The sequence below is a fragment of the Chryseobacterium sp. FH1 genome (assembly GCF_000735135.1).
In the GTDB taxonomy this organism is placed as follows: Bacteria; Bacteroidota; Bacteroidia; order Flavobacteriales; family Weeksellaceae; genus Epilithonimonas.
In genome coordinates, this window is the sequence record NZ_JPLZ01000001.1 from 115,344 (window position 1) to 173,014 (window position 57,671).

Annotated in this window: 50 protein-coding genes and 1 riboswitch (2 of these 51 cut by a window edge); of the genes, 21 read left to right on the plus strand and 29 right to left on the minus strand. The window is 36.6% G+C overall.

Features of this window, described 5'->3' with window-relative positions; translation table 11 throughout:
- From IO90_RS00590 to IO90_RS00605, 4 genes are all read left to right on the plus strand, one after another.
- Positions 1–615: the final stretch of a methylmalonyl-CoA mutase family protein gene (locus IO90_RS00590; RefSeq protein WP_034962888.1), read on the plus strand. Its footprint begins 2,751 nt before the window's first position; only the last 615 of its 3,366 coding nucleotides appear in the window; its start codon lies beyond the left edge, outside the window; the stop codon is at positions 613–615.
- A gap of 116 nt (positions 616–731) precedes the next feature.
- Entirely contained in the window at positions 732–1,400 is a 669-nt protein-coding gene (locus IO90_RS00595; protein WP_034962890.1) for a hypothetical protein, read from the plus strand.
- Between the two features lie 110 nt (positions 1,401–1,510).
- A complete protein-coding gene (locus tag IO90_RS00600; protein ID WP_034962892.1) occupies positions 1,511–2,722 on the plus strand; it encodes an NAD(P)/FAD-dependent oxidoreductase in 1,212 nt (403 codons plus the stop codon).
- 54 nt (positions 2,723–2,776) lie between these two features.
- Complete coding sequence (locus IO90_RS00605; protein ID WP_034962895.1) at positions 2,777–3,142, plus strand: iron chaperone; 366 nt, start codon at positions 2,777–2,779, stop codon at positions 3,140–3,142.
- Between the two features lie 14 nt (positions 3,143–3,156).
- Here the strand turns inward: IO90_RS00605 and IO90_RS00610 are convergent, their stop codons facing one another.
- The 12 genes from IO90_RS00610 to IO90_RS18230 form a co-directional block, all read right to left on the minus strand.
- On the minus strand, positions 3,157–3,681 hold the full coding sequence (locus IO90_RS00610) for a DUF4252 domain-containing protein (protein WP_034962898.1): 525 nt from the start codon (positions 3,679–3,681) through the stop codon (positions 3,157–3,159).
- Positions 3,682–3,687: 6 nt separating this feature from the next.
- Positions 3,688–5,040 carry a DUF4252 domain-containing protein gene (locus IO90_RS18225; protein ID WP_051878141.1) on the minus strand — a complete coding sequence of 451 codons (1,353 nt, stop codon included), beginning with the start codon at positions 5,038–5,040 and terminating at the stop codon, positions 3,688–3,690.
- Positions 5,041–5,136: 96 nt separating this feature from the next.
- Positions 5,137–5,868: a hypothetical protein gene (locus tag IO90_RS00620; RefSeq protein WP_034962900.1), complete on the minus strand. Its 732-nt coding sequence runs from the start codon at positions 5,866–5,868 to the stop codon at positions 5,137–5,139.
- Positions 5,834–6,352, minus strand: a complete 519-nt coding sequence (locus tag IO90_RS00625; protein ID WP_034962902.1) for an RNA polymerase sigma factor — start codon at positions 6,350–6,352, stop codon at positions 5,834–5,836. Before IO90_RS00625 ends, IO90_RS00620 begins: the two co-directional genes overlap by 35 nt.
- A gap of 701 nt (positions 6,353–7,053) precedes the next feature.
- Entirely contained in the window at positions 7,054–8,313 is a 1,260-nt protein-coding gene (locus tag IO90_RS00630) for a serine hydrolase domain-containing protein (RefSeq protein ID WP_034962905.1), read from the minus strand.
- Between the two features lie 116 nt (positions 8,314–8,429).
- Positions 8,430–9,362, minus strand: a complete 933-nt coding sequence (locus IO90_RS00635; protein WP_034962907.1) for a 2-hydroxyacid dehydrogenase — start codon at positions 9,360–9,362, stop codon at positions 8,430–8,432.
- Between the two features lie 90 nt (positions 9,363–9,452).
- Positions 9,453–9,977 (minus strand): acyl-CoA thioesterase, encoded by a 525-nt coding sequence (locus tag IO90_RS00640; RefSeq protein WP_034962909.1) that lies wholly within the window; start codon positions 9,975–9,977, stop codon positions 9,453–9,455.
- The gene (locus IO90_RS00645) at positions 9,949–10,629 is read right to left on the minus strand and encodes a hypothetical protein (RefSeq protein ID WP_034962911.1); all 681 of its coding nucleotides are present in this window, start codon (positions 10,627–10,629) and stop codon (positions 9,949–9,951) included. The genes IO90_RS00640 and IO90_RS00645 overlap by 29 nt, the downstream gene beginning before the upstream one ends.
- A 92-nt stretch (positions 10,630–10,721) precedes the next feature.
- A complete protein-coding gene (locus IO90_RS00650; RefSeq protein ID WP_081871755.1) occupies positions 10,722–11,390 on the minus strand; it encodes a T9SS type A sorting domain-containing protein in 669 nt (222 codons plus the stop codon).
- Positions 11,391–11,549: 159 nt separating this feature from the next.
- Positions 11,550–13,655, minus strand: a complete 2,106-nt coding sequence (locus IO90_RS00655) for a TonB-dependent receptor (RefSeq protein WP_034962917.1) — start codon at positions 13,653–13,655, stop codon at positions 11,550–11,552.
- A gap of 128 nt (positions 13,656–13,783) precedes the next feature.
- Positions 13,784–13,874, minus strand: a riboswitch (TPP riboswitch).
- Between the two features lie 26 nt (positions 13,875–13,900).
- Positions 13,901–14,569: a WG repeat-containing protein gene (locus tag IO90_RS00660; protein WP_034962919.1), complete on the minus strand. Its 669-nt coding sequence runs from the start codon at positions 14,567–14,569 to the stop codon at positions 13,901–13,903.
- Complete coding sequence (locus IO90_RS18230) at positions 14,566–15,006, minus strand: DUF2752 domain-containing protein (protein ID WP_051878143.1); 441 nt, start codon at positions 15,004–15,006, stop codon at positions 14,566–14,568. The genes IO90_RS00660 and IO90_RS18230 overlap by 4 nt, the downstream gene beginning before the upstream one ends.
- 285 nt (positions 15,007–15,291) lie before the next feature.
- Between IO90_RS18230 and IO90_RS00670 the strand changes: the two genes are divergently transcribed.
- Entirely contained in the window at positions 15,292–18,072 is a 2,781-nt protein-coding gene (locus IO90_RS00670; RefSeq protein WP_034962920.1) for a bifunctional aconitate hydratase 2/2-methylisocitrate dehydratase, read from the plus strand.
- 405 nt (positions 18,073–18,477) lie between these two features.
- Entirely contained in the window at positions 18,478–20,751 is a 2,274-nt protein-coding gene (locus tag IO90_RS00680) for an aconitate hydratase (protein ID WP_034962924.1), read from the plus strand.
- A gap of 252 nt (positions 20,752–21,003) precedes the next feature.
- Here the strand turns inward: IO90_RS00680 and IO90_RS00685 are convergent, their stop codons facing one another.
- The 8 genes from IO90_RS00685 to IO90_RS00720 all read right to left on the minus strand — a co-directional run bounded on the left by IO90_RS00685 (position 21,004) and on the right by IO90_RS00720 (position 32,801).
- Positions 21,004–24,147, minus strand: a complete 3,144-nt coding sequence (locus IO90_RS00685; protein WP_165570229.1) for an Ig-like domain-containing protein — start codon at positions 24,145–24,147, stop codon at positions 21,004–21,006.
- Between the two features lie 183 nt (positions 24,148–24,330).
- Positions 24,331–25,608: a helix-turn-helix transcriptional regulator gene (locus tag IO90_RS00690; protein WP_165570230.1), complete on the minus strand. Its 1,278-nt coding sequence runs from the start codon at positions 25,606–25,608 to the stop codon at positions 24,331–24,333.
- 550 nt (positions 25,609–26,158) lie between these two features.
- On the minus strand, positions 26,159–28,918 hold the full coding sequence (locus IO90_RS00695; RefSeq protein WP_034962930.1) for a M4 family metallopeptidase: 2,760 nt from the start codon (positions 28,916–28,918) through the stop codon (positions 26,159–26,161).
- A 595-nt stretch (positions 28,919–29,513) separates the two neighbouring features.
- A complete protein-coding gene (locus IO90_RS00700) occupies positions 29,514–29,891 on the minus strand; it encodes a hypothetical protein (protein WP_051878145.1) in 378 nt (125 codons plus the stop codon).
- Between the two features lie 10 nt (positions 29,892–29,901).
- On the minus strand, positions 29,902–30,453 hold the full coding sequence (locus IO90_RS00705; RefSeq protein WP_228374627.1) for an RNA polymerase sigma factor: 552 nt from the start codon (positions 30,451–30,453) through the stop codon (positions 29,902–29,904).
- 216 nt (positions 30,454–30,669) lie between these two features.
- Complete coding sequence (locus IO90_RS00710) at positions 30,670–31,353, minus strand: LytR/AlgR family response regulator transcription factor (protein WP_034962935.1); 684 nt, start codon at positions 31,351–31,353, stop codon at positions 30,670–30,672.
- Between the two features lie 102 nt (positions 31,354–31,455).
- Positions 31,456–32,457 (minus strand): sensor histidine kinase, encoded by a 1,002-nt coding sequence (locus tag IO90_RS00715; protein ID WP_034962937.1) that lies wholly within the window; start codon positions 32,455–32,457, stop codon positions 31,456–31,458.
- A complete protein-coding gene (locus tag IO90_RS00720; protein WP_034962938.1) occupies positions 32,454–32,801 on the minus strand; it encodes a hypothetical protein in 348 nt (115 codons plus the stop codon). Before IO90_RS00720 ends, IO90_RS00715 begins: the two co-directional genes overlap by 4 nt.
- A 162-nt stretch (positions 32,802–32,963) precedes the next feature.
- Here IO90_RS00720 and IO90_RS00725 point away from each other — a divergent pair, with 162 nt between their 5' ends.
- The 3 genes from IO90_RS00725 (at position 32,964) to IO90_RS00735 (ending at position 38,593) form a co-directional block, all read left to right on the plus strand.
- Entirely contained in the window at positions 32,964–35,063 is a 2,100-nt protein-coding gene (locus tag IO90_RS00725; RefSeq protein ID WP_034962940.1) for a TonB-dependent receptor domain-containing protein, read from the plus strand.
- Positions 35,064–35,119: 56 nt separating this feature from the next.
- Positions 35,120–37,273: an outer membrane beta-barrel family protein gene (locus tag IO90_RS00730; protein WP_051878147.1), complete on the plus strand. Its 2,154-nt coding sequence runs from the start codon at positions 35,120–35,122 to the stop codon at positions 37,271–37,273.
- 189 nt (positions 37,274–37,462) lie between these two features.
- Positions 37,463–38,593, plus strand: coding sequence for an ATP-binding protein (locus IO90_RS00735; protein ID WP_034962941.1), 1,131 nt, complete (start codon positions 37,463–37,465; stop codon positions 38,591–38,593).
- Here IO90_RS00735 and IO90_RS00740 read toward each other — a convergent pair.
- Positions 38,583–39,272 (minus strand): RluA family pseudouridine synthase, encoded by a 690-nt coding sequence (locus tag IO90_RS00740; RefSeq protein WP_034962943.1) that lies wholly within the window; start codon positions 39,270–39,272, stop codon positions 38,583–38,585. The two genes, IO90_RS00735 and IO90_RS00740, sit on opposite strands and share 11 nt — an antisense overlap.
- Positions 39,273–39,410: 138 nt before the next feature.
- Between IO90_RS00740 and IO90_RS00745 the strand changes: the two genes are divergently transcribed.
- Positions 39,411–40,568: a hypothetical protein gene (locus tag IO90_RS00745; protein ID WP_034962945.1), complete on the plus strand. Its 1,158-nt coding sequence runs from the start codon at positions 39,411–39,413 to the stop codon at positions 40,566–40,568.
- Positions 40,569–40,589: 21 nt separating this feature from the next.
- Here IO90_RS00745 and IO90_RS00750 read toward each other — a convergent pair whose 3' ends face one another.
- From IO90_RS00750 to IO90_RS00765, 4 genes are all read right to left on the minus strand, one after another.
- Positions 40,590–40,916, minus strand: coding sequence for a hypothetical protein (locus IO90_RS00750; RefSeq protein ID WP_034962947.1), 327 nt, complete (start codon positions 40,914–40,916; stop codon positions 40,590–40,592).
- A 9-nt stretch (positions 40,917–40,925) separates the two neighbouring features.
- Positions 40,926–41,777 (minus strand): alpha/beta fold hydrolase, encoded by an 852-nt coding sequence (locus IO90_RS00755; RefSeq protein ID WP_034962949.1) that lies wholly within the window; start codon positions 41,775–41,777, stop codon positions 40,926–40,928.
- A gap of 76 nt (positions 41,778–41,853) precedes the next feature.
- On the minus strand, positions 41,854–42,669 hold the full coding sequence (gene panB, locus IO90_RS00760) for a 3-methyl-2-oxobutanoate hydroxymethyltransferase (RefSeq protein ID WP_034962951.1): 816 nt from the start codon (positions 42,667–42,669) through the stop codon (positions 41,854–41,856).
- Between the two features lie 124 nt (positions 42,670–42,793).
- Positions 42,794–43,507: a Crp/Fnr family transcriptional regulator gene (locus IO90_RS00765; RefSeq protein WP_034962952.1), complete on the minus strand. Its 714-nt coding sequence runs from the start codon at positions 43,505–43,507 to the stop codon at positions 42,794–42,796.
- 95 nt (positions 43,508–43,602) lie between these two features.
- Here IO90_RS00765 and IO90_RS00770 point away from each other — a divergent pair, with 95 nt between their 5' ends.
- The 9 genes from IO90_RS00770 to IO90_RS00810 all read left to right on the plus strand — a co-directional run bounded on the left by IO90_RS00770 (position 43,603) and on the right by IO90_RS00810 (position 53,478).
- A complete protein-coding gene (locus IO90_RS00770; protein ID WP_034962955.1) occupies positions 43,603–45,981 on the plus strand; it encodes a heavy metal translocating P-type ATPase in 2,379 nt (792 codons plus the stop codon).
- Positions 45,982–46,092: 111 nt separating this feature from the next.
- Positions 46,093–46,281 carry a cbb3-type cytochrome oxidase assembly protein CcoS gene (gene ccoS / locus IO90_RS00775; protein WP_034962957.1) on the plus strand — a complete coding sequence of 63 codons (189 nt, stop codon included), beginning with the start codon at positions 46,093–46,095 and terminating at the stop codon, positions 46,279–46,281.
- A gap of 15 nt (positions 46,282–46,296) precedes the next feature.
- Complete coding sequence (gene ccoN / locus IO90_RS00780; protein ID WP_034962959.1) at positions 46,297–48,582, plus strand: cytochrome-c oxidase, cbb3-type subunit I; 2,286 nt, start codon at positions 46,297–46,299, stop codon at positions 48,580–48,582.
- 11 nt (positions 48,583–48,593) lie between these two features.
- Complete coding sequence (locus IO90_RS00785) at positions 48,594–48,791, plus strand: hypothetical protein (RefSeq protein ID WP_034962962.1); 198 nt, start codon at positions 48,594–48,596, stop codon at positions 48,789–48,791.
- 19 nt (positions 48,792–48,810) lie between these two features.
- A complete protein-coding gene (locus IO90_RS00790; protein WP_034962964.1) occupies positions 48,811–49,695 on the plus strand; it encodes a cbb3-type cytochrome c oxidase N-terminal domain-containing protein in 885 nt (294 codons plus the stop codon).
- A gap of 112 nt (positions 49,696–49,807) precedes the next feature.
- Positions 49,808–51,262 (plus strand): cytochrome c oxidase accessory protein CcoG, encoded by a 1,455-nt coding sequence (ccoG, locus tag IO90_RS00795; RefSeq protein ID WP_034962966.1) that lies wholly within the window; start codon positions 49,808–49,810, stop codon positions 51,260–51,262.
- 9 nt (positions 51,263–51,271) lie between these two features.
- Positions 51,272–51,721, plus strand: coding sequence for a FixH family protein (locus IO90_RS00800; RefSeq protein ID WP_034962968.1), 450 nt, complete (start codon positions 51,272–51,274; stop codon positions 51,719–51,721).
- Complete coding sequence (locus IO90_RS00805; RefSeq protein ID WP_034962970.1) at positions 51,712–52,449, plus strand: sulfite exporter TauE/SafE family protein; 738 nt, start codon at positions 51,712–51,714, stop codon at positions 52,447–52,449. Before IO90_RS00800 ends, IO90_RS00805 begins: the two co-directional genes overlap by 10 nt.
- Before the next feature lie 21 nt (positions 52,450–52,470).
- A complete protein-coding gene (locus tag IO90_RS00810) occupies positions 52,471–53,478 on the plus strand; it encodes a DUF6438 domain-containing protein (protein WP_034962972.1) in 1,008 nt (335 codons plus the stop codon).
- A 63-nt stretch (positions 53,479–53,541) separates the two neighbouring features.
- Here IO90_RS00810 and IO90_RS00815 read toward each other — a convergent pair whose 3' ends face one another.
- From IO90_RS00815 to IO90_RS00830, 4 genes are all read right to left on the minus strand, one after another.
- Positions 53,542–54,015: a DUF6702 family protein gene (locus IO90_RS00815; RefSeq protein ID WP_034963153.1), complete on the minus strand. Its 474-nt coding sequence runs from the start codon at positions 54,013–54,015 to the stop codon at positions 53,542–53,544.
- A gap of 57 nt (positions 54,016–54,072) precedes the next feature.
- Positions 54,073–54,777: a TIGR00730 family Rossman fold protein gene (locus IO90_RS00820; RefSeq protein WP_034962974.1), complete on the minus strand. Its 705-nt coding sequence runs from the start codon at positions 54,775–54,777 to the stop codon at positions 54,073–54,075.
- The gene (locus IO90_RS00825) at positions 54,774–55,487 is read right to left on the minus strand and encodes an NDP-sugar synthase (RefSeq protein WP_034962975.1); all 714 of its coding nucleotides are present in this window, start codon (positions 55,485–55,487) and stop codon (positions 54,774–54,776) included. The genes IO90_RS00820 and IO90_RS00825 overlap by 4 nt, the downstream gene beginning before the upstream one ends.
- 84 nt (positions 55,488–55,571) lie before the next feature.
- Positions 55,572–56,003 (minus strand): RNase adapter RapZ, encoded by a 432-nt coding sequence (locus IO90_RS00830; RefSeq protein ID WP_081871756.1) that lies wholly within the window; start codon positions 56,001–56,003, stop codon positions 55,572–55,574.
- 149 nt (positions 56,004–56,152) lie between these two features.
- Here IO90_RS00830 and IO90_RS00835 point away from each other — a divergent pair, with 149 nt between their 5' ends.
- Both IO90_RS00835 and IO90_RS00840 read left to right on the plus strand, forming a co-directional pair.
- Positions 56,153–57,316 (plus strand): NTF2-like N-terminal transpeptidase domain-containing protein, encoded by a 1,164-nt coding sequence (locus IO90_RS00835; RefSeq protein WP_034962980.1) that lies wholly within the window; start codon positions 56,153–56,155, stop codon positions 57,314–57,316.
- A gap of 8 nt (positions 57,317–57,324) precedes the next feature.
- Positions 57,325–57,671 carry the 5' portion of an adenine phosphoribosyltransferase gene (locus tag IO90_RS00840; RefSeq protein ID WP_034962982.1) on the plus strand. Its footprint extends 190 nt past the window's final position, so the window shows 347 of its 537 coding nt (coding positions 1–347); its start codon is at positions 57,325–57,327; its stop codon lies beyond the right edge, outside the window.

Genomic DNA, 57,671 nt, shown 5'->3' on the forward strand with positions numbered 1-57,671 from the left:
GCAATTTACGATAACTGTAATTCACTGCACACCAATGCTTATGACGAGGCGATTACAACCCCGACTGAGCAGTCTGTAAGACGAGCGATGGCAATTCAGCTGATTATCAATAAAGAATTAGGTTTAGCGAAAAACGAAAATCCGCTTCAAGGTTCATTTATAATTGAAGAATTAACGGATTTGGTCGAAGAAGCTGTGTATGCAGAATTCGACAGAATCACGGAAAGAGGAGGTGTTTTGGGTGCAATGGAAACGATGTACCAACGTTCAAAAATCCAGGAAGAATCGATGCATTACGAATGGCTGAAACACACCGGAGAATATCCAATCATCGGCGTGAATACTTTCTTAGGAAAAGACGGTTCGCCAACGGTTCGTCCGGGAGAAGTCATCCGTTCGACTGAGAAAGAGAAGCGGTTGCAGATTGAAACCCTTCATAATTTCCAGAAATCCAATGAAGACAAATCTGAAGCTGCCTTGAAAACTCTTCAACACGCTGCCATCAATCAACAAAACTTATTTAACGTGATGATGGATGCGGTGAAATACTGCTCGCTTGGGCAGATTACCAACGCTTTGTTTGAAGTGGGTGGGAAGTATAGAAGGAATATGTAATCCTTAGTCATATAGTTACTTTTTTGACCACACTTTAAAATTAATTTTCTAAAACATAAAATCTCTCAATAATTTGAGAGATTTTTTTCTTACTTTCGCTGCCAAAAAATTTTATCATGAAAAAATTACTTTTACTTTTCTCATTTCTACTCTTGGTAACTAGCTGTGTTCCGAAAGTTGCTTTATCTGCAGACTATTGGCAAAAACCAACAAAAGTAGGAATATTGATCAACGCAAATCCGCCGGCAAAATTCAAGGAAGGCTCTCAAGGTCTGTTGGACATGGCTGTTACGTCCGGAGATAAATACAAAGAAGCTCTCGACCTAATGGGGCAAAACATCCATCCAAAAGAAGAATTGACAGGAATCTATTCTGAAATTTTCAAAGCAAAAGGAAAAGAAGTTGTTATTATCGATGAAAAATTCGATTACAAAACAGCAAAGAAATTTGCAGGTGAAAAAGCTGAGGGGAAGAAATATTCTAACTATGATTTCAGTGATTTGAAAACAAAATACGGTGTTGACGAATTGCTTTTTGTGAATGTCAACTATGGTTTTATGATTTCTTATTACGGAATGATTGAAACTGGTAAAATGGCACACGCTGCAGTTGATACCAAAATTATTGATTTGAATGATCAGCACCTTATCCTTGCTAACCAGAATTTCAAAAATGAGGTTCTGAAAAAATGGAAAGACAATAATTATGAAAATTCCTTGCAAGGCGTAAGAACAGCCTTAGACAAAGTTGAAACAGAAGAAAAAGCAGTTTTCATTACTCAATAAAATTTAAAATCTCTCAGACCACTGGGAGATTTTTTTTTGTTAAAAAGCTGTCAATCCTTTCTCAATTGCGGTTTCATTTTTGATAATATCCAAAACAATAAAATCAAATTATGAAACTCAAATCTCCTGAACCATTCTGGCTCGTCAAAGACGGCATCAAACATTCATATCCTTCACTAAGAGAAAATATCGAAACTGAAATTCTTATCATCGGTGGTGGGATCACAGGTTCGTTTTTGGCGCATCAAATGATAAAAGACGGATTCAAAACTGTTTTGGTTGACAGAAGGGAAATTGGAAACGGAAGCACCAGCGCAACCACATCGATGCTTCAATATGAGATTGATGTTCCACTTTTTGAACTGTCAGAAATGATTGGAAAAGAAGGTGCGGAAAAAGCCTATTGGGCGTGCTATGATTCGATTGATACGTTGGGAAAAGTGGCTAAGAAAATAAAATCGGAATGTGGTTTCAAGAAAAAGGAATCACTTTATTTTGCGGCTTTAAAAAAAGATGTTCAGAATTTGAAAAAGGAATTTGAAGCTAGAAAAGCAGCAAAGTTTCCAGTGAAATGGCTTTCGGCCGAGGAAATTAGCAAGACATTTAAAATCGAAAATACGTTTGGCGGAATCCTTTCCGAACAAGGCGGAAGCATTGATGCATTTTGCTTGGCTCACGACATTCTACATTATAATTATAAAAATAAAAAAGGACTCCAAGTTTTTGATAAGACCGACATTATTAAATTCGATTATAAAAAAAATGGTGTCACTGCAACCACAGAATTTGGAAATAAGATCAAAGCCAAAAAAGTCATCTTCTGCAATGGTTTCGAAAGTACAGAGATCATCAAAGACGATTTTGTAAATCTGCTTTCAACTTACGCCATCGTTGGTGAACAAAACGAGAAAAATCACAAAGAGCTAAATGACCTTTTAGTTTGGAACACAGCAGAACCTTACATTTATATGCGAACTACGGATGACAATCGGGTTTTGATCGGTGGTGAAGATGAGGAATTTGTGAATGCTAAAAAAAGAGATTCTCTGCTTCACGAAAAGGAACAAAAGCTTGTGAAAAAGCTTAGCAACTATTTACCTGAAAATAATTTCAGAACAGATTTTGTTTGGGCAGGAACTTTCGGCGAAACCAAAGATGGACTGCCTTATATCGGTGAACATCCAGACTTTCCAAGTGCTTATTTTGTTTTAGGATTTGGAGGGAACGGAATCACATTTTCGGTCATCGGAATGGAAATGGCTTCTCAATTTCTGAAAGGTAAAAATCACGAATTATCAAAATATTTCAAATTCCGAAGATAATCTTTGAGAAAATCTCGTATATCATTTTAATTTTTAACTTTAATAAAAATCTAAATGATGAAAACCTTCGAAGATTACTTCTCCCAGTTTGATGAAGAACTTATAGATAAGTTGGAAACAATACGTTCCGAAATCAAAAAAGAGATTCCGGAAGCCACGGAATGTATCAAATATCTAATGCCAACGTTCGTCTATGAAACCAAAAATCTGATTCATTTCGCAGCATTTACCAATCATATTGGACTTTATCCAGGACCAGAGGCGGTCGCATTTCTCGAAAGGGAATTGTCTAATTACAAAACTTCGAAAGGCGCGATCCAGATTCCTTTGGAAGACGATATTCATTTAGATTTAATTAAAAAAATCGTGCAACACGCCAAGGAAAGAATTCTCAAAACCACAAAAACCACTAATAAATAGTGGCTGGTGAAAAATTAATTTCTATTGATTTTGATTTGATTTTTCTCTGTGGCATTGATGATTTTTGAAATATCATCAGCTGTAAATTTCCCTTTGACGTCTACGAAAATTGTTTCATCTTTGTCACCTTTCACTGTGATAATCATTCTTTTGATGATGTCGTCGGTTTGCTTTGCATTCAGGCTGATGAGATTTCCTTCCTGTTTTACAGACATCCATTCTTCGTAATTATTACTGTTTAGATATTTCTGAAACTCAGCTTTGATGGGAGTTGTCGAACTTTCAACAATCAAAAGTTTAACATCACTTATTTTTTTTACCAAATCTATGACTTCCTGACTATCTCCATCTTCTCTCATTGCTTTTTTGACATAAGATTTTGCGAGGAAAGTCGGAACATTGACGCTGATATAATTGGAGTTATCTTTGAATCCCGGATTATCAAAAAAATCGGTGTGCACTTTTTTGTGGGAAACCATACACGACTGCAGAAAGAAACCGACAATCATCAAAATAATGAGGTATAAAAAACGTAGCATAATTCTTTAGTTTACTGAGTTAATAGTTGACCCTGTTCTTTCGTTGGCAGATTTTGTCACTTTAGAAGGATTTCCTCTGTATTGTACAGACGCTGCGGATGTAGCACTTGCTGTTAAACGTTCTGTTGTGTTGATTTTCACACTTGCTCCGGAAGATGCGTCCACAACTGCAGATTTGGTTACAAAATCGCCTGCTGAGATAGAACTTCCGCTACTTGCACTGTAAACTCCCGAATCTGCTTTACCTGATAATTTGATAGAACTTCCGCTGCTTGCTTCCAAAGCCAGAGATTTAGTTTCCAGATTCATTTTCACACTTACACCAGAAGAAACATCCAATGCTGTGTTTGTAGAGATTTTGAAGCTTCCTGAAACCTGTGAACCAGATGAACAGCTTGCTACAAATGTAGATTCGCTGACAGGATTTACAGCTTTGAAAATAGAGCCGGACTTCGTAATCAATCTTGATAATTTTGGTCCGGAAACTATGACTTTAAGACTGTTGAAATTCAAGTTCTTAACACCTTTATTTCTAACAAAGATTTTCAAAACACCGTTTTCAACTTCTGTGATAACATATTGCTGTTTTTCGGGATCCACTTTTACAATCACACTTTGCTTTGTACTTTGAGTGAATTCTACATCCACTCCCGAAGACGTTTCTATTCCGTTAAAAGCAGGAACATTTCTTTCACTTCCAATATTTGTTGTCCCAGAATTATTTGTAGTTGTAAAGGTCGTGGTTCCTGACCCATCAGTTATTGTATGAGTTGAAGTATTTGTATTAGCAAAAGTAGATGAATTAATCGTTTTTACAGGATTAATAGAAGTTACATTTTGTGTCTCTTCCATCATTTTGCTCACGTCGTCCATAGAGATTTTCCCGTCCAGCATCATCAAAACCGAACTGTCTTCCGACATAATGTTCAGGATCAAGTTGTCCATCACATTTGCAGTGATATCCTGCGCCATGAATTTGATTTTGTTGTCGCGACTATTCACTGTCATCAACTCTTCATATTTCATATTTTTGAGAGATGCTTCAATTTCCTTCTCTATTTTTCCAGATTGTAAAAGTATTTTCTGGTCGTCCTTATCTGGATTTGAAGAAGTTCTCGGTTTTTCCAGGATTAGCATTTTCAATCCGTTTACCTTTCCCAAAAGTGGCTGGATTTTCCCCAATTCTTCATCATCGATTTTCAGATTGTTCAGAAGTTTGAACATTGGTTTTGCAATCTTGATAGATGTTACGCCCTCCGTGTCCTGATAATGGTCGAAGAGTTCATTTAGTTTTTCCGACTGCCCAAAGATGTTGGTGGACAGCAGAAAGAGTACGAATATTACTGATATTTTTTTCATTTTGATATTGGTTTAATGTACAATTTGACCGCTAGTTTGATTAGATCTATTTTGAAAATATTTTCAACGGCGATGACAATTTGATTTTAAAATTAATTAATTGAGAATCTTGTAGAAATCAACTTGATTTTGGGCAGATTCTGCGTGATTTATGGTTTCGGTAACGTTACTTGCAAAATAATTAAAAGCATTTTCTGTCACGGCAATCGCTTGATTCTCATCATAGATTGGTTTTCCGTTGATGATGACATAATTCGGATTGTAATCTGAGATCGATTGTGCCGGATTCTGGAGTTGCTTGTCTCCATTTTTTGTTGATGATTCCTGCTGAGCCATTAGCTTGTCAAATTCCTTTTTCACTAGATCTTTCACCGCTTTCTCATTCGGAATTTTATCAGCCTTCTTATTTTCCTGATTTGCCAAAATTGGTTTCGGTGTCGAAGTTTGTTCTATTGTTTCTTTCACTGGCACAACTGGCGTTGTATTTTGTTTCTTCGGTCCTTCATTATTTTTTACGATTACCATCTCAACATCTTGAGGTTGATTGAACATCCAAAGCGCACCGATTCCCATTAATAAAACCAAACTTGCCGCCATCCAATAAACTTTGTATGAAGACTTTTTAATTGGCATCGGGATGATTTTCGGTTCTTCCGTTTTCTTTAAGAAATCTTCGAAACTGATATCTAATTTTTCTTGTTTCTCTTCTTTTAGAAATGAGAAATAAGGGTTGTCGCTTTCATTTTTTAGGAACAATTCTTCTTCTGGCGTCAATTCCTCGCCTTCGAAGAATTTAGATTCCCAATCCTTGTATTTGTCGGTTTTCATACGCATAGAGTTTGTTAATTGATTCTTTCACTTTTTGTCTTGCTCTCATCAGATTCACGCGGACTGCATTTTCTTCCATTTCCATAATGCCCGATATTTCTGAGATTTCATATTCTTCCACATCTTTCAGGTGAATGACCATTTTTTGTTTTTCCGGCAGTTGGTTGATGAATCCCAAAATCTGCTCTCTCATATTGTTGGTTTCGATTTGATAAAGTTCCGAGGTGTGTTTTGTATGGCTCGCAAATCCCAATTTCACTTCGTGGTGTTTCAGGCGATTCAGACATTCATTTTTCACACTTCGCATTGCGAAACTTTTCAAATTCTCTACAACCAAAAGTTCTTCTTTTTTCTGCCAGAACTTCATCATCAAATCCATTACCACATCTTCCGCTTCGTCTGCACTCATTAAAAACTTTTTGGCAAAACGGAACATCTCATCCTTGAGACTGTAAACCGTTTGTTGAAAGTTTTCTTGGGTCATAGATTTTAGTTTAATGTTGAGATTCAAAAGTTTGTGATTTCGAATCCGTGTAATTTCTTGGTTGTTTAAAAGTAAGACATCTGTAATGTAGCAATTATTACATCAAATATAAAAAAAGAACGTCAATTATCATTAAAGTATTGATAATCAAATTTTTAATTTGCAAATTTTATTCTCTTTTTTTTTAAATCTTGGTTAGAAATTAAAACCCCTTCAGAGTTTGAAACTCTGAAGGGGTTATATGGCTTTCGCGAAATGTTTTTATAGGTCGCTCCTCTGGAGCTTTAAATCTTGCTGATGTTTTTTCTACCAACAGATCACCGCTCTGCGGTTTTGCATTAAACTCTGGAGAGTTGTTGCGATTGTTTTAATACTTTTACAGGGCGCTCCTCTAGAGCTTGGTATTGTTGCTTTCCTATCAACAGGTCACCGTTCTGCGGTTTTGCAGAGGAATGCTTTTCTTATAAAAATCTTAATCTTTTAAATACGAGACTTTTTATCTTTAATCTAAACGCAAAAGATTTATATTAAAAGACAAATCTTGGACTTGAAAAGAAATGGTGAAACCTTGCGAAGCGCGCCCCGACTTATCTCAATTTTATACTTTTTTATTTGAGTCGATGACCACTTCGTCAGGTTTGAGTGGATCCCGATGTAAAATCGGGAGGGAACTGAAGGCAGATAAAGGCGCCCAACAAATTCTACAACTCTCCGGTTGATAGAGATGTAGTGTCTTTTTCGCCGGCTCCTGTTGGGTTCATCGTTTTGTTGAATTTTTCCATCTCGTAAGGAAAATTTTCAAACAATCCAGACAATGCCAATGCGGAGTAAACGCGCTGAGAATACTTGTTCCCGATGGCGATAATGGTAACTTTCGATTTCAAAAGATGCGCAAAAACGGCGTTGGAACCGTGCCACCAACCGTTGTGATAAGTGAGTTTTTCGCCGTTGTCAAATTCTTTCATCCGGAATCCTAGACCGTAATTGTTGATTCCTTTTTTCTCGTTGCTGTACGGTTGGAAGATTTTGTCTTTCAGTTCCGGTTTTAGGAAATCTTTGGAAAACATCGCGACGGAAAAATTGAGAAGGTCTTTCGGGGTTGTGTAAACATTTTTGTCGCCGTAAATCAAATCCAACCTGTCCAACGGATATGGTTTGTAACCGCTAAGAAAGGATTGGGACGCTGTTGGAATATCTTTTTTCTGGAAAATGTAGGAATGATTCATCTTCAAAGGTTTGAAAAGAATCTCTTGCATCGCCTCCGGAAATGGCGTTTCGGTAACTTTTTCAACAATCAGAGCAAGAAGCGCAAAGTTGGTGTTGCAATACATAAACCCAGTATTTGACGGCCTTGCCAACTCTGGTTTATACTTGATGAGCATTTCTACAACATCCTGATTGGTTAGATAATCTTGTTTGAGTTCTTCCGGTGCGGGCGAAATATTTTTGTCAAAGTATTCATATTTTGGAAGTCCACTTCTCTGTGAAAGCAAACTGAAAACAGTGATGTTTGGATAAGGAAATTTTGGGAAAAACTTGGTCATATCATCTTCCATTTTCAACTTTCCTGCTTCTACCAATTTCAGAACGGCCATTGACGTCATTGTCTTGCTGACAGACGCTACGTGGAGCGGTGTATTTTCGTCGATGGGCGTTTGTTTGTTTTCTTTGGCAAATCCTCTGTACTTTTCGAAGATGATCTTGTCGCCTTTTGCTATTAGTAATCCTCCGCTAAGGTCGCCTTGCTCCCAGACTTTTTGATAATAATTGGTAATTTTCGGGACAATATTTGGTTGTTCTAATAAGACATTGTCCTCTGCTGTGAAAACATTTTCAAGATTTACATTTCCGAAGTTTGGGAGTTTGGATTCGTAAGTTTCTGCTGGAACTTCTTTTTGTTTTTTACAGGATAAAATTGATAGTGCTAATAAAACCGGTGCGATAACTTTTCTAAAATTCATTATAATCCAAACTTCGTTAAGGTTCGCAAGTTAACATAAAATGAAATTTTGACCGAAGAGAATTATCTTAAGAAATGTTAAAATAAACCGCTGAAATTTTAATTAATTTTAAGAAACTAAACGTTGAAATTGTCAAGAATTTTGTCTACGATAATTTGAGCGAGCTTGATTTTGCTTTGGCTCGTCCAGCCAGCAAGATGTGGCGTAACAATCACTTTGTCAGAATCTAAAAGAAATTTTAAATCCATATTCTCTACTTCCAGATTTTCAAAAGATGACTTTTCAAATTCCAGAACATCCAAACAAGCTCCAAGAACCTTTCCCGCTTCAATTGATTGTACTAAAGATTTCGTTTTAAGATTTTTCCCTCTGGCAGTGTTGATGAAGTAGAAATTCTTGTCCATTTTGGAAATGAAGTTTTCATCAATTAAATAATGTGTTTCCGCCGTCAAAGGAATATGAAGACTGAGAATATCTGCTCGGTTCTGAAGTTCTTCCAAAGATACCTGCGTTGCAAATTCGTCGGAGAGGTTTGGGAGAATGTCGTAGAAAATTACCTGAACACCAAAACCTGAAAGTCTTTTCGCAACCGCTTTTCCCATATTGCCGTAACCGATGATTCCGAAAGTTTTTCCCAGCAATTCGTCGCCACGGTTTTCTTCTCGTTTCCAAATACCATTTCTTACTTCATTCGAAGCAATAAAAAGTTTGTTCATCAAGATCAGCAACATGCCGACAACGTGTTCCGCCACGGAATCTCGGTTTCCTTCTGGAGAATTGATGAGTTTAATATTTAATTTGTCAGCCGTTTGGATATCGATATTTTCCATTCCAGCTCCTACTCTCGCAATGAATTTGAGATGGGAAGCTTTGGTCAAGAAATTTTTGTCTAATGGAATTCGGCTTCTTATTATAATGCCTTCATAATCCGAAATCTTATCCAAAACCTTATCGTAAGATGACGTATGATCTTCTTCCACCACAAAACCTTTCGCGGTAAGTTGTTCAGAAATTAACGGATGATTTTTATCGAGTTGAAGGATTTTCATTGAATAAATTTTTAGAAATTAGATTTTAGAGATTGATCATCCAAATCTTAAATAAAAAAAACGGACAAGAGCCCGTTTTGTATTTTTAAATTATGACTCAGTTCCAAGGAACAATTTTTTGAGTTCCACAGAATCCGTTGGTTTCATTCTTCCGGAAAGGATGAGGGATAATTCTTTTCTTCTTTTTGCGGCTTCAAAACGCTCAATTTCTAATTCGGTTTCAGGAACCAATTCTGGAACTCTTGCTGGTTTGCCATCAACATCAATTGCCACAAAAGTGTAGATACCTGAGTTGGTATGTATTTTTTTCTGATTGATGGGATCATCTAACCAAACGTCCACATAGATTTCCATAGAGGTTGAAAATGCTCTTGAAACTTTGGATTCCAAAACCACAATTCCACCTTCTGGAATTGGGTGGTCAAAAGAAACATGATTTACGGAAGCTGTCACCACTCTACATTCACTGTGTCTGGTAGCAGAAATAGATGCTGCGCGATCCATTCTTGACAATAGTTCGCCTCCGAAAAGATTTCTTAATGAATTGGTTTCGTTGGGTAAGACGATGTTCGTCATTACAGTAAGGCTATCTATTGATTTTTTGGATGTTTGCATTCTTTATCGGTTTTATACTGTCTATTTTAATTGTATCTTGTTTGGGAATAATGACTGCAGGCGAATGTTTTGATTTCACCGCTGTTTTCTTTGTTGGAATTTTTGAAGATTTGCCAAACATCAATTCTGTATCACCAAAAAGGAAAAGTGCCGAAGTTCCAACAACGACAAGTGATAGGAATGTCCAAAGCACACTCTTGTTCAAACTATAATCTTCGGTTAAGATTTTAACTTTGGATTTTGACTGCTTCAGGCTTTCCAGATTGACTGCTTCCAATCCGAAAACGTCGTCACTATTGTCTGCTATTTTGACTACATTTTTATTATCATCAAATTGAAATTGACCTAGGTTTCCAAGGCTGAGAATATTTCCGTCTTGTAATTTTTGAATCCATTTTGAGATTTCTGTTTTCAAACTCATTTGAGTTGTAAACAGATTGGTTTGAGTCTCTTCTGCAATGTATTTTGCTAAATGATTGTCAAAAACTGTGGGCTGATAATGGAACGCAACAACCTCTTTTGGTGGCGTGATGATGGAACTTTCTGCATCTATTTTTGCAGATTCTTTTGATAGTTCGAAAACTCCAAAATCCGGAACTTCTGCCTTGTGATGCTTCAGAAGATATTGATATAGATAATACTCAAAATTCATTGGCACAAAACTACATATTTTTTGATGTTAAAGGAAATAAAAAAGCCTGCATTTTACAGCAAGCTTTTGAAAATGATATGAATAGTTAAGGTCTAGTGAGCAAATTTCACAACTTCTGAAACGCCAGCTCCAGAAATCTTAACCAAATACAAACCTTTTTGATTTAGGTTCAAATCGATTGGAATTCCAGTCGCGTTTACTTTCATTGTTTTAATTACTTTTCCACTGAAGTCGAAAACAGTAAGATCTACATTTCCTTTCGCAGAAGTAAATAATTTACCAGAAGCTACTTGAGATTTTGCTTTTCCATTTGCGTCTACCACAGCCATTGTAGATAGTGTAGTTGGTCCTTCCAAGTCTCTATCAGCAGATTGACGAGTCGCTCCGTTGCTTTGATCCTTCATCACTATCCCAATTCTTTGAACCACAGTTCCCGCAGGCATTGTGTTGTTAGAATCTGAGAATAGTTTTGTGTTCAGATTGATGGTACCTACATAAGCATTCTCTGTTGCATTCCAAGTCAAAGTAGAAGTGGAGTTTGACCACGCATCACCAAAGTTTCCTTTGTCGTTATCGCCATCTGTTTGAGAAGACCAAACGTGCAAGTAAATTGTTGATGCACCCTGAGGATCGAAGAAACTCCAGTCTGCAGATTTACCATAAGTTAGTTTGAACTCACCGTTGCTCACGGTATGAGTAAGTTGCCCGAAAGCAGAGACACCTGCCAACATAGCAAGGCCTAGAAAATAAAATTTTCTCATAATTTGTTAATTTTTAAGGTCTATATACATTTAGTTCAACACTTCTCACATAGCTTTATGAACTAAATGTAAATCTAACATTAATTTTAAATTAACAAAGAAAAAAAATTAAATCAGACCTTAAAAACAATCAACTCATTGATTATCAGATTTAAAAATTTAATTCATCCTTAAAGAAAGCCCGAACATAAAGTTAATTCCAGCTTGCGAAAAATAATACGGATCACCATAAATGTATCCATTATTCACATATTTGGTGTTTGTGAAATTATTTAACAAGAATCTTAATACCACTTCATTTTTTTTGAAAGGCAGTTTATAGGACATATTGAAATCTGGAACCAAATAATCATCCAATTGATTTACTTGATTTCCGGAATTGTCCAAGTATTGCTTCCCAACATATTGCGCTGTAACACCCAAACTGAAATTAGAAAAAGGTGAATAGATGACATTTCCATTGGCAATTACATTTGGCGAGAACGAGATGTCTGTTTTTCCGTAATTGATCAATCCTTCTTCTGTTTCTGCAATAAATTCTCTGTTTTTGTTGGAACTAAATGTGGTGTTTCCTGACAATTGCAGCTTTTCGGAAAGCTTTGCCAAAACGCCGAGTTCGAGACCGACTCTGGAACTTTTACCGCTGTTTGTACGGATGAACTCGCCAATATTATTGATCTGACCATTCAACACCAACTGATCTTTGTAATACATATAGTATGCATTCGCCGTGAAAGCCACTTTGCCAATCTGCTGTTCCCAACCTGCTTCGAAATCGTGAAGGGTTTCTGCTTTTGTGTCAGGATTTGCGAAAAGGTCATCCCTGTTCGGCTCGCGATGTGCGTTGGCGTATGATAGGAAAATCTTACCATTTCCCACATTATAATTAACCCCAGCTTTCGGATTGAAGAAAGTCCATTTTCTGTATAGATCTACGCCTTCATCGTCACCTTGCTGAAGAACTTTGGTGTCATAGCCAATATTTCTCAATTGCAGATCTCCAAAGAATTCGAATCTATTCAGTTTATAGATTGCTTTTGCAAAACCGGAAACTTCATTCTTCAGAGAGCGATTTCTGTAATATTCGTGTTCCTGGATCTCGGTAAATTTCACTCCGGTTACATTTCCAAAATGCCATCCGTAATATTGATTGGCAACAGCACCGACGTTAATATCAAGATCGCCCAGCTTTCCATACAAAGTTGAAATAGCACCATAAAAATCATTATCCAGCCATTTTTTTCTGATAAAATCCGCCCGCTCCACAATCGTTGCTCCATCCATCATATTTGGCAGATTATATCTTGAAAAACGATTGGCCTGACGGTAGTTTTCATAATAACCCTTTCCTTTTGTGTAGTGCGCAGTCGTTTCCAGTTTCCACTGATCGGAAAAACGCTGATTCCATAAAAGTTGATAATGGTTTTGTCTGTAATTATCTGTCTCGTTGTCATAGAAACTAGAAATATTGCCGTCTTCATCATATATAGCTCCAGAAAAATTGTATTTCGGATTGGTTTCCCAAGTTGCCTTATCAATTCCGTTCCAAGCTTGGTAGGTTTTCTCTTTCCCTCCAAAAGCCAACAATCTCAACTCTGTATTTTTCTCTTGAAACAAGGCAGAAAAGTTGTATGAATGAAGGTCGGAAAACGCTCTGTCGATGTAGCCATCGGAATGGATGTGCGTGTATCTTCCCATCACCGATAGTCGGTTCTTCCAGAATTTCCCAGAATTGATCTCTCCTGAATACTTATACGTATTGAACGACCCATAAGAATTATCAGACCTCACAGAAAATGTTTCCGATGGATCTCTGGAAATCACATTCACGCTCGCCCCGAAAGCCGAAACACCATTTGAGGAAGTTCCAACACCACGCTGAATCACAATTTGGGAAGCCGAACTCGTCAAATCCGGAACATTCACGAAGAAAGTTCCTTGCGATTCGGAATCGTTGTATGGAACGCCATTCAACATGACATTGATACTTGTTCCCGATGTTCCTCTAATTCTTAATCCTGTGTAACCAACGCCATTTCCTGCATCGGAAGTGGAAACTACGGACATTTGGTTTTTCAAAAGAATTGGTAAATCCTGACCCAGATTTTTGTCTGCCAGCTCTTTTTCAACATTGATGATCGACTTTGCAACCGGCGTTCGTTTGGTAAATTCTACAGCTTGAATGCTTGTAACTTGTACAGAATCTGTAGTTTGTGAAAAATAGAACGGAGCAGTGAACACTCCTAAAAAAAGTAAACCTTTCATTCTTAAAAAATTTTGTTTGTTAAAATTATTTTAGAATAAAAGGGGCGACTATAGATATAAATGATAAATTATGGTTGACAACTGATTTTTATAACGTTATTATTGATCAATTATCTTTTATCACTCATCATTTATAATGAATGTTTCCCTAAACAGCATTACCTGTTCTAGGTTCATTGGGTATAATCTCAGCTTGTGACAGCACCCCTTAAATTTCTGAACGCGAAATTACAAATATTTTTTAATTAATAGGCTTTATTTTTTTCATCAACATAGAAATATTCTTTCCCGTCTTTGGAAACTTCAAAAAGATGGGCCGTTTTCCACGAGAGATTGGTTTTGATATCGCTATAAATAAATGGGATGATGATTTTGTTCTGCTTATCTACAATACCAAACTTATCATTATAAACCGCCACCAGCATTGGATTTTCTTTATCGCTATCTAAAACGTACAACATTTGATATTGAGGATAGATATGAAAATCTTTATAGGATGACAGATCGACTTTTTCTTTACTTACCAATCCATACAACCCATTGAGCACAAAAGCTTTATACTTTGGAGATTCATAACTGAGAGAGCATTTTCCCAGATCAGAAGCTTTGTATTGATAAATTCGCTTTCCTTTTTGATTGATCCTGTATGAAATTTGGTTTTTCTCCACAGTAGCATAATCTGCTGAACCATAAATTCTCAGCTTCGGATTTGGCGAGTTGAGTAAATTACAATCCTCCGAAAAAAACATGGCGATATGGTATTCGGGGTTGATGACAATTTCACCTTTCTGATTGATGTATCCAGATTTCCCTTGAATAGTCTGGGGAATTAGATTTGGAATAAGGTCTGCTTTCATCTGAGATATTCCCAAAAGAAAACAGCCAGTAAATATTATGGTCAGATATTTTTTCATCTTATTGCTTCGCGCTTATACTTATATATAAAATCTTTATACAAGCCTGTGTTCCTTAACAACAAAAATACCAAAACTATCATTAATAAAGAAAAAATAAAAAATTTGCTCTTCAAAAAATTTGTAGCGCCGGCTTTCATTTGTTTATTTCCCAAAAATTTAATTGAAACAAAAACAATCGCAACCGCTAAAGACAAAACAAACAATGGATTGTATGTGAAAGCTTCCAAAAACCTAAAATGCAAAAGCTCATGCAAAGCCCTCTGAGCACCGCATCCTGGACAATCATAACCAGAAACAGACTTTAGTGGACATTTTAAAAACAATGAACTTTTAGAAGGATCTATCAAATAATAAATACAAACAACACCACTTAAAAACACAAAAATTGCGATTTGTTTTTTATGGGTTTTGAGTAATGATTTGATTTGCAACATATTTGGATAAAACAACTTGGGTTTGTAAAGTAAAAATTAATCTGATAAAAATACATAAAATAGAAAAAACATATCTAATTTATTTTGAATCTAAATTAATCTAATCGTTTAAAAGCGTATAATTTCGTAAATTTGTGCGGTTTGAACAGAATTAAACTCTATCAACACTCACTTTGTCAAATAACAAACCGCGACAAAGGACAACATCGGATATTATAATCGTACAGATTGCAAACGTCTGTGTTTTTATAAATCTACTTTTAAAATAAAAAAAGACTTCTATTTATGAATATTTATCAGGATTACATCCAAGAGATCGAAGAAAGAAAAAACCAAGGACTTCACCCAAAACCAATTGATGGTGCGGAATTACTAAGCGAAATCATTTCGCAGATCAAAGATTCGAACAACGCACACAGAGAAGACTCTCTTCAATTTTTCATTTACAACGTTTTGCCAGGAACCACAAGTGCGGCAAACGTGAAAGCTCAGTTTTTGAAGGAGATCATTTTGGGAGAATCTGTAGTAAATGAAATAACACCAGCTTTTGCCTTTGAGTTGTTGTCTCATATGAAAGGTGGACCTTCTATCAAAGTATTGTTGGATCTAGCTTTGGGTAATGATGAAAATATTGCTAAAGAAGTTGCAACTGTTCTTAAAACGCAGGTTTTCCTTTACGAGGCAGACACAGATCGTTTGAAAGAAGCATTCAACAATGGAAATACAATTGCAAAAGAACTAATTGAAAGTTACGCTCAAGCTGAATTTTTCACGAAACTTCCAGAAGCTCCGGAAGAAGTAAAAGTGGTAACCTATATCGCTGGAGAAGGTGATATCTCTACGGATTTATTGTCTCCAGGAAATCAAGCGCACTCAAGATCCGATCGTGAACTTCACGGTTTGTGTATGATGACGCCAGAAGCGCAACAAGAAATCAAAGCTTTACAAGCACAGCATCCTGACAAAAGCGTAATGCTAATCGCGGAAAAAGGCACAATGGGTGTTGGATCATCCAGAATGTCCGGCGTAAACAACGTGGCACTTTGGACAGGAAAACAAGCAAGTCCGTATATTCCTTTTGTAAATATCGCACCAATTGTTGCCGGAACAAACGGAATCTCTCCAATTTTCTTGACGACTGTTGACGTGACTGGAGGAATTGGAATTGATCTTCAAAACTGGGTGAAAAAAGTAGATGCAGAAGGAAATGTGATCCGTAACGAAAACAACGAACCAATCCTTGAAGAAGTTTACTCTGTAGCGACTGGAACAGTTCTTACCATTAATACAAAGACCAAAAAATTATACAACGGCGATCAGGAATTGAAAGACATTTCTAAATCTTTCACGCCACAAAAAATGGAATTCATCAAAGCTGGTGGTTCTTACGCCATCGTTTTTGGGAAAAAATTACAAACTTGGGCATCTAACATTTTAGGAATCGAAATCCCTACCGTTTATGCACCATCAAAAGAAATCACAAAAGAAGGAGTCGGTCTTACCGCGGTAGAAAAGATCTTCAACAAGAATGCTGTTGGTTTAGCGCCAGGTAAAGTTTTACACGCTGGATCAGACGTAAGAGTTGAAGTGAACATTGTTGGTTCTCAGGATACAACCGGTTTGATGACTGCTCAGGAATTGGAATCGATGGCAGCTACTGTTATTTCTCCGATCGTTGACGGTGCTTACCAATCGGGTTGTCACACTGCTTCGGTTTGGGATAAAAAAGCGCAGGCTAATATTCCAAGATTAATGAAATTCATGAACGATTTCGGATTGATCACAGCACGTGACCCGAAAGGCGAATACCACGCAATGACAGACGTTATTCACAAAGTTTTGAATGATATCACGATTGACGAATGGGCAATTATCATCGGAGGAGATTCACACACGAGAATGTCCAAAGGTGTAGCTTTCGGAGCGGATTCAGGAACTGTAGCTTTGGCTTTGGCAACTGGAGAAGCTTCTATGCCAATCCCGGAATCTGTGAAAGTGACTTTCAAAGGTGATATGAAAGCACACATGGATTTCCGTGATGTTGTTCACGCGACTCAATTGCAAATGCTTCAGCAATTTGGCGGAGAAAATGTTTTCCAAGGTAGAATTATCGAGGTTCACATCGGAACACTTCCAGCTGATCAGGCATTTACATTCACCGATTGGACCGCAGAGATGAAAGCAAAAGCTTCAATCTGTATTTCTGAAGATGATACTTTAATCGAATCATTGGAAATCGCAAAAGGCAGAATCCAGATTATGATCGATAAAGGAATGGATAATCATCTTCAGGTTCTTCAAGGTTTAATTAACAAAGCAAACAAGAGAATCACTGAAATTAAATCTGGCGAAAAACCAGCTTTGACACCGGATTCCAATGCAAAATATTTTGCTGAAGTAGTGGTTGATCTTGACGCAATCGTTGAGCCAATGATTGCCGATCCAGACGTCAACAACGAAGATGTTTCTAAAAGATATACGCACGACACGATCAGAGATTTGACTTATTACGGAGGCGATAAAAAAGTAGATCTTGGTTTCGTAGGGTCTTGTATGGTACACAAAGGTGATTTGAAGATCGTTTCTCAAATGTTGAGAAACATCGAAAGACAAAATGGCAAAGTTGAATTCAGAGCGCCACTTGTTGTTGCTGCTCCAACTTACAACATCATAGATGAGTTGAAAGCAGAAGGCGATTGGGAATTATTAGAAAAATACTCAGGTTTCGAATTCAATGACAACGCTCCGAAAGGCGCTGCTCGTACTGAATATGAAAATATGATGTATTTGGAACGTCCAGGTTGCAACCTTTGTATGGGTAATCAGGAAAAAGCGGAAAAAGGAGATACCGTTTTGGCCACTTCTACCCGACTTTTCCAAGGTAGAGTTGTAGAAGATTCTGAACGTAAAAAAGGAGAATCTTTGTTGGCTTCTACACCGGTTGTCGTTCTTTCTGCAATCATCGGAAGAATTCCAAATATCGAAGAATACAAAGCCGCGGTAGAAGGCATTGACCTGACAACTTTCGTTCCTTCTATTAAAGAATTGGTTACAGTTGGTCATTAATAAAAATTATTAAAACTTTTAAATTATAAATTTAAAGGTTTGATGCAATTAACCCCTTCAGAGTTTTAAGCTCTGGAGGGGTTTTCTTTTCTAGGCAGTTGGAGCCTTATCAAGTTTTGAAACCAGGACAAGGCTTTTTAGTAGAAAGATATCGATATAATAGGATTCAAGATTTATTAGTTTAGAACATTTCCATATTAAACACTTTAAGTTTATTTTAACTAAAATTTGAATCATCCAACTCCATTTTTTATTAACTTGATAGTTGCAAAATATTGTGACCATTTGCCTTATTTATAATCATTTAAGGAATGTAGGAACAAAATTTGATGACTACAAGACGAGAACTTTTCCCCGTTAAATCAAGGAAAAGTTGAATTATTAATTATAAAATAAAATCGAGATATGACTTTTGACTTAGATATGATTAAAAAGGTTTATTCTGATTTCGAAACCAGAGTGAACGATGCAAGAGCTTTTATGGGAAGACCTCTTACCTATTCCGAAAAAATCCTATGTGCACACTTAGATGTAAAGCAGTCGAAAGAAGCTTTCAAACGTGGCGGATCTTATGTGGATTTTGCACCCGACAGAGTGGCGATGCAGGATGCTACGGCTCAAATGGCGCTTTTGCAGTTTATGCAGGCAGGTAAAGTGAAGGTTGCAGTTCCATCGACGGTTCACGCAGATCACTTGATCCAAGCAAGAGTGGGTGCAGAGAAAGATTTAATCGAAGCTGAAAATAAAAACAATGAAGTTTATCAATTCCTTCAATCTGTTTCTAACAAATATGGCATCGGGTTTTGGAAAGCCGGCGCAGGAATTATCCACCAAGTAGTTTTAGAAAATTACGCTTTTCCAGGCGGATTGATGATCGGAACCGATTCGCATACTGTAAACGCAGGCGGACTAGGAATGGTCGCGATTGGTGTTGGCGGTGCTGATGCTGTTGACGTGATGGCAGGAATGCCTTGGGAACTTAAATTCCCGAAAATGATCGGCGTTAAATTAACCGGAAAACTAAATGGTTGGACTGCTGCGAAAGATGTTATTCTAAAAGTTGCCGGAATTCTGACCGTAAAAGGTGGAACTGGAGCAATTGTCGAATATTTCGGACCAGGCGCAGAATCTTTGTCTTGTACAGGAAAAGGAACAATTTGTAATATGGGTGCAGAAGTTGGCGCAACCACTTCAATTTTTGCATATGACCAAAATATGAGCAAATATTTGAGATCTACCGACAGAGAGGATTTGGCCGATGCCGCGGATGCAGTAGCTCACGTTTTGAAAGCCGATCCAGAAGTCTTAGAAAATCCTGCACAATATTTCGACGAAGTGATCGAGATTGATCTCAGTACATTGGAACCATATCTTAATGGACCTTTCACACCGGATTTGGCAACGCCTATTTCTCAAATGAAAGAGATTGCTAAGAAAAACGGCTGGCCAACAAAAATTGAAGTTGGATTGATTGGTTCTTGTACCAACTCATCCTACGAAGATATCGCAAGAGCAGCCTCAATTGCAAAACAAGCGAAAGAAAAAAATCTCGAGGTAAAAGCAGAATACACAATTACACCTGGATCTGAACAAGTAAGATTCACAGTTGAAAGAGATGGATTTTTAAAAACCTTCGATGAAATTGGTGGCAAAGTTTTCGCTAATGCCTGCGGGCCGTGCATCGGACAATGGGCACGTGAAGGAGCTGAGAAACAAGAGAAAAACACCATCGTTCACTCATTCAACAGAAACTTCTCCAAACGCGCGGATGGCAATCCGAACACTTACGCTTTCGTAGGTTCACCAGAATTGGTAACTGCCTTGGCAATTGCAGGAGATTTGACCTTCAATCCTTTAACTGATAAACTGAAGAATAAAGATGGCGAAATGGTACTTCTTGACGAGCCAAATGGCGATGAACTTCCAAGATTGGGATTTGATGTTGAGGATCCAGGATATATTGCGCCAGCTGAAGATGGTTCTAAAGTAGAAGTTGTAGTTTCTCCAACGTCTGACAGATTGCAGTTATTGGAACCATTTGAACCTTGGGATGGTAAAAATATTACAGGTGCGAGACTTCTGATCAAAGCGTACGGAAAATGTACAACCGATCATATTTCTATGGCTGGGCCTTGGTTGAAATATAGAGGACATCTTGACAACATTTCAAACAATATGTTGATTGGCGCTGTAAACGCCTTCAATATGGAAACCAATACTGTAAAGAATGAAGATGATGGACTATATAAACCAGTTCCAGACTCTGCAAGACAATACAAAGCTGATGGTGTTCCGACCATTGTAGTTGGTGATGAGAATTATGGTGAAGGTTCTTCAAGAGAACACGCCGCGATGGAGCCAAGACATCTTGGTGTAAGAGCAGTTTTGGTAAAATCATTTGCAAGAATCCACGAGACAAATCTTAAAAAACAAGGAATGTTGGCTTTGACATTTGATAACAAGGAAGACTACGATAAAATCCAGGAAGATGATGTGATCAACTTTTTAGATCTGGATCAGTTTGCGCCTGATAAACAGTTGTCTGTAGAGTTTGTTCACGCAGATGGAACCAAAGATGTGATTGTTACAAACCACACTTACAACCCTGGACAAATTGGTTGGTTCAAAGCCGGTTCTGCGCTTAACCTCATCAAAATGATGGAAAAACAACAGAACTAGGATTTTTTAGTTTTCAAATATGAAAAATGCCTCGCAGATTTGTGAGGCATTTTTATTTTTGTCCAATTTCTTATTATGAGTTTAGACTCAAATTATTTTTCCATATTATGGGTATGATTTTAAGTGGTGTTCATTATACAGAAAACTTACATAATTCTAATATATTAGGTCATGAATACAATTCTAAGTTAAGACATAAAAAAGGCTTAGATTCTCATCTAAGCCCTAATAAAAACAATTATGATAAAAAATCTAGTTTTTAATGATCTTAAATCTTTTAACTTTTCCATCTACCGTCGTTGCTTCTACGATATATGTTCCAGTAAGAAGACCAGCAACATTTACTTTTACTTTAGATTCATTCAAACTATTTCCTAGAACTTTCTGTCCAACCATATTGTAAACTGCTACGTTTACTAATTTTTCGTCAGCAGAAATGTTTAATATATCTTTTACTGGATTCGGATAATAAGACAAGTTTTTATTATCAATGTCATTAACTCCAAGATCCTCAGCTAAACAAACACCATTGATCTTGTAAACAAACTCTCCGTTACCAAGAAGTCCCCAAGCATTGGTATTAGCATTATAAAACGCAGCAGGCTGCCCTTGAATATCGGCCGATGTAGCTTCCCAAGCCAACGCATCGCCTCTCATCTCCAACCAATATTTACCTTTTGGAAGTTTGATTGGACTGTCAAGATTCACAATGTAACGGTGAAAATAAAAATCAAACTCAACACCTGTCACCAAATCATGAACAATCTTTCCGTTTGAGAAAGCGATTTCTTCGCCTGGCAATCCATTTTCATCTTTTAGAACTGCAAAACTAAAAGATGTAGCAAAATTGGCAACTGAAGGTTCAACAGAATTGATAGTGAATGAGCCAGCCTCAACTTCGAAGTCAACTGCTAAACGTTGATCTGTAGCTCCATTAAGAAGGAAAGCATCTTCAATCCCATTAGAAACAGCTTCTCTGTTACATGCATTAGGATCTAATACGCTTACTTCAAAAGTTGTGAATAAATTAGAATCATCAACAGATGTAGCTTTTACAACTGCAAAACCAGCCTTCACTCCTGTCACTAATCCCCCATTGTTAATTGATGCAAAGTCTGAACCTGACTCTAATGTCCAATTAACATTCTGTGAAAGGCCTTGTGCATTCACCACAGCTTTCATCTGTAAAGTTTCACCTATGAAAACCTCGGCATTTGATCCACTTAAAGTACTTATTACAACTGGCATTGGTGTACAGTTTCCGCTAATATCAAAAATAGCATCAAAACCACCTTGTCCTAGTTTTCTCCAGCCATTGCCATCGAAATTATCAAAGTGATAATCACTGCCTATGCCTCCAACCTCTGGTGTTGTATCCCAATAAACTTCTTGTGATGTGTTTGCTACAGGCATTATCCAATATGTTCCTTGATCAAAAGCAAGGGATTCTGGTAGATTCAATTCTATTTCATATTGACTGATGAAATCTCCATAAGACTGAATGAATTTTTTGGATGATGGTACAACATTCACGACTTCCTTAATCAGTTCTCCAGGAGCGCCATTATCATTTTTAAGAAACTTAATCGTGTAAGAATTATTTAAATTTCCAGGTGCATGAAGGATGTTCATTCTCAAAGTTGAAAGGTTGAACCTAGTTCCCTGTGCTACCACAAAGTCATCTGCACTGTTGATAATATTATTACTGATCCCGTATCCAAATCCGCTCAAAATAGTTTCGTTACCTTGCCCACATCCACTTTTGAATACGTTGATTCTAATCTCACCGAATAATGTTCCATTTAAATGGGTAGCCCTTACAATAGCAAATCCTTCTTGCAAGCCTGTTACCAGACCAGTAGTACTCACACTTGCAACTCCAGCACCTTGTTGAACAGTCCAATTCACTTTTTGATCAGCCTCAAGTGGAGTTACCTCAGCCTTTAACTGCAAAGTACCGCCAATTGTGAAAATATCAGCGTTGCTACCATTAGCTGTTTTTAAAGAAATACTTTGCGGTGCAATGTCACTATTTTGGTTCTTTAATGTAACAGCAAATGTCTTAAAAATAGAACTGTTTTCCAAAGAAGTTGCTTTAACAGAAACAACTGCATCTGAAGCTATTGCAGTAACCAAACCTGTATTACTAACAGTTGCAAAAGTTCCTCCCTCGAACATACTCCAAACTACATTCTGACTTGCAGCTTCTGGAAAGACTGCTGCTTTCAACTGTAGTGTCCCATTGTCCTGGATAATCTCTGCAGGTACATTATTTTCAGTGGTAATTTCTATGCTTTCCGCTGCTACAACAGCCAAATTCAATTTTTTAACTGATAATTTACCTAAACCAGAATCTGCGAAAGCAAGAAATAAATTCCCGAAACTATCTACTGCCAAAGAATTATAAATACCTTGTCCTTCCGACGCAAAGCCTGTCCCAGCCTGTGCCCAGGAATTGGTAGTTTCGTTGTAAGCAAAAACAAAGTTTCTAAGCATATCTTCATCTTCCCATTTACTAACTGCTACATATACGATATCGTTAGCCCCAATTGCTATGCTAGTGTGCTTAGTTCTATATTGTGAAAAGTTTTCAGCTCCTAGTTGCGACCAAGTGCTGCCATCGAACTTTTTCACGTTCAGCTTATTTCCACCAGCGGGAGCAGACACGTAAGCAACAAATAAATGATTATTACTATCAATTGCAATAGAAGAATTGTAATCTTCTATGTTTGGTGCAGGTGCTAAATTTGCAATGCCACCAACGGGTTGCCATGCAGTTGTAGAACTGGCATTAACGTCGTTTTCGTAGACATGCAAATTACCATTGTTGTTGAAACTCACATATATTTTCCCATTGGTCCCAATAACCATGTCAAGGAAATAAGGCACCCCTCCGGTAAAGCCGGTAGCTCCTACTTGTTGCCAAACACCATTGACCAATTTTTTGACAGTCCCAGAATTTTCATTGTTCGCAGCAAATAAGGTATTATCAGATGATATTGCCGATGTGTTGAAGTTAATACCAGCATTAGTCATATTAGGTAATTGAGTCCAGGCATTGTTCTCAAATTTGCGAACCTCCATTCCTGTTGCAGGATAAGCCGCCTGATTGGTAAAATATATAATACCATTGCTATCTACAGAGGTAGAATTGTAAGTTGTAAAACTAGGCGTAATACCTGGAGAACCTCCAACATAAGACCAGCTGGTACCATCAAATTTCTGTACAGATCCTTTCAACGCATCAGCATCAAAATAACCAACTATCAACTTGTTTTGAAAATCATTGACCAAAGTCAATCTTCCTGCTACTCCAGTAGAAATCCCCGTGGAAGTACCCACTGGTTCCCATACCTGAGCATGTAATTGTCCAAACAGCAAAAGCCACAAGAGCACTGCGTAATTTGTAAAAGTTTTTTTCATAAAAAATTATTTAAAGTTGTTCTAATAAAAACACAACCAAATGTACTTTTATCATTCAACTAAATAACGAAAAACTGATACACAATGCTTTACTTTACACCTACAATTCACATACACAACACATACTCACTCCTGTAAATCAGATATTTAAAAAAATCAAATTGTTTCAAACCAATTATAAATATCAGAGTTACTTGGAATATCAAGCCGTTTTCGAATCCTGTGCTTTTTGTTTTGAACCGTTCTTGGTTCTATGAAAGTAATCTTTGCAATCTCCTTTGTTGAAAGTTTCAATTTCAGATAGGCGCAAAATTCTATTTCTGAATTAGAAAGACCAGAATTAATGTTTCTCAGTTTTTCTGAGAAGTCGGGATATGCATTTTCGAAAGCAAACATAAAAGAGGGATCATTTTCTTTTAAAAGACTTAATAGCTTGTTGTAGGTTTCGTGTGGCTCTTCTTTGGATGCTCTTTTTTTTCTTATCAGTACAAAACTCCAAATCAATAGACCCACGGATATTGTTATGACAACCGTTAATACAATATTATTTAAGGTTTCTGATTTTCCATCTTCCTTTTTGTCTTTTGCAATCACCTCATGGAGTGAATTATATTTACTTTGAAGCTCCGATATTTCATTTTGCTTCAGCTTGTTTTCATAAATGATGGCACTATCCTTCTTTCCTGTAAGTTTGTAGAGTTCAGCAATGTCTTTGTAAAGATTATTTACATTTAGTTGATCTCCCACTTTTATGGTCAATTCTAGTGCTTTATGATAGTAGAGCAATGACTTTTTATAATCTTTTTTCACTTTATTGACTTTTCCAAAAACCTGGTAGTTGGTGATCATTACTTTGTCATCAATATTTTCTGAAGTCCCCAGTTGCACAGATTTTCCCGCAAAATAATTAGCAGAATCTATGTTATAGTTAAGATATAGGCTGGCAATGTTGGAATAGTTTAGGTATTGGAAGCTTTTAATCTGCTTGGGATCGTCCAATTCATTATAACTGTCAATCACTTGATAAAGCTTCTTCACAGCTTTTCTTGGTTCTCCTTTGTCCGCATAAACATTGGCAAAACTGTTTAGCACATTGGCCTTTGCAAAGAATATTTTAGAATTTTTGGACTTGTCTTTTTCTAATGTTTTATAGGCAATATCAAGATGATAAAGTGCCTTATCATAAAATTGATTGATAGAATATGCTTCTGCCATATAGACATTCCCCATAGAAACTGAATACAAGTCTTTGTACTCAATTGCTTTCACTTCAAGATTTTCGGAAGCTTTCAATAGGCTGTCAATCTTGTTCTTACTGTAGAAATATCTACACTTTCTGTCCAAAAGTTTCAACTCTGAAAGAGAATCTTTCACTTCCCGAGAAGACTTTAAAAGAGGATCAATCTGCAGATAGGCTTTGTCAATATTTTTCACAAAAAGCTTTGCATTCTCAGTCACTTTTTCTTTAAGTGCATTGTTTCCATGAGTTTGCGATAAACATCGAAATCCGGTGAATAAAAATAAAATTATTGTAAATTTATATACTATTGAATTTCCAGTAAACATCTAAATAAAATATTGTACAATTATTGATCTGATCATTTTGAACGAATAAAGGTATCATTTTTTAATTAATTTTAAAAATAGAATAATGATCTGTCTATTCAAGGATACAATTTTTAAATTTAGTTTGTGCCTATATCATTCAACAATCAAATTATATTTTTTAAATAATTAATTTTCATAAAAATATTTAAATACATTATTACATTTAACCATCACAAAATCAGAATGATTCTTAAATTTCTAAACAATACATATACAGCCAAAACAAAAATCCATGGAAATTAATTACATCAATCATTGCTAAACTTGTTTACTGTTGTTTGTCAAAAAGAAAGAGTCCAGCATAACACCGAACTCTTTTCTACATTGAAAAATATTTTGAATATCCGCTAGATATAAGAGATGAAAATCATTATCACTATTTTTTAATGAATTTTTGTGTCGTTTTTTCACCAAATTTACTTGTCAACTCCAGAACATAGTTACCAGAAACCAATTTCTGGGCATTGATCTTCTTGTCGGAAGATTTACCTGTCAAAACAACTTGACCTGCAACATTGTAAACCTGATAAGATAATTCACTAGAATCTTTTGATTGGATATTGATCACATCTTTTACAGGGTTTGGATATATTACAAATTGGTTTTCCTTATTAATATCAGAAACAGCCAAGACATCTTTAATATTCAAAGAGTAATCCTCTACTTGTCCGAGATTAATTGTTGAACAGGAAGTTGGCGTTTGATTATAAGCGGCCTGCACTCTAACCCTTACAACTCCTGTTGATGCAGTAGTCGGGATAGTAAAAGTGCCAGTAACTGCATTTGCATTGGTAGCTGTTGTTTGTGACCATACATTTTCACCGGTATCAGTTAATAATCCATTGTTGTTGTAATCGATATACAATCTATATCTCAAAGGATATACAACGCCAGACCAAGTAGGTGTAATCGTTATTGTATAAGTTTGCCCCTTCGTTACATCCGTAGACAGATATGAGAAATCTTCATATCCCGCACTTCCAGTACTTTGGTTATCAATTGTATTAAGTTTTATGTTCTTTATTTTCATATAACTTGTATTTGTAGCTTGGGAAGCACAATAAGTATTACCATTTGCTAGTGTGGTAACCGGAACCGGATTGGTAAAATTAGATTTATTACCCGCTTCATCTTTTGCTTCCACTTTGAAGTTATATGTAGTAGATTCGGTAAGTCCTGTCACATAGTATGCTGGCTTGTACGTTGTTCCCAGCAAGACATCATCTTTATAAACATTATAACCATCCAAAGCAAAATTATCTGTTGATGGTGTCCAAGTAAGGTAAGTGGAAACATTGGTTGTTGAACTTGCTGTAAGATCAAGCGGTGTAGAGGGTACTGTTGTATCCGTTCCGTCAGGGTTATATTTTGTTCCCAAACCTACTGCATAAAATGCATTCTGCGTAGCAATAGCTTCTGGAGAATCAGCTCCGTAAAGCTCCGTTGCAACCTGGATGCCTAAGTCACGGGTGTTGAGGTATGTTGAAATAGGAGTCAAAAAAGCAGTCTCTAAACGATACACTATTTTGGATGCCTTTTCGAAACCAATGCCTGTCACATCATATGATTTTCCAATATCATTCGTACCTGTTTTTCCTTGAACCAAAACATAGTACCAGTGGTTAAGAACACCACTATTTGTATGCACACCACAATAATCATTAGTATCTGATGACGGCGTGATACAGCCTTCTTCAACATTTGCAGGAAGCCAGTTTTCACCTTGGTAAGTATCAGGTTGACCTGTAGATTTTGGATTGCTCATTGATCTAAGATAGAAAGGAGAATACAAGGTAATGTCCTCTCCAATAAGGAACGCTTGTTTATTGGGCATGTAAGTATGTTCAACCACTGCTCCCCATATATCCGACAGTCCCTCATTTATGGCCCCAGATTCTCTTTGATAAGCAAGAGCTGCGGATGTTGAGCAGACCCCGTGTCCTAGTTCATGTGCCGTAATATCAAAAGCAGTAACAGGGTTAAAGGTTGAGGTTCTGTCGCCATCTCCGTAAATCATAAAAGATCCTGTCCAAGATGCATTATTGTAATTATTGCTGTAATGTATATAACTTCTAAGAAGCGTTCCGTTACCGTCATAACTGTTTCTGTTATGTATATTCTTGAAGTAGTCGTAAGTTTTCTCAATACCGAAATGGGCGTCCAAAGCAACGTTATCAAAAGCAGAATTATCAAACTCTTCGGCAGACCAATTATTATCTACATCTGTAAAATCAACCGCTAATGAGGTGTTGCCACTTTTTTTTAAATTCAATGTTCTAATGCCATTGCCTCTGGTTTTATCGTAGAGAATGTAGCTTGTGCTTGCTGTGTTGAGAGAAGTTGTTATAGTCTGAGCACCACTATATCTTGTAGCCGCATTCCCAGTTTCAAGTTTTTTAATTTTATTTTTAAGTTCAGAGTCTTTTACGTTTGAAATGATTTCATGTGTATCTAGTTCCTTTTGCAAAACACTTTCTGAAGCGTGTTTCATAATAGCGTCACTCAATAATACTTTGCCATCAATTGCGCTGACATAAATGTAAGCCCTGCTTATAGGTTGAGATGCAAAAACATCAAATTTATAAGCCAAAGTCAACTTATAACTTTTGTCTGCCTGTTGTATTGGCAAAAGCACCAATTCTCCTAATGGTTTTTTATAATCATCAACGTTGCTGTTGGGATCCTCCCACATATACTTTTCTGCACCAACGCTTTCGATAGCATGATTGAGTGCTACTTGCGGTGATATCTTTGAAACCACATTTACATTAGCAGTATTGAAGATCTCGCCATTCATACTGATAAGATTATCATTTTTGTAATGCAGATTGTAGATCCCAAATTCAACAATCACATTATTGTGATACAATTGATATTTCTCGTCAAGGAATTTGCCATTGGAATCTTTTTCTGATTTACTAAGTTTTAATTCTGCACCTGGAGACAACCTCAGGACTTCCTTAAACAGATCTGTTTTGGACTTAGATGCCAGATTTGCATTGTTTTTAAACGTGACAAGACTTATATTACCGTTTTTCTCAGTAATTGTTTTGTCAATATATTCTTGTGCATTTGCAGAAAAGCCAAAGCCTATCAATCCGCACAAAAGGACAATTCGTAAAAGTTCTTTCTTCATATCTTAAATATTAAATTCTTTTAAAAAAGTATATTTTTAATTAGTCAATTATTCAATTAATATTACAAGAGCAAATTCCCTCTAATATTAGAGTTACGGCAGTTACATCAGCGGTAATTTATTTCATCAATACAATCTAAAACAGAAAATTTGAATGTTGCATCTACGATAGTAAAAGTTCCTCTATTTCCGGTAAATAGCGGATTAGCTTCAGAACCACTTTTATGAATAATCAAGGTATTCTCTACTGCCAGAGATCCATTTCTAATTATGTTATCAAGCAAGCTGAGGTATAAGAAACACCATATTGCTTTTTCATTATAAAATATCCTATTATAAAATCATTAATAGAATCAACATTTTCGCAATCACAAATGTAATCGAATAGCCCAAAATTAACATAAAACAACATACACGATTGCTTACTTTGCGAAAAAACCAATATACACAACAGATACTCTCATTTGACTTTCAAATAGTTACAAATAACATTTCTTTCAATAAATAAGACAAAAAACCAGAGCAAAAGTCTTGCTCTGGTTTTCTTGGATTGTTTTAACAGTAATTCTATGGTGGATTTTCAGGAATGGTTATCCTAAAGTTTATTATCGTTCATTTCTGGTTCTGACTTGCAAAACTTAGATTCAAATCTTTGTTTCCACATCTGCTTCATCTTTTCCCGTTCTTCCTCGGTTCCGCAAAATCTGTTTTCTAATTTTTGTTTCCACATATCCCTCTCATCATTTCCAAAACCATTTCGATTTCTGAATTTCTCCTTCGCATTGGCCAATCCTCCGAATAGTATTTTTGAGATGACCAAAATCCCAAGTGACTGCCAATAAGTGATCGCCTTTACGCCTAAAACATCAGGCAAAACCATATTCCAAAGCCATTGGAAAAACCAAATAAACAATCCAATTGCCACAATAATGCAAGGGAATGCCAACCAAAATTTCTTTTTATGCTTGTTCATTTTCTTAAAATTAATTTTTCAAATCGTTGTAAAGTCTCTGCAGTCTTTTACGCAAATGTTTTACCGCGTACGATTTTCTACTGATAATTGTTTTGATGTTTTCGCCCTCTTCGTCGGCAATTTCCTGTAAGGTTTTATCTTCCAATTCATTCTGAATATAAACCTTTTTCTGCTTTTCTGGCAGTTCGTCCAGGGCCTTCATCAGCTCGTCCCAGAACATATCTTTGAACATGGCGATTTCCGGATTGTTGCTGTCATCTGCCAAGAGAATGTCTTTTACATTCAACTCCCCGTCTTCGTCCTGATAGACAAAATCTTCCAGAGATTCCGTTTTCTTTTTGCGATAGCTGTCGATGATTTTGTTTCGGGTAACCGAATATAACCAGGCACCAACATTTTCCAACTCATTCAGGTTGGTCAATCGGCTGGTTTGAAACCAAACTTCTTGTAGAATATCTTCTGCATCCTCCGTCTTTGCCACTTTAGAATTGATAAAGCGCAAGAGTTGAGAGCCGTAATTTTTTACGACTTCCGTAATAGAGACAGATTTAGTTTCGGTCATTTGCTGTAAAGATAGCGAGTCCATATGAATATGACGGCATTCGCAAATTTTTACTTTAAAATTTCTTAAAATACTTTTAATTGTGGCTAGGACACGCCTATACTAAGTATTAAGTAATTTTTCTTTCATCTGCGTGTTTGCAAATGCAAAATTGACAGACTTTCCTTATTAAAAGCAACAGTAATTTACAACTTAGAATATGACAGATATAATTTTTTATTTTTTAATTCTCAAAAAGAATTCGGATTTGTAAGTTTCGCCGATCGGGATTTCTTTTCCAGAATTGAGAAAGACATTTCTGACATCGATCTTCTTGATTTTATCAAGGTTGAGAATGAAAGATTTATGAACTCTGGCAAAGTTTTCCGGCAGTTGACTTTCCAAAGATTTTAAAGTGTCGAGGACGATATATTCCTGATTTTCTGTTTTGATGTTGACATAATCTTTGATGCTTTCGACATAAAGGATCTCATTAAAATTGATCTTATGCTGTTGTCCGGAAGACTTGACAAAGAAATACGAATTTGCTGAAGTTTCGGTTTGAAATCTTTCTTGCGCTTTCAACGCACTTTTCTCGAAGCGATCGAAAGAAATTGGTTTGAGAAGATAATCGATGACATTGTGCTCGTAACCTTCCAAAGCGTATTCTGAATACGCGGTCGTCAAAATATATTTCAATTTGTCGCCAACGATTTTCATAAAATTGATTCCCGAAAGTTCCGGCATTTGAATGTCAAGGAAAATCAAATCGGCTTCATTTTTTTGAATATATTCCAAAGCTTCAATAGGATTTTCTGTAGAAAAAACAAGTTCGAAAAATGGAATTTTCTCAACGTAACTTTCCAACAAAGAAACTGCAAGTGGTTCGTCGTCTACAACGATGCATTTTATCTTATTCATTAATTTACTTCTGTTATACTTTTACAATGTCGCTCCAACGGAGCTTTGATAATCTTGGAAACAATCTCTACAAACATTTTGCTCCTACGGAGCTTGGCAATATCATTTCAAATCGATTTTCAAATCTACAGAAAATTCGGTTTCGGTTTCTGTGATGTTCAGTTCGTGTTTTTTCGGATACAGGATTTCCAATCGTTTTTTCACATTGTTGATTCCAATTCCGGAAAGTGAATCTTTTGACCTTTGCTTTTTGCAGTTTAGAAGATGGAAATTCAAAGTTTGATTGTCATCAGAAATATTCAAAGTAAATCCCTTGTCTTTGAAATCGCCGTGTTTGAAAGCATTTTCTACGAACGGAACTAGAAGCATCGGTGAAATGTTAAGATTTGGATGGCTGATATTTTTATTAATAATGAGTAATTCCGGATTTTTGATCCTCAGTTTTTCCAGTTCTATTAAACTTTCCAGATAACCGATTTCCTTTTCCAATGAAATAAAATCTTTCTCCAAATCCTTCGTGCTGTATCGCAACAACTGGCTCAATTCCTGAATCGCCGGCAGAGCTTTGTCAGAATTTTGATAAACCAGAGAATAGATATTATTAAGAGAATTAAAAATAAAATGAGGATTGATCTGGGTCTTCAAAGCCTGAAGTTCCGAGTTTTTTTTCTGCTCCATCAACTCGCGTTTTTCTTGCTCGGATTGTGTCATCAATTTTAACAAAGAAAAAACGGTGCTTACAAAAATGGTCGTAAAGCTGTAATAGATATTGTCGTAGAAATAAAATCCCAATCCGGTTTTCTCATTGTAATTTCTAAATCCAAAAAACGCGGGCAAAAACATTTCTTCCACTGAATAGCGAAGCAAAACAAAAAATGCAACGCTTATAAAATATCCAATTACAATTTTGTAAAGCTTATTAATATCGAAAAATCTGGGAACAACAACGAAATAGTTGAAGTAAAAACAGAAAAAACTGATAACGAAAAACGTCGCTGAAAAAACAGGAAATGAATGATCATAAAAAACGATTGAGATAATCTGCTGAATCAAATATAATCCCCAATAAAAAAAGTGGAGAAAGTAAAGTTTATTTGTTTTCATCTTAATTCTTTGTTGTTAATCAAAATCGGTTTTGACGAAGCGTAATGCAAATGTATGGAAATCGATTCTGCATTTGGGTTTACCAAAATCAGACGGCTTTTTTTAGGCAATCTGTAATTGAATTCCGAAAGTGCTTCTATACTTTTTTGCATTGTCAGTTCAGAAACCAATTCCAAATTGTCATCCGACAGATTTTTGATTTCTAAAGTTGCGGGCGCTTTTATTTTATTAATGACAAGGCTGTCGCCAGAAGCAATCGTCATTGTTTTCCAAACATCTACTCTATGCTTTCCAATGCAGGAAGTCATAGAAGCCAAAATCGAAATGAGAATTATTTTTTTCATAGTTCAAAAGTAAAACGTTCTACGACTTCAAATCCATAAGATTCTACAAACACCCGTTTTTTCCCGATGAAAATAGTTTGGTCGGATTAAAACCTCATCAAATCTAAACGCTATTTCATAAGGAACATCTTGAAAATACATTTGCATCATCAAACTAAACTTATGAAACTAAAATCGTTAATAATCGCAACACTTTTCTCAACTTCAATTTTCGCTCAAACCGAAAAAGATACTTTGAAAGAAATTGAACAAGTTAATATACTAGTTAAGAAAAAATTGCTTGAAAGAAAAGCAGACCGATTAATCTTCGATGTAGAGTCGTCAATCGCCTCACAAGGAATGGATGCAGGCGAAACTCTGGCGAATGTTCCGATGCTGAAAGTGGATGAGAACATGGGAACGATTTCGATCATTGGAAAAAGCTCTGTAAATGTAATGATCAATGGCAGAATGCTGAATCTTTCCGGAACTGCATTATTAAATTATTTAAAATCCATCCGTTCGGAAAACATTTCAAAAATCGAAGTCATTACGACGCCTCCTGCAAAGTATGAAGCGCAAGGAAATAGTGGACTCATCAATATTATTCTAAAGAAAAATCCAAATCTTGGTTTCAGCGGAAACATCAACACAGGATTGACACAGCGAACTTATTTCAACGGAAGCACGAATGGCACTTTGAATTACCAAACCGAAAAATTAAGTTTAAGCTTCAAGACCACTTACATCGAAGGTGCAAAACGTTCTAACGAAAGATTCACTATCCTTGGAGAATCTCAAAATTACAGCGAATCTACCCGAAAAGATATGTGGCAGGATTTGACGCCAAACTTGACGGCTTCTTACAAAATCAATAAAAATTCTGAAGTTGGGATGGAATACATCTTCGATAATGGAAAAAACGGAATGAATATCTTGAATACGACAAGAAACATCAGTTCGGATTTGAAAGAAGAAAACCTTTTGACCAACACTTTCCACAGAGAGAAATCGCCAACCCACACTTTCAGTACTTATTATGATCTGAAGTTGGATTCGCTTGGAAAGAAATTGAGTTTTGCTGGAAATTTTTATAAAAACACCAATGATACGGAAGTCAATTTTTCTACTTTGACAGTTTCTGACAATTCGGTTCAAGATGTGAAAACCTTGTCGAAAATCAAGCCTCAGATTTTCTCTGTTCAAGCGGATTTGGAACTTCCCTTCAAATTTGGAACGGTAGAAACTGGCGTAAAATTCAATCAATTCAGAAATTCTGCGGATTTGAAATATCTAAATTTTGAAAATAATCAATATATCATTGACGAAGAAAAAGGGAGCGTTTTCAACTATCAGGAAGAGAATTACGCGGTTTACGGAAGCTTTGCAAAAACCATCGGTGAACATTGGGAAACGAAAGCTGGTTTGCGCTACGAAAATACTTTTGTGAAAAGCTCCGTCAGTAATTTCAATTATAGACAATGGTTTCCGTCGGCGTTTGTTTCTTATAAGGCAGAGAAAAATGTATTTAGTCTGTCTTATTCGAGAAGGATCAACCGACCAAGTATGAGCAATTTGAATCCGTTTCGCTGGTACGAAAACCCTTATTCGTATTCCACGGGAAATCCTTTACTGAAGCCTTCCTACATCAATAATTATGAATTGGGTTACACATACAACAACAAGTTTTCGACAAGCATTTATTATTTGAGATTGAAGAATGCGTTTGGGCAAGTGGCTTATCTAGACGGGATTTCTCAAACCGGAACTTATCTGAATCACTACAACAATGACTTCTATGGCGTGAATGCGTCGTACACAGATATATTTTTCAAATTCTGGGAATCGAATCTTACTGCCAACGCATCGTATCAGACTTCGGAAGTTTTCAATATTAATGCGCCAACTTTGAAAGGTTATTCGTTCAGCTATTCCATCAACAATACTTTTATATTGAACAAAACCAAAACCATCGCCATTTTCCTCAATTACGACCAAAGTCTTCCAAACGAAAATGTGAATACCCGCTTTGAGAACTTCTCCAATCTGAATTCTGGATTTAAAATTTCTTTGATGGAAAAACAGCTTCAAATCAATGCGACAGTGACTAATATTTTTGCACAGCGATTCAAAGGTCAAATGTATTTTGATGACAACACGCAGTTTATGAACAACTATTGGGACGGCAGAAGTTTAAGATTAAGTGTCAATTATACTTTCGGAAAAAAGAAAAAATTCAGCAAGAAGAATATTAATTTCGAGGAAAAAGACAGAGCAAATTAATTTTGTCAATGTAACAAATAAGCATATTTTGAGTCTAATAAATCATAAACAAAACTATGAAGTTAAAATCTATCATTCCAATATCTGCTTTTTTTCTGAGTCAAATCTATTTCTCGCAGGAAACGCCTAAGAAAGATGAGCCTAAGGAAAAAGAAATCGAAGCAGTAACAATTACCAAAACTAAAAAAGCCGTTGAACAAAAAGCGGACAGAACTGTCTACGATTTCTCGGAACAGCCACATCTCAATTCTGGTAACACGTTGGAAGGATTGCAAAAAATCCCGGGATTGGTGGTTTCCGAAATGGCAGGAATGATCTATCAAGGAAAAGCTTTGGACGTTTATATGGATGGAAGACCGTTGAACATCTACAGCACACAGTTGACCGCATATTTAGAAGGACTTCCTGCAAACAGCATCGAAAAAATCGAGATCATCACGCAACCTGGCGCAGAATTCCCAGCAACTTCTGGTGGTGCCATCATCAATATCATCACGAGCAGAAATGCAAAATCATACTTGTCCGCAACTTACGCTGGCGGTTATCGTTTCAGCAATTATGACCATTTCAGAAGTAAATTTAACAATAGTTTGACGCTTAATTCCAAAAACAAATGGTTTGGATGGCAATTGAACGTCGGGCAATCTTACAACGAAAGCGAGACAAAATCCACGATTGACGAGATCTCGAGATTGTACAATGACAATGTCAGTAGAAATCAATATTTGAGAAGTGCTTTCACCTTTGATATTGGACAAGATCGATTGCTTTTGAATTACAATCTCAACTTAGGATCTTCGGATCGTTATGTGGATCGTTATTCTTTGTTCAATGGAACTGAATCTACCGGTAAAGATATCATCGACCAAAGCAATACACGAAATGAGGTGACTGCAACTTATCAGAAGAAATTTGATGATAAGAATAAAAAGTTAGAATTTAAAGGATCTTATACCAACTTCAGTAATGATTTTGGGCAAACAGGAAGAACCATTTTGCCAACGCCTTCCATCAATGATAAAGTTTTGAACAACGGCTCCAATCAAAATGTCTACAATTTCAGAATCGATTATGCTCAGCCGATCAAAGTATTAGACGAAGGTAAATTGAGCTTGGGTGCTTTCTACGACCAACTGGAATTTTCTGCAGATAACTTTGGAATAGAAAATCTGGATTATAAAAGCAAAACGACTGCTTTCTACTCCGAAGCCAGCGCTACGAAAGGAAAAATGGATTTTGTTTTGGGACTTCGTGGAGAATATTACAACATCAACGGAACAAGTTTGGATTTTGAAACTGGCGGTTATGATAACCTGAGACCATTTGAGAAATTCAAAGTCTTTCCAAATGCGAGCATTCAGTACAACATTATTCCGAAAATCGCTTTCTTTAATGTGAATTATAACAAGAAAATCACGTTGCCCAATGTTGCGAACCTAAATCCAAATAACACGAGATACGGAAACGATAACATCGATTTTTCCGGAAACCCAAATCTTCAGCCAACGATTTTTGATAATTTCGAAGTTAAGTTAAGTGCTTTAAATTACGCTTTCATTGGCTATAATTTTACCAACGCAAAAAATCAGGTGGTTCAAATCGTGGAAAGAGAAGGCGATGTTATCTTGCAGACCAGCGACAATCTAGATCGTATGAAAACGCATAATTTCAACATTGGATTCCCGATTCCATTAGCGATCTTCAACACGCCTTTCAAAGACATTATGAAAATGGATATGAATCCCGATCAGGTGAGTTTTATCTTCCTTTATGGCTCATATCAATTGCAACAAATTGATCAAATCATCAATCCGAAAGGCTACTGGACCTATAACGTGACAGGACAATTTATTTTGCCTTATAAAACAAAATTCACGGCAAATTATACTTATTTGACCAAAGGAAACGAATTCTTTTTCTATCCAAACAAATCATTCTACAACACCTTGAATTTATCTTTGTCAAGGAAATTTAATCACGAAAGAATGACGCTGACGTTGTTTGCGAATGATGTTTTCAATACCAATGAGACCAATCTCAGAACAACCAACGCGCTTCCGAATGTGAACATCCGAAATAAAAATGACACAAGAACTTTTGGACTTTCTTTCACCTACAAGATCCCGACAAAAAACAAGTTGGCAAAGGAAACGCCTAACTTGCTAAATCAGGAGAAGAAAGAAGATTCTGGCTCTGTGCAACAATTATAATTAACATTATTGTTCTCATATAATAATCTCTCAATATCAATTGGGAGATTATTTTTGTTTTAAAATCGAAAAATTCATAGTAAATTTTCGATTCCATTCGAAGAATTCATATTAAAATCTGGAATCAATTCGAAAAATTTATATTAAATTTGCGAATAGAATCGAAAAATTCATATTAAATTTTGGATTATGGTAGAAAGATTGCTTCAAAAAAATATAGAGAGACGCTTGAAAGATGAGAAAGCGATCATCCTTTTCGGACCAAGACAGGTCGGAAAAAGCACTTTGATGGAATTGATGGAAAACCACTTCGAAAAACCAATTGTAACCTGGAATGGCGACCAAAGCGACATCAGAAATATTCTGCAAGATCCAACCTCAGATTTTCTGAAAACCTTAATTGGCAATTCAAAAACCTTGATCATTGATGAAGCGCAACGCATCGAAAATATTGGAATTATCATCAAACTGATCACAGACCAAATCAAAAATGTAAAAGTGATTGCGACTGGCTCGTCGTCTTTCGATTTGGCCAATAAAATCAACGAACCTTTGACCGGAAGAAAATGGGAATATCAACTGTTTCCGCTTTCATTTGAAGAAATGTCGAATCAAAATGGTTTTTTGGAAGAGCGAAGATTGCTGGAACATCGTCTTGTTTTCGGTTATTATCCAGAAATCGTGAACAATCCTGGCGACGAAATCGAACGTTTGAAAAACCTGACCGAAAGCTATCTGTACAAAGATGTTTTGCAATGGGAGAATATTCAGAAGCCGGAAAAATTAGAAAAATTGTTAACCGCGCTTGCGTTGCAAATGGGAAATGAGGTTTCGTACAACGAACTTTCGCAGTTGGTTGGGATTGATAATTTGACGGTTGAAAAGTACATCAGGCTTTTGGAGCAATCATTTATCATTTTCCGTTTGGATGGTTTTAACCGAAATTTGAGAAACGAGATCAAGAAAGGAAAGAAAATCTATTTTTATGACAACGGAATTCGGAATGCTATCTTGAATAATTTCAATCCGTTGAATCTCCGCGATGATGTGGGAAAACTGTGGGAAAACTTCTTGATTTCCGAAAGAATGAAAACCAATTCCTATCATTTGAAAAATTTCAAAACCTATTTTTGGAGAACGCACGCACAACAGGAAATCGACTTTTTGGAAGAAGCCGACGGAAAAATCTCTGCCTACGAATTCAAATGGAATGAAAGAACGAAAGCAAAAATCCCAAAGAATTTTTCAGAAACCTACAATCCCGAAATCGAGAAGATCATCACGAAAGATAACTTCCACGAGTTTGTGATCAATCGTTAGATTCACAAGCCTTCCAAACCGCATCATTCTGCGGGACCGGCGCAAATATTTCTACTTTTTCTTTGGTTACAGGATGTTCAAATTCCAGTTTTCTAGCGTGGAGAGAAATCCCGCCATCCGGATTGGAACGTGGTGCGCCGTATTTCAGATCACCTTTGATTGGAACTCCAATTTTTGATAATTGCGCTCTAATCTGATGATGACGACCTGTTTCCAAATCGATTTCAAGCAATTGATAATTATCTAATGTCTTGATGATTTGATAATTCAGAATCGATTCCTTTGCTTTGTCGGTTGGTTTTATGAAAACGGTAGCTTTGTTGGTTTTCTCGTTTTTTTGAAGATAATGAATCAGTCTTTGAGATTTTGGAATCATTTCCTTACCAACAATCGCCCAATACGTTTTTTTGACTTCGCGGTTCTTCACCATCACAGTCAATCGCGTCAAAGCTTTCGAAGTTTTGGCATAAATCACCAAGCCTGAAGTTGGTCTGTCAATCCTATGAACCAAACCAAGAAAGACATTTCCAGGTTTATCGTCTCTTTTTTTGATGAAATCTTTGATTAATTCCAACAATGACAAATCGCCGGTCTTGTCGCCTTGAACAAGTTGTCCTGCTTTTTTGTTGATGACGAGAAGATGATTGTCTTCGTAAATGATTTGAGATTCTAAATTCACGATGGCAAATTTACTTTTTTTCTAATTAAGATTATGCTTGTGACCACGGAATTCATCATTCGAAAAAATCAAATTGTTGAGCAAAACAATAGATTTAAAAAATTATTTTTATATTTTTAAAACCATATAACTATATCCATGAATTTTAATAAAACTTTTGCCCTCGTTTTTTTCCTATTTTCAATCATCACTTTCTCTCAGAAAAAAATCAACATTATTGATTTTGACACCAAAAAACCAATTCCTCAGGCAAGAGTTGTTTACAACAACGAAATTTCTTACACCAACGACGATGGATTTGTCATCATCCCAAATGAAATCAACAGCATCAACATCTACTCACCTGAATACGGCGACAACAAATTTGCTGTGACTGACAAAATTGCCCTGAAACCAATCTATAAAGAAATAGAAGAAGTCATCATCAAACCTATTGATGCTCGGAAAATCATCGCATCTGTTTTGAGAGAGTATGATAAAAAGTACGAAACCAAAACTTCTATTTTCAACGGAACTATGAAATTCAAATCGGAAATCGACAACGCTCTAAATAGAATTTTGGTCATCGATATGGATTTGTGGACACTGCACAATAAGTTTGAATATCAAAAAGAAATCGACGATTTTCTGCAAGTGAATCTTCGAAACAAAAAATTTGATAAAAACAGACAAGGTGACAATACTTACATTTTTAATGGAAAAAAAGCAGGTGAAGACAAAAAAAACATCAATGATTTTATTCAAAGATTCTTTTTATACAATCAATTGGTGGTCATGGAGTATTTCACAAGAGGCCAAAAAATAAGTGGAAAAATCATCAATGAAACCGGAGACATCCAAACCATTCAATTCAAATCCGACGAGTTGCCTCATGATGTTACACTCGTAGAAGGCCTGATGCAGTACAACAAAAAGGAAAACGCCATCATCTATTTGAAATGCAGTCAAATACAAAAAAATACAATTTCCAGTTACACCAACTATTTTGACAAAGAAATCACTACGAATACAAGCCTATTTACTGTAACTTATGACATGTACAAAAAAGGAGAAAAGTACATCCCTGCAAAAATCATCATGGAAATAGAAGCTGAATTTGAATTAGAAAACAAAATCTATCCTGCCACCAATTATAGAGAATTCATTTTCAGAACCCACAATTTTGCTGATAAAAAAGGACTTTCCAACAAAATCGACCTCAAAAAACCTTTCGCAGACGGCATTACAGACAATAGCGTAAAAGACACAAAAACGCTACTTTCTACCGAAGAACAGAAATTTGTTGATGAACAATAACGATATTAATTTTAAAGAAACTTAAGCTCTAGGAGCTCTTTGTCTGTTAAAAACCGAAAGAATCACGCCTGTAAAAAGTCCAATCGTTTTAATCCTTGCAAATTGAGAATCGAAAGGTAAAATCGCACCAATGATGCACAATCCTGCCGCAACATACATTAGATAAACGAATTTCTTGTTAAGGAAAGATTGTGCTTGAAAAATGAAACTTAAGCCTATAAGAATATAAAAAAATCGCTGATATAACAACTCTGTAATTTCCGGAGAAAACACATCGAACCAGCCTACAGCAAGGCAAATCAGCGCTAGAATAGAGAGAACACCTTGTATTGTTTGAGAATTTTTCATTTTTAAAATTTAATTTTTAGTTTGCTTAAAAAGCCATTTTGGAATCTCATCTACCAACTCGGCAGAGAGAATGTTGTTGTGATATTTGTCTTTGTACTCCCAAAGAAAAACATTTCCTTTGGTTTTCATTTCTTCGAAAAACTTGAAATTACTTTGTGGGAAATTGTCCGTATCCAAACTTCCGTGGACAATCCAAATCGGCATTTTCACGAGTTCATCCATTTTATCAAACTGCGAAATTCCGGAAACATTGATTGCGCCCGCAAACAAATCCGGTCTTTTCGAAATTGCGTTCGATGTCGTTGCGCCTCCCATCGAGAACCCCATTACATAGATTCTTTTCGGGTCGATATTTTCTTTGATGATTAATGAATCGATTGATTTCAAAACCAAATCCAAATGTTCATTGGACTCAGAAACTTTCACATTTCTACTTTCATCAAGATGATAATTGGACGACCGAACTGGAAATTGAGGCGACAAAACATAAGTCTGACATTTTTCCCGATTTTCGGGAAGCAACCACATTTTCGACAAAACGCCCATTTGCGAAGTATTGTTTGTCCCAATCGCACCCGAACCGTGGAATACCAATATTAGAGGATATTTTTTGGTTTGATTAAAATTTTCAGGTTTTAACAATCGATAATTCACTGCGACTTTTCCATCATCAAATTTCCCAGCTTTGAAATCAGAATAATTGAGATTTTTGATTTCCTTAATTCTTGCAAGGGAGTTCAATGAATCCTTCTTATCGAAAATCTCTGTCCTGGTCCCAGATTTTGTTTGATGACAAACGCAGGAAACAACTGACAATGTTAAGATTAAAAACGAAAAAAAATTAGTTAATTTCTGAATCATTTCTAATAGATTTATAATTAAAACCCTTTCAGAGTTTGGAACTCTGAAAGGGTTAATTGTATTTTATTTTTTTTAATTAATAACTTTCCTTATCATTCGGAAAATCAGCACTTTTCACATCTTTCACGTATTGTGAAACTGCGCCCGTAATTTCGGAGTATAAATCTAAATATCTTCTTAAAAACTTAGGCGAAAAACCTTGATTCATTCCAACCATATCGTGGTAAACGAGGACTTGCCCGTCGCAATCTTGTCCAGCTCCAATTCCAATCGTCGGAATCGAAATACTTTCCGAAGCTCTTTTAGCAAGCGATGCTGGAATCTTCTCAAGAACGATCGCGAAACAGCCTAATTCCTCAAGTAATTTACAATCCGAAATCAATTTTTCCGCTTCTGCATCTTCCTTCGCTCTCACTTTATAAGTTCCGAACTGATAGATACTTTGAGGCGTCAAACCAAGATGTCCACAAACGGGAATTCCTGCATTCACGATTTTTCTGATAGATTCTTCAATCTCTTTTCCTCCCTCAATTTTGATTGCGTGCGCGCCACCTTCTTTCATCATTCTCACTGCAGATTCCAAAGCTTTCTCTGGATTACTTTGATAAGTTCCGAAAGGTAAATCTGCCACAACCAAAGCTCTTTCCACACCACGAACCACGCATTGCGTGTGGTAGATCATTTGATCCAGCGTAATCGGCAAAGTCGTTTCGAAGCCTGCCATCACATTCGCCGCCGAATCACCTATTAATATAGAATCTACGCCACCAGCGTCCACCATTTTTGCGGTTGTAAAATCGTACGCCGTCAGCATTGTGATTTTCTCCTTATCGAATTTCATTTTTCGCAAGGTCTCTGTGGTGATTTTTTTAATTTCTGAGTGTACAGACATAGGAATTATTAATGATAAATTATTAATGACAAATGATCACCACTAATAATGATTGATAAAGTAAAGTTGATAAATTTATTTGGAACGACGAATTAATAATCAATTATCATTCATCGATTATCACTTATATAACAACGTGACCAAGTTTGATCAATTTGTCGCGGTTTAGGATTTTGATATTTCTGCCTTCCACGGAGATCAAATCATCTTGTTTGAATTCTGAGATCAATCGGATCGCGCTTTCTGTAGCGGTCCCAATCAAGTTGGCAATTTCTTCTCTCGTCAAAGAGATTTTGATGAAACCTTCCGGATCTGTTCCCAATTTCTGTTCTAATAACACAAGGATTTCCGCCAATCTTTCTCTCACTGTTTTTTGAGCCAAGAAAGTCACTGTGTTTGCAGATTCGCCCAATTCATAAGCAATTTTTTGAAGCATTGCGTAAGACAATTTTGGGTCAACCTCCAGCAAATGAAGGAAAACATCCGCTGGCAAAAACTGAACCGTCATTGGCGTCATCGCTTCCGCATTGGCTTGGAAATTCTCACCACAAAGCAAAGAACGGTAACCAATCAAATCATTTTCCTTGCAGAATCTCAGGATTTGATCTTTACCATAAACACCTGACTTCGATAATTTTGCAGTTCCTTTTTCGATAAAATAAACCCCCTTTGGCAAATCGCCGTCTTCGAAAACGACATCGCCTTTTGCAAATTCCAAAACTTTCAACGCTTTTTCATACGTTTCAAAATCTGAAGTGTTAAGACTTTCGCGCAAAGAATCTTTGTGGAAAGCTTTCGAGAAATTTTCTTCTATAACCAATTGTTGTTCAAGAGACATACCTATGACATTTGTCAGCAAAAATAAGACTTTTTAACGCTACATACCAATATTTTTGCCGTAATTTTGCAATCCAAATATCTGAGTAATTTTTAATGGCAGAACAATGTTTTCACTGCGGGCAAAATATCGATAAGGAACAAATTCTTTTTGATGAAAAATTATTTTGCTGTAACGGTTGCCAATCCGTCTATGAAATTCTGAATGTTCATAATCTGGATAATTTCTACAATATCAACAAGCGTTCTGGAATCCGGCCAAGCAACGAAAACAATTCGCAGTTCGACTATCTAGACACACCAGAAATCTTCAACAAAGTGGTTGATTTTTCCGAAGGCGGAACTACATTGGTCACTTTCAAGATCCCGGTAATCCATTGTTCTTCTTGCATTTGGCTTTTGGAAAGTCTGCACACCATTAATAAAAACATCAAATACACTCAAGTCAATTTCACCAGAAAAACAGTTCAAATTTCTTTCAAAGAAGAAGAACTCAAACTGAGCGAATTGGCAAAATTCCTGACGAATCTTGGCTACAAACCAGTCATCAACCTGGAAACGGCGGAGAAAAAACAGGATACGCTGGACAAAACGCTTCTTGTTAAACTGGCAATCGCTGGTTTTGCATTTGGAAATGGGATGTTTATCAGTTTTCCAGAATATATTTCTGGCAATGATGCATGGTTCCATTCATATAAACACCTTTTCCGTTTTATAATGTTCTTGCTGGCAACTCCCGTTGTATTTTATTCAGCTTCAGATTATTACAAATCCGCTTGGTTTGGATTAAAAAACAAAATCGTCAACATTGATGTTCCAATTGTTTTGGGAATTTTCGTGCTCTACGGCAGAAGTGTTTATGAAGTTTTGACAGATTACGGCCCGGGCTATTTTGACACACTCTGCGGATTGCTGTTCTTTATGTTGATGGGAAAAATGTTCCAAAAACGAACCTACAACACGCTTTCTTACGACCGAGATTACAAATCGTTTTACCCGATTGCCGTTACCAAAGTTGACTTCAACGGAAAACAAGAGAATATTTTGCTTTCTGAATTAGCAGTTGGTGATAGAATTATGGTGCGAAATCAGGAAATCATTCCGGTAGATTCTGTTTTGATAAAAGGAGAAGGTAATATCGACAACAGTTTCATTACAGGAGAATCGGCGCATATTTCAAAAAAACCTGGCGACAAGATTTTTGCCGGCGGGAAACAATCGGGTTCAATTTTAGAATTGGAAGTCATCAAAAGTGTGGATCAAAGTTATCTGACTCAACTTTGGAACAAGGAAGCGTTCAAAAAATTCGAAACAGGACTAGACACTTTAACAAATACCATTAGTAAATACTTCACTTTCATCATTTTAGGAATCACGTTGATTGCCGGAATCTACTGGGCAAGAATCGATATGGAAAAGATGTTCCAAGTGGTTTCTGCTATTTTGATTGTGGCTTGCCCGTGTGCTTTGGCTTTGTCTGCGCCTTTCACTTTTGGTCACATTATGAGGATTTTGGGTCGAAATAATTTCTACGTGAAAGATACTTTGACGATCGAAAGATTGGCGAAAATCGACACTTTGGTTTTCGACAAAACCGGAACAATCACAGAAAGTAAGAAATCGAATATCAACTATTTCGGAAGTGAGATTAAGGATTTTGATTTGAAGAATATCAAGTCGCTTCTGAAAAACTCGAACCATCCACTTTCCAAATCACTTTACAATTTCATCGAGGTTAATGATGATTATTTTGAAGTGGAAGATTTTGTTGAAATTTCTGGAAAAGGCTACGAAGGAAAAGTCCGAGGAACACTTTATAAAATCGGTTCCGCGAGTTTTACGGGCGAGAAATCACAGGATTTGGAAACGGCTGTTTACATTAAAAAAGACGAGACTTTCCTTGGGAAATTCACTTTCAAAAATGAGTACCGAAACAATCTTTCGGAGCTTTTCAAAAATTTAAAACATTACGCCATCAATATTTTGAGCGGTGACAATCCTTCGGAAAAATCGATTTTACAACAATTGATTCCGACTGTTTCTGAAATGAAATTCAATCAAAACCCTGAGAACAAGTTGGATTACATCAAAGAACTTCAGGACAAAGGACAAAAAGTAGCAATGCTCGGCGACGGATTGAATGACGCTGGCGCTTTAAAACAAAGCAATGTTGGAATCGCCATTTCCGATGACAGCAATTCTTTCACACCATCTTCCGATGTGATTATGAACGGCGAAAAAATTCCCGAATTGGATAAATTCTTAGCCCTTGCGAAAGATGCGATCACGATTGTAAAAATCACATTCATAATCAGTTTGTGTTACAATGTCGTCGGTGTAGGATTTGCAGTTACCGGACATATGCATCCACTTTTTGCGGCTATTTTTATGCCGATAAGCTCTATAACTGTTGTCACATTCACGACACTTTCTACGTGGCTCAGAAGTTCAAAATACTTTCAGATAAGCATATAGAAAGCCCTTATTTAGAGCGATTATAAATTATCCCTTTTTCTGTCATTCTGACTAAAGTCAGTAATTTTCACTAAATTTGACGACTGTTTTTACCTTAAATTTGTAGCAGATATGGAGATTCTCTATTTAATGATTATCTGCAGCGTTTCTTTAGCTGTTATTTTTCTAATAATTTTCATTATTGGTGCTAAAAAAGGACAGTTTGAGGACGATGAGTCGCCGGCCGTCAGAATTCTGTTTGACGACGAGGTAAAAACTGAAGAGGAGAAAGAAACTCCTAAAAAAATCGATAAAGAATAATTGCTATTTGTAGATATGGAAACACAAAAGTTTAGTTATGACAACGGGATTGTCCGAGCATTTTTAATTGCGACGGTGGTTTGCGGACTGTTAGGTTTTTTATTAGGCCTTACCGCTGCGTTGTTACTATTTTACCCGGAATTACCAGAATTTTTCTTAGGAACAGATGATCCTACCATCAGAACGCTTCGAACAGAAGGAATGCAGGGGCTTATCAACTCCCACGGTGCGTTTGGGTTTGGACGTATTAGAATGTTGCACACCAGTATGGTTATTTTCGCATTTGTAGGAAACTCTATTTTCTCGGGAATCTATTTCTCACTTCAGAGACTTCTTAAAACAAGAATGTGGAGTGACACGCTGTCTTGGATCCACTTCTGGGGATGGCAATTGATGATCGTTGCTACGGTTATCACTTTCTTTATGGGACTCAACACTTCCAAAGAATACGCTGAGCACGAGTGGCCAATTGACATTTTGATTACTGTCGTTTGGGTGATTTTCGGTATCAATATGTTCGGTACAATTGCAATTAGAAGAGTAAGACATTTATATGTTGCCATTTGGTTCTATATGGGAACTTGGGTTGCAGTTGCAATGCTCCATATTTTCAACAACTTAGAGATTCCTTTATCATTTGCAGGATGGAAATCTTACTCCGCTTACGCAGGTGTGAAAGATGCCTTGGTACAATGGTGGTACGGACATAATGCGGTTGCATTTTTCCTTACAACGCCAGTCTTAGGATTGATGTACTACTTCGTTCCAAAAGCGGCAGACAGACCAGTTTTCTCCTACAAATTATCTATTATTCACTTTTGGTCGTTGATCTTTGTCTATATCTGGGCAGGTCCTCATCACTTACAATACACTGCTCTACCAGCTTGGGCTCAGGCAGTTGGAACAGGTTTCTCAATTATGCTGATCGCACCATCTTGGGGTGGAATGCTAAATGGTCTTTTGACACTGAGAGGTGCTTGGGATAAAGTAAGAGAAAATCCAGTTCTTAAGTTCTTTGTTGTAGCTGTAACTTGTTACGGTATGGCAACTTTCGAAGGACCACTTTTGGCTACTAAAACAGTAAACAAAGTAGGTCACTTTACAGATTGGGTTATCGGTCACGTTCACTTAGGTGCACTTGGTTGGAACGGATTTATGGCTTTCGGGGTTATTTATTACTTAGTTCCAGTTTTATGGAGAACCAAACTATGGTCTGTAAAATTAGCTAACTGGCATTTCTGGTTAGGAACATTCGGGATCATCTTTTATGCAGTTCCTTTGTACATCGCAGGATTTACGCAAGGTCTGATGTGGAAAGAATTCAACCCAGACGGAACATTGGTTTACAAAAACTGGTTGGATACTGTAACGGCTATTCTTCCTCACTATAAATTAAGATTTGTTGGTGGATTGCTTTATTTCTCCGGAGGTGTTTTAATGGCAGTTAACTTAATTGCAACAGCTAGAAAAGGATCATTCCAAAAAGAAGTTCCAGCAGAAACTCCAGCATTGGCGAAAATCAATAAAGGAAGAAAAGAAGGTGAGACTTTCCACTTGTGGTTAGAAAGAACACCATTGTACTTAGGAATCCTTTCATTCGTTGCAGTTGCAATTGGTGGATCATTGGAAATACTTCCTACAATATTTGTAAAAGACAACGTTCCTACAATTTCTGCAGTGAAACCATATTCACCATTGGAATTGGAAGGTAGAGACATCTACATCAGAGAAGGTTGTAACGCTTGCCACTCGCAGATGGTACGTCCTTTCCGTGATGAGGTAGTAAGATTCAACGGTAAGAATGGACAATACTCCAAAGCTGGTGAATTCATCTACGACAGACCATTCTTGTGGGGATCTAAAAGAACAGGACCGGATTTGCATAGAGAAGGAGGCGCAAGACCAGATTCTTGGCACTTCAAACACATGTACAACCCAAGATCAACTTCTGCAGGCTCCATTATGCCAAGATATCCTTGGTTGATTGAGAAAACACTTGACAGAAGCAAGACCAAAGCTAAGTTGGAATTGATGAAAAATTCATTCGATGTTCCATACACGAAAGCTCAAATCGACTCGATGGATTCTTGGATGAACAATCAGGCGAATGTCATTGTGAAAAATGTTTTTGCAGAAGCAGCCGATGTTAAAAAATCTTTTGATGAAGCTAAAGCTAAAAAGATACAAGATGGCGAACAATTTGTACCGCTTGAGAAGAGAGAAATCGTAGCTTTAATATCTTATCTGCAAAGACTTGGGACTGATATCAAAACGACAGAAATAAAAACAGCAAGTAATTAAAATTAAATAAAATGATTCCGCAAAGTTTTAAAGACATCGTCTCCAACGTGGAAAATGCAGGTTTGTTTCAAACCATTGCAATGATCATCTTCATTTTGTTTTTTCTTACAATAATTTATGTGGTTCTAAGAAGACCAAAAAAATATTACAAAGAAGAAGAAAATGCACCTTTGGAAAAAGACCACGAAGACGACAAATTTACTTTGTAACATATAACGATAATTAATCATGAAAAGAAGAGCACCTGTTTATATTAATATCCTGATTGTTTTTGGATTATTGCTTGTAGTTTTTTACATGTTTTCTCAAACATCAGATTTCATTACATCCAAGTTTTTTATTGGAACTGCTTTGATTAGTATCATCGTAGTCTTCATCCAAACTGCGATAGGAGATTTGATTGAAAATGAAAAATTCAAAAAGCTGACAGATAAGGAGAAGGCTACATACCTGGCAGATAAGAAAATTCCTTACTTCCAATATCTTTGGAACGGTGCTTTCAAAAGCCAATCTGAAAAAGAGGAAAAAGACATCCTTATCGACCACGGTTTCGATGGGATTATGGAATTAGACAATCAGCTTCCAAAATGGTGGTTGGGATTATTCTATTTCGGAGTTGCATATTGTGTTTTGTACATTTCTTCATATTTCTTGACAGATTTTGCTCATCCAATCAAAGAGTACGAGCAAGAATACAGAGAGCAAACTGCTGCCATCAATGAGTATATGGAAACAGTTCCTCAAGCAACAATTGAAACTGCAAAATTCTCCGAAGATAATGTTGAAGACGGAAGAGTCATTTTCGAAACCAACTGTGTGACTTGTCATGCTGACAAAGGAAAAGGAGGAATTGGTCCTAACTTGACAGATAACTTCTGGATCAACCAACCTGAGAAAACATTATTCAAAAATGTCTTCTACATGGTAGAAAACGGAAGTACAAACAACCCGACGATGCAAGCTTGGGGTAAAAACGGCGTTCTTACTGGTAATGATATCGAAAAAGTTGCGGCTTACGTTTATCATATCAACCAAGAACAAGCTCCTATCACACCTGCACAAGGTGGTGCCGCTCCGCAAGGAACAGAGGCAAACTGGGAAAAAGCTGAATAACATCATATAAAAGAGATTGTCGAAAAATATCATTCGATTAGGAATGGTATTTGAAAATGAAATAGCAATAGGTTCATTTTCGGGGCAATCTCTTTTTTTAGCAAATAACATTATGAGTACTACAGAAAAAAAATACAACGAAGCGGAAAGCTGGGTGGTAGAAGCTGAAACATTCAGAGACTCTGTGGGAACAATGGACAGTGCAGGTAAAAGAAAATGGGTGTTTCCAAGAAAACCTAAAGGAAAATACACCAATTACAGAGTTCTTGTAAGCATTGTATTATTGGCCATCTATTTTGTGATTCCATTTCTTAAATTCAATGGGAATCCTCTACTTTTATTCAACATCATAGAACGTCAGTTCTTCATCTTTGGACAGCCTTTTTATCCTCAGGATTTCTTTATCCTGGCATTGGGTGCCATTGTCTCTTTAATTTTCATTATCATTTTCACGGTAGTTTTCGGAAGGATATTTTGCGGATGGATTTGTCCTCAGACTATCTTTTTAGAAATGATATTCCGTAAAATCGAATATGCGATCGAAGGAGACAGAAACAAACAAATGCGCCTCGACAATCAAGAATGGGACACAGAAAAGATCTGGAAACGAGGCTTGAAATGGAGCATTTTCGTTTTGATCTCGGTCATCATTACCCACATTATGTTTATGTACATTGTTGGTTATGAAGAAGTTTTCAGAATAATGCAAGAAGGTCCTTTTGAAAAGCCGACCAATTTCTTGGTGATGATTCTTTTCACGGCGGCGTTTTACTTTGTATTTGCTTGGTTTAGAGAACAAGTTTGTACAATGGTTTGTCCTTATGGCAGGCTTCAAGGCGTTTTGATTGACAAAGAAACCATCAATGTTTTCTACGATTACAAAAGAGGAGAAAATCGCGCAAAATGGAAAAAAGGAGAAGACAGAAGAGCCGAAGGAAAAGGCGACTGCATCGATTGTAAACAATGTGTTGTTGTCTGCCCAACTGGAATCGATATCCGCGATGGTCTTCAGATGGAATGCGTGAACTGTACCGCTTGTATCGACGCTTGTGATGAAGTAATGGTAAAAGTCGGACTTCCGCCAGGATTGATTCGATATGCATCTGAGAAAGAGATTGAGGAACAGGAGAAATTCAAGTTTTCTGGAAGAATGAAAATTTACTCCGTGGTCTTGTTACTTCTTGTTGGTTTCCTTGGTGGATTGTTATATAGCAGAGGCGATATGGAAGCTAAATTCCTAAAACCTCCTGGAGCTACTTTCTTCGTGAGAGAAGGGAAAATTACAAATACTTACAATTACACTTTCCTTAATAAATCCAACGAAAACAGGACGGTCATCATCAAAATAATTGAGCCTGCAAACGGAGAAATATCGTCCAGCACCTCATCCAACAAAATTGTTTTGAAAAGAGATGTGATGACAAAAGGAACCATCAACGTCAGTTTCCCAGAAAGCCAAATCAAACTGTCAAAACAAAATCTGACTTTGGGCGTTTATGATATGAATGGAGAATTGTTAGATTCTTACAACACCTACTTTGAAGGACCATTCAAATTTCAATTTTAAAATAAAACAATGAAGAATTTAAATTGGGGACACGGATTGATGATCGCATTGGGATGTTTCATCGTCTTTATCTTGTTTTTGATTTTGGTATTTCCAATGGGAAAACAGAATGCAGAAATGATTTCCAATAACTATTACGAAGAGGAATTAAAATACCAAGACGTCATAGATGCTAAAGAAAACGCAGGAAACCTAAAAGAAATCCCTGCGTACAAAGCAGAAAATGAAGGAATGGTGATCACTTTCCCAGAAGCCATAAAAGCAGATGGAAACAAAGCTGACTTCGTACTTTTCCGCACAGAAGATTCCAATCTTGACATCAAAAAAGAAGTTACTTTACAGAACAACCAATTCGTCATTCCAACAAAAGTAATTTCAAAAGGTTCTTACACACTAAAATTAAAATGGACAGAAAATAAGAAACCGTATCAGGTGGATTATGACATCCTATGGAAATAGCACTCATCATATCAGCCATTGGTTTGGGATTCGCATCTGGATTCCATTGCATTGGGATGTGCGGACCGATTGCTTTGTCGATGGGATTGACGAAAAATCAAAAAACCAATTTCTATCTTCAAAACATCACTTACCAGTTTGGGCGAATCTTCACCTACTCTATTCTGGGTGCGTTTCTAGGCATCATAGGACAAAGTTTTGAGTTCGCAGGTTTCCAACAATATCTCACGATTCTTGTCGGCATTTTATTGATTATTATGGCGATATTCTCATTCGGTGGGAAAGACTTTGCATCAAAAATTCCTTTTGTTTCAAGAGCTTTGCTAAAAGTGAAAATGAGACTCGGGAAAATCCTTCAACGTCCCGATTACAAATCCAGATTCGCCACAGGAATTCTGAATGGTCTTCTACCCTGCGGAATGGTTTATATGGCGCTCACAGCATCTTTAGCGTCTGGTGGGATTTGGCAGAGTTCACTCTTTATGTTTCTTTTCGGATTGGGAACTTTTCCGTTTATGTTTGCCGTAGTTTTCTTGGGCAATTTCATCACGACAGCTTTCCGAGTTAAGATTCTGAAAGTCATTCCAGTGATGATGATTCTTCTAGGCGGATTATTCATTCTAAGAGGTTTGGAACTGGGAATTCCTTACGTTTCGCCACGTTCCGAATCTTTGCACGTGGAACATTCTACAGACGGTTTCCATACGGATCATACGAATTGTCACTAGTTTTAAAATTTAACATTTGAAATGCAGATCAACCGATTTCTTAGATTATTTAGTTTTCTGATTTTTACAATCATTTTAAGTTGTAAAGAAAATGGAAATATAAAAACTTCAGAAATTGATCATATCACAACCCCATTGGAAGTTCAGAACTTGATTAGAAAAAACTTTAAAGATTTAACTAAATATGAAGTTAAAAGTATCCAGGATTTTAAACGTGAAGATTTTGAATGTCAAACTAATGTAAAACTTGCAGACGAACTTGACATCGGTGAAAGTTTTTACAAAACTGATTTTGATAATAACGGATTCACGGATCTATTGGTGATTGGTGACGACTACACTTGTCTAGGATCGCTGGATCAGTCTTGTAGCTATCATCCGATTGTTATTATGAATTTTGGTCATCAGAAATATAAAATCGTTAATATTTCAAAACGTCATAATGATTATTTTGTTCCTAAAATTACGGATAAAGATGGGCAAAAACTTTTAGAAATCAACAATTCGAGAATCATCGATTGGAAAAAAAAGATAGTTGCTAAAAATCCTCAAAAACAAATATTGGCTTTTAGATTCGGTGATTTTATTGAATATAATTCCAATAAACAAAACTATATTCCTATCGAAAAAATAGAATTCTCCACAACTGGTTGTTTTGGAACTTGCCCTATTTTTGACTTAGAAATTAATCAAAATCGAGAAGCTAAATTCATTGCCAAGCAGTTCAACTTTAATGACGATATGGAAATTTGGTCAGAAAAAAATGAAGGAACTTTCAAAACTAAATTACAGAATGAAGATTTTGAGATGCTCATAAAAACTTTAGAATACATTGATTTTCCTAAGCTAGAAGATAACTACGCTGTTAACTGGACTGACGATCAAACTGTCAATTTAAAAATAACCTACGCCAGTGGTAAAATTAAAACAATTAGCGATTACGGCGCATCTGGAACTTATGGACTTAAAAAGATCTATAAAATATTATTTGACATAAGAAAAAATCAAAGCTGGGTTAAAATTGATTAAAAAGTAAAACAAAAAAATCGGCCAACTGACCGATTTTTATATTTTAAAACTATACTCTGATTCTTAAAAAGAAACCTCAGAAGTTTCCTTCCCTTTCTGGAAATTAAGCGTTTTCAAAGTTCCTTTGTAAGTGATGTTTAGAATGTTGACCTGTTTCGGAAACTGTCCAATCAAAATGCTATTTCTGATTTTAAGACTTGAAATATCTGAAACATTCGAAGCTTCATAATAAACCCAAACCGATTCACCATTCACCTGACTTCCTGTGAAAGTCAAAGTTTTGGGAGCGCCATTGATGGAAACATCCACATTGGCATTCATATACTTTTTAACTTCGGCATCGAAACCAGCCGTTGTAGGATCAATTTTTATCGCTTGAGAGATATGTGTCGTATTAAGTTTTGTTGTAAACTTCAAAGTTTTGGTTCCATCGATGTAATCCACTTTGGTCATAGACGAAAAGAAATCTGCGTCATTGAAACTGAAAATCCCCAGCATCAAAAGTCCCGTTGCAAATATTAATAAATATTTTTTCATTTTGATAATGTTATAATAACTTTTATGATTGATTAAACTCAAATTATATGCCACGCTTTAGAAATTCACACTCACCGAGTATTTGTCATAAAACGCTTTGATGTGCTCCACCGCATCTTCCGCAGTATCCACAACGCGGAAAAGTTCGAGGTCTTTCTCGGCAATCAAACCTTCTTTCAGCAATGTTCCTTTGAACCAATCCAGCAATCCGCTCCAAAATTCGCTACCAACCAAAACGATTGGGAATTTCCCTATTTTGTTGGTTTGGATTAATGTCAAGGCTTCGGAAAGCTCGTCCAAAGTTCCAAATCCACCGGGCATCACGACGAAACCTTGCGAATATTTCACGAACATTACCTTTCTAACGAAGAAATAATCAAAATTGATATTATAACCTTTGTCAACATAGGGATTAAAGTGTTGCTCGAAAGGCAATTCGATGTTCAATCCGATGGATTTTCCGTTGCCGTGAGCTCCCCTATTCCCAGCTTCCATTATTCCAGGTCCGCCTCCTGTGATGACACCAAATCCAATTTCTGTAATCTTCTTGGCAATATCCGAAGCCATTTTGTAATAATAATTATCTTCGGGCAATCTTGCAGAACCAAAGATGGAAACACAAGGGCCAATCTTAGCCATTTTTTCGTAACCGTCCACAAATTCGGACATCACGCGGAAAACCATCCAGCTGTCTTTCGTGATTGTTTCGTCCCATGTTTTTTGTCTCAGACTTTCCTGCAGTCTTTTATCGTCATCTATCATTTGAATATTCTTTCTGCTTCCGCAATAGATTCTGGTCTGCCAACATCCACCAAATTGGAAGTGTGCTGGTAACCAATTATAATATCTTCTTTCATCAAATCCATATATTCATCCATTATGGAAAATGCTCCGGTCTTGGTCATTTTATCAAAAATCTCTGAGTTGACACAATGCACACCACTGAACGCCAATTCTCTCAATTTGAAAATCCCGCCAACAACTTTCTTTTTATTCGTCGTCAGGTTTCTCCAACCTTTCAAAAACATCTTTTCATTGAACATCAATTTTCTGGAACTGTCTCTGTCGGAAACGGCCAAAGTAATCATTGCGCCTTTCATCTCGTGAAGTCTGATGAAATTGGTGATATTAAGATCAGTCAAAATATCGACGTTCATTATCAGAAATGCTTTCTCATTTTCAAGGAATCTCCTCGCGAAAAGCAATCCGCCTCCGGTTTCCAAAAGTTCTTCGTGCTCATTCGAAATCTCAATGTTCGCTCCGAAGTTATCGTTCTCCGCCAGAAAAGCCAGAATCTGTCCTCCAAAATGGTGAATATTGATCACGAAATCATTGATCCCGTAACCTTGAAGATATTTGATATTTCTTTCTAATAACGGCATTCCGTTGACTTTTGCCAAAGCTTTCGGATGTTCATCGGTAAACGGCTTGAGGCGCGTTCCTTTGCCTGCAGCAAATAATAATGCTTTCATATTTATAAATGATAATTGATAATTGATGAATGATCAATTCACCCATCAATTTTAAAATAATTATTCTGAAGTTAAAGCAAAAAGCTAATTGCTAGAAGCCGATTTCATATTAAGATGCAACTGCTCGTCGTGATGAATGCTGACATTCGCTTCCGGATAATTTTCTCGGATGAACTGAGCAGTTTTGATTGCAGAATAAACAGAACGATGTTGTCCGCCCGTACAACCAAAATTAATTTGGAGATGCTCAAAACCGCGACTCAAATAGTTTTCGATACTAATGGACAAAAGAGATTTTATAGAATCGAAGAATTTTGGAAATTCTGTTTTACTTTCCAAAAATTCCTGAACGCCAATGTCATTTCCAGTCTGGATCTTGTACTCCTCTATTCTTCCGGGATTTAAGATTCCACGGCAATCGAAGACGAATCCGCCTCCATTATCAGTTTTATCTTTTGGAATCCCACCTTTTTTATAAGAAAAACTATGAATCTCTATATTGAGTTTGTTCTGCATCAAAATTTAATTTTCCGTAAAGTTACTTTTTTTAATTTTCTTTCAAAAATCTGAGTATTCTGAATTTAAAATTTAATTTTGCATATTAATTGATTCAAGGCTTTGCAAATCAAACATAATATCTTATTTTTAAAAATAAATCACACAAAATGAAATTTATAAAATACTGTCTATTAATAAGTTTATTGATGTTCACCATCAGTTGCAAAAAATCCAAAGTAGATGGAAGCAACAGAATGAGTTTTCAGGAAAGTATCAACGATATGGCTTCCAGTTTGCCGACTTTGCAACAAGTCAAATTCAACGAAGCACTTTATATCCTTAAAACTTTTGGCGTAGAAGCTGATGGCGACATTGCAGAGATCACTGCTTTGGGAAAATTGTTAGATGGTAAAAAAACACCAGAAATCTTGGCTTTAGCTGATGAAGTAGCAAAGAAAAACGGAATCGCCTGGAGTAGCACTGCGCCCCCAAGTTTAGGAGAAATGAACATCTTCGGTGATGTTGCCGCCTCAGAAAAAGATCCGAACGATATTGACGCCGCAGGACTAAACGTCGTGGTGAGAAACATTGCCGGCGATAGCTTGACAGGCTCAAAAGGACTAATTGTCATCCCTCAATTGATGGACAACAACGGAAAAAAAGTTGAGTTCGAAGGTGCTGCATTGGAAACCATTATGGAAATCTCAAGTGGCGGAACGAAAATCTCCACTTCCAAAAACCTGATGCAAGATCCAGCATTCCGCGGTTTTACTATTAAATATTCATCGCTTCCAAGAGAAAAAATATTCGAAAACAAAATCGACATCAAACTATCTGTAAAAACGACCAAAAAACTTTTGCAGATGATCAAAATGGGAATTCCTGTCAATGGACAAGCGCTTTATACGCCTCCAGCTCCGGTAGTTTCAGATTCGATCCAAGCGCCTCCGCCAATCATTGATCCACAAACAGGAGAAACACCAGTGGTTCCACCAGCGCCGGCAAAACCAACTTCGGATCCAAAAGCTACGGTAACAAAATTTCTTAACAATCTTTCCACTCAGAATTTCAAAGCGGCATTTGACGCTTCGGAAAATCCAAATTGGGGATCTTACGACAAATTCTCAAATCCTAACTCTGGTTTCGGATCTGTGAAAAACATTAATGTAAAAAATATATCAGTTCCATATAATAAAGACAATTCCGCAAATGTAAATGTGACCTACGATGTGACAGACAAAAACGGAAAAGTTACTGCCCTCAACGTGACTTATGGATTGAAATCTGTGAACAATAGCTGGAAAATTACTACTTATAAAATCAACAACTAAAAAAAATAATGGCATCTGCAGAATTAGTAAAAAAATTAGAAGAAACAATCGACAACATTCCAGACTTTCCGATTCCGGGAATTCAGTTTAAAGATATTTGTCCAATTTTTCTTCAACCAAAACTTTATGAAGAAGTGATTGCGGACCTTGCAGATTTTAGCCGTGGAAAAGTAGATGTAGTCTGTGGCATAGAAAGCCGAGGCTATCTTTTCGGGATTGCTATTGCTGTAGCTTTGGACGTCCCTTTTGTTTTAATTAGAAAAGCAGGCAAATTACCACCACCTTTCATCGGAGAAAAATACGATTTGGAATATGGCTCGGCAGAAATCGAAATGAAAACCGGACATCTCAAAGA

Bases quoted from the DNA above. Each gene is read 5' to 3' on its own strand.
- IO90_RS00700 (WP_051878145.1), bottom strand. From the start codon at position 29,891: ATGAACAAGCATAAAAAGAAATTTTGGTTGGCATTCCCTTGCATTATT.
- IO90_RS00715 (WP_034962937.1), bottom strand. From the start codon at position 32,457: ATGAAAACAAATAAACTTTACTTTCTCCACTTTTTTTATTGGGGATTA.
- ccoN (WP_034962959.1), top strand. From the start codon at position 46,297: ATGGAAACACAAAAGTTTAGTTATGACAACGGGATTGTCCGAGCATTT.
- IO90_RS00820 (WP_034962974.1), bottom strand. From the start codon at position 54,777: ATGATAGATGACGATAAAAGACTGCAGGAAAGTCTGAGACAAAAAACA.
- IO90_RS00660 (WP_034962919.1), bottom strand. From the start codon at position 14,569: ATGAAAAAATATCTGACCATAATATTTACTGGCTGTTTTCTTTTGGGA.
- IO90_RS00815 (WP_034963153.1), bottom strand. From the start codon at position 54,015: ATGAAAAAATATTTATTAATATTTGCAACGGGACTTTTGATGCTGGGG.
- IO90_RS00735 (WP_034962941.1), top strand. From the start codon at position 37,463: ATGGTAGAAAGATTGCTTCAAAAAAATATAGAGAGACGCTTGAAAGAT.
- IO90_RS00625 (WP_034962902.1), bottom strand. From the start codon at position 6,352: ATGACCCAAGAAAACTTTCAACAAACGGTTTACAGTCTCAAGGATGAG.
- panB (WP_034962951.1), bottom strand. From the start codon at position 42,669: ATGTCTGTACACTCAGAAATTAAAAAAATCACCACAGAGACCTTGCGA.
- IO90_RS00835 (WP_034962980.1), top strand. From the start codon at position 56,153: ATGAAATTTATAAAATACTGTCTATTAATAAGTTTATTGATGTTCACC.
- IO90_RS00755 (WP_034962949.1), bottom strand. From the start codon at position 41,777: ATGATTCAGAAATTAACTAATTTTTTTTCGTTTTTAATCTTAACATTG.
- IO90_RS00710 (WP_034962935.1), bottom strand. From the start codon at position 31,353: ATGAATAAGATAAAATGCATCGTTGTAGACGACGAACCACTTGCAGTT.
- IO90_RS00600 (WP_034962892.1), top strand. From the start codon at position 1,511: ATGAAACTCAAATCTCCTGAACCATTCTGGCTCGTCAAAGACGGCATC.
- IO90_RS00630 (WP_034962905.1), bottom strand. From the start codon at position 8,313: ATGAATTTTAGAAAAGTTATCGCACCGGTTTTATTAGCACTATCAATT.
- IO90_RS00655 (WP_034962917.1), bottom strand. From the start codon at position 13,655: ATGAAAGGTTTACTTTTTTTAGGAGTGTTCACTGCTCCGTTCTATTTT.
- IO90_RS00595 (WP_034962890.1), top strand. From the start codon at position 732: ATGAAAAAATTACTTTTACTTTTCTCATTTCTACTCTTGGTAACTAGC.
- IO90_RS00705 (WP_228374627.1), bottom strand. From the start codon at position 30,453: ATGACCGAAACTAAATCTGTCTCTATTACGGAAGTCGTAAAAAATTAC.
- IO90_RS18230 (WP_051878143.1), bottom strand. From the start codon at position 15,006: ATGTTGCAAATCAAATCATTACTCAAAACCCATAAAAAACAAATCGCA.
- IO90_RS00745 (WP_034962945.1), top strand. From the start codon at position 39,411: ATGAATTTTAATAAAACTTTTGCCCTCGTTTTTTTCCTATTTTCAATC.
- IO90_RS00720 (WP_034962938.1), bottom strand. From the start codon at position 32,801: ATGAAAAAAATAATTCTCATTTCGATTTTGGCTTCTATGACTTCCTGC.
- IO90_RS00725 (WP_034962940.1), top strand. From the start codon at position 32,964: ATGAAACTAAAATCGTTAATAATCGCAACACTTTTCTCAACTTCAATT.
- IO90_RS00605 (WP_034962895.1), top strand. From the start codon at position 2,777: ATGATGAAAACCTTCGAAGATTACTTCTCCCAGTTTGATGAAGAACTT.
- IO90_RS00825 (WP_034962975.1), bottom strand. From the start codon at position 55,487: ATGAAAGCATTATTATTTGCTGCAGGCAAAGGAACGCGCCTCAAGCCG.
- IO90_RS00640 (WP_034962909.1), bottom strand. From the start codon at position 9,977: ATGCAAACATCCAAAAAATCAATAGATAGCCTTACTGTAATGACGAAC.
- IO90_RS00790 (WP_034962964.1), top strand. From the start codon at position 48,811: ATGAAAAGAAGAGCACCTGTTTATATTAATATCCTGATTGTTTTTGGA.
- IO90_RS00620 (WP_034962900.1), bottom strand. From the start codon at position 5,868: ATGAAAACCGACAAATACAAGGATTGGGAATCTAAATTCTTCGAAGGC.
- IO90_RS00750 (WP_034962947.1), bottom strand. From the start codon at position 40,916: ATGAAAAATTCTCAAACAATACAAGGTGTTCTCTCTATTCTAGCGCTG.
- IO90_RS18225 (WP_051878141.1), bottom strand. From the start codon at position 5,040: ATGAAAAAAATATCAGTAATATTCGTACTCTTTCTGCTGTCCACCAAC.
- IO90_RS00765 (WP_034962952.1), bottom strand. From the start codon at position 43,507: ATGTCTCTTGAACAACAATTGGTTATAGAAGAAAATTTCTCGAAAGCT.
- IO90_RS00650 (WP_081871755.1), bottom strand. From the start codon at position 11,390: ATGAGAAAATTTTATTTTCTAGGCCTTGCTATGTTGGCAGGTGTCTCT.
- IO90_RS00800 (WP_034962968.1), top strand. From the start codon at position 51,272: ATGAAGAATTTAAATTGGGGACACGGATTGATGATCGCATTGGGATGT.
- ccoG (WP_034962966.1), top strand. From the start codon at position 49,808: ATGAGTACTACAGAAAAAAAATACAACGAAGCGGAAAGCTGGGTGGTA.
- IO90_RS00730 (WP_051878147.1), top strand. From the start codon at position 35,120: ATGAAGTTAAAATCTATCATTCCAATATCTGCTTTTTTTCTGAGTCAA.
- IO90_RS00635 (WP_034962907.1), bottom strand. From the start codon at position 9,362: ATGAAAATCCTTCAACTCGATAAAAATCATCCGTTAATTTCTGAACAA.
- IO90_RS00785 (WP_034962962.1), top strand. From the start codon at position 48,594: ATGATTCCGCAAAGTTTTAAAGACATCGTCTCCAACGTGGAAAATGCA.
- IO90_RS00810 (WP_034962972.1), top strand. From the start codon at position 52,471: ATGCAGATCAACCGATTTCTTAGATTATTTAGTTTTCTGATTTTTACA.
- IO90_RS00670 (WP_034962920.1), top strand. From the start codon at position 15,292: ATGAATATTTATCAGGATTACATCCAAGAGATCGAAGAAAGAAAAAAC.
- IO90_RS00805 (WP_034962970.1), top strand. From the start codon at position 51,712: ATGGAAATAGCACTCATCATATCAGCCATTGGTTTGGGATTCGCATCT.
- IO90_RS00680 (WP_034962924.1), top strand. From the start codon at position 18,478: ATGACTTTTGACTTAGATATGATTAAAAAGGTTTATTCTGATTTCGAA.
- ccoS (WP_034962957.1), top strand. From the start codon at position 46,093: ATGGAGATTCTCTATTTAATGATTATCTGCAGCGTTTCTTTAGCTGTT.
- IO90_RS00645 (WP_034962911.1), bottom strand. From the start codon at position 10,629: ATGAATTTTGAGTATTATCTATATCAATATCTTCTGAAGCATCACAAG.
- IO90_RS00695 (WP_034962930.1), bottom strand. From the start codon at position 28,918: ATGAAGAAAGAACTTTTACGAATTGTCCTTTTGTGCGGATTGATAGGC.
- IO90_RS00610 (WP_034962898.1), bottom strand. From the start codon at position 3,681: ATGCTACGTTTTTTATACCTCATTATTTTGATGATTGTCGGTTTCTTT.
- IO90_RS00830 (WP_081871756.1), bottom strand. From the start codon at position 56,003: ATGCAGAACAAACTCAATATAGAGATTCATAGTTTTTCTTATAAAAAA.
- IO90_RS00770 (WP_034962955.1), top strand. From the start codon at position 43,603: ATGGCAGAACAATGTTTTCACTGCGGGCAAAATATCGATAAGGAACAA.